The 55,369-nt window shown below is 71.8% G+C and carries 54 protein-coding genes, 2 tRNA genes and 2 other RNA genes (1 of these 58 running past the window's edge); 21 read left to right on the forward strand and 37 right to left on the reverse strand.

What is annotated here, in order from left to right:
- The 3 genes from ACFQQI_RS22470 to ACFQQI_RS22480 form a co-directional block, all read right to left on the reverse strand.
- A partial coding sequence (locus ACFQQI_RS22470) for a CoA transferase subunit A (protein ID WP_378568774.1) occupies positions 1-537 on the reverse strand: 537 nt, incomplete at its 3' end.
- 46 nt (positions 538-583) lie between these two features.
- Positions 584-1,519 (reverse strand): hypothetical protein, encoded by a 936-nt coding sequence (locus tag ACFQQI_RS22475; RefSeq protein WP_378568775.1) that lies wholly within the window; start codon positions 1,517-1,519, stop codon positions 584-586.
- Positions 1,520-1,555: 36 nt separating this feature from the next.
- A complete protein-coding gene (locus tag ACFQQI_RS22480; protein ID WP_378568776.1) occupies positions 1,556-1,948 on the reverse strand; it encodes a hypothetical protein in 393 nt (130 codons plus the stop codon).
- A 55-nt stretch (positions 1,949-2,003) separates the two neighbouring features.
- Here ACFQQI_RS22480 and ACFQQI_RS22485 point away from each other — a divergent pair, with 55 nt between their 5' ends.
- Positions 2,004-3,029 carry an ArsA-related P-loop ATPase gene (locus tag ACFQQI_RS22485; protein WP_378568778.1) on the forward strand — a complete coding sequence of 342 codons (1,026 nt, stop codon included), beginning with the start codon at positions 2,004-2,006 and terminating at the stop codon, positions 3,027-3,029.
- Positions 3,026-4,228, forward strand: coding sequence for an ArsA family ATPase (locus ACFQQI_RS22490; protein WP_378568780.1), 1,203 nt, complete (start codon positions 3,026-3,028; stop codon positions 4,226-4,228). The genes ACFQQI_RS22485 and ACFQQI_RS22490 overlap by 4 nt, the downstream gene beginning before the upstream one ends.
- Positions 4,229-4,237: 9 nt before the next feature.
- Here the strand turns inward: ACFQQI_RS22490 and ACFQQI_RS22495 are convergent, their stop codons facing one another.
- Positions 4,238-4,528, reverse strand: a complete 291-nt coding sequence (locus tag ACFQQI_RS22495; RefSeq protein WP_378568782.1) for a WhiB family transcriptional regulator — start codon at positions 4,526-4,528, stop codon at positions 4,238-4,240.
- A gap of 224 nt (positions 4,529-4,752) precedes the next feature.
- Here ACFQQI_RS22495 and ACFQQI_RS22500 point away from each other — a divergent pair, with 224 nt between their 5' ends.
- The gene (locus ACFQQI_RS22500; protein WP_378568784.1) at positions 4,753-7,176 is read left to right on the forward strand and encodes a penicillin-binding protein; all 2,424 of its coding nucleotides are present in this window, start codon (positions 4,753-4,755) and stop codon (positions 7,174-7,176) included.
- 11 nt (positions 7,177-7,187) lie between these two features.
- Here ACFQQI_RS22500 and ACFQQI_RS22505 read toward each other — a convergent pair whose 3' ends face one another.
- Complete coding sequence (locus tag ACFQQI_RS22505; protein WP_378568786.1) at positions 7,188-7,649, reverse strand: GatB/YqeY domain-containing protein; 462 nt, start codon at positions 7,647-7,649, stop codon at positions 7,188-7,190.
- Between the two features lie 27 nt (positions 7,650-7,676).
- Here ACFQQI_RS22505 and ACFQQI_RS22510 point away from each other — a divergent pair, with 27 nt between their 5' ends.
- Together ACFQQI_RS22510 and ACFQQI_RS22515 are read left to right on the forward strand one after the other, a co-directional pair.
- Positions 7,677-8,627 carry a metallophosphoesterase gene (locus ACFQQI_RS22510; RefSeq protein ID WP_378568788.1) on the forward strand — a complete coding sequence of 317 codons (951 nt, stop codon included), beginning with the start codon at positions 7,677-7,679 and terminating at the stop codon, positions 8,625-8,627.
- A gap of 64 nt (positions 8,628-8,691) precedes the next feature.
- Positions 8,692-8,765, forward strand: a tRNA-Pro gene (locus ACFQQI_RS22515).
- Between the two features lie 63 nt (positions 8,766-8,828).
- Here the strand turns inward: ACFQQI_RS22515 and ACFQQI_RS22520 are convergent.
- Positions 8,829-10,004: an IS481 family transposase gene (locus ACFQQI_RS22520; RefSeq protein WP_378568790.1), complete on the reverse strand. Its 1,176-nt coding sequence runs from the start codon at positions 10,002-10,004 to the stop codon at positions 8,829-8,831.
- Positions 10,005-10,315: 311 nt separating this feature from the next.
- On the opposite strand from ACFQQI_RS22520, the gene ACFQQI_RS22525 reads away from it, so the two are divergent.
- Entirely contained in the window at positions 10,316-10,939 is a 624-nt protein-coding gene (locus ACFQQI_RS22525; protein ID WP_378568792.1) for a hypothetical protein, read from the forward strand.
- 4 nt (positions 10,940-10,943) lie between these two features.
- On the opposite strand, the gene ACFQQI_RS22530 is transcribed toward ACFQQI_RS22525, so the two are convergent.
- From ACFQQI_RS22530 to ACFQQI_RS22555, 6 genes are read right to left on the reverse strand one after another with little or no spacing between them, the layout of a single operon-like run.
- A complete protein-coding gene (locus tag ACFQQI_RS22530; RefSeq protein WP_378568794.1) occupies positions 10,944-11,996 on the reverse strand; it encodes an aspartate-semialdehyde dehydrogenase in 1,053 nt (350 codons plus the stop codon).
- Positions 11,993-13,267, reverse strand: coding sequence for an aspartate kinase (locus ACFQQI_RS22535; protein ID WP_378568796.1), 1,275 nt, complete (start codon positions 13,265-13,267; stop codon positions 11,993-11,995). The genes ACFQQI_RS22530 and ACFQQI_RS22535 overlap by 4 nt, the downstream gene beginning before the upstream one ends.
- 40 nt (positions 13,268-13,307) lie before the next feature.
- On the reverse strand, positions 13,308-13,919 hold the full coding sequence (locus tag ACFQQI_RS22540; protein ID WP_378568798.1) for a DUF5063 domain-containing protein: 612 nt from the start codon (positions 13,917-13,919) through the stop codon (positions 13,308-13,310).
- Positions 13,912-14,511 carry a recombination mediator RecR gene (recR, locus tag ACFQQI_RS22545; protein ID WP_378568800.1) on the reverse strand — a complete coding sequence of 200 codons (600 nt, stop codon included), beginning with the start codon at positions 14,509-14,511 and terminating at the stop codon, positions 13,912-13,914. Before recR ends, ACFQQI_RS22540 begins: the two co-directional genes overlap by 8 nt.
- Before the next feature lie 8 nt (positions 14,512-14,519).
- Positions 14,520-14,906: a YbaB/EbfC family nucleoid-associated protein gene (locus tag ACFQQI_RS22550; protein WP_378568802.1), complete on the reverse strand. Its 387-nt coding sequence runs from the start codon at positions 14,904-14,906 to the stop codon at positions 14,520-14,522.
- Positions 14,907-14,919: 13 nt separating this feature from the next.
- On the reverse strand, positions 14,920-16,947 hold the full coding sequence (locus tag ACFQQI_RS22555) for a DNA polymerase III subunit gamma and tau (RefSeq protein WP_378568804.1): 2,028 nt from the start codon (positions 16,945-16,947) through the stop codon (positions 14,920-14,922).
- Between the two features lie 101 nt (positions 16,948-17,048).
- Here ACFQQI_RS22555 and ffs point away from each other — a divergent pair.
- Positions 17,049-17,139, forward strand: an RNA gene (gene ffs / locus ACFQQI_RS22560) — signal recognition particle sRNA small type.
- Between the two features lie 77 nt (positions 17,140-17,216).
- Positions 17,217-17,304, forward strand: a tRNA-Ser gene (locus tag ACFQQI_RS22565).
- A 56-nt stretch (positions 17,305-17,360) separates the two neighbouring features.
- Here the strand turns inward: ACFQQI_RS22565 and ACFQQI_RS22570 are convergent.
- The 8 genes from ACFQQI_RS22570 to ACFQQI_RS22605 form a co-directional block, all read right to left on the reverse strand.
- Positions 17,361-18,338 (reverse strand): hypothetical protein, encoded by a 978-nt coding sequence (locus ACFQQI_RS22570; protein ID WP_378568806.1) that lies wholly within the window; start codon positions 18,336-18,338, stop codon positions 17,361-17,363.
- The gene (locus ACFQQI_RS22575) at positions 18,335-20,026 is read right to left on the reverse strand and encodes a hypothetical protein (RefSeq protein ID WP_378568808.1); all 1,692 of its coding nucleotides are present in this window, start codon (positions 20,024-20,026) and stop codon (positions 18,335-18,337) included. The genes ACFQQI_RS22570 and ACFQQI_RS22575 overlap by 4 nt, the downstream gene beginning before the upstream one ends.
- A gap of 15 nt (positions 20,027-20,041) precedes the next feature.
- The gene (locus tag ACFQQI_RS22580; protein WP_378568810.1) at positions 20,042-21,283 is read right to left on the reverse strand and encodes a S8 family serine peptidase; all 1,242 of its coding nucleotides are present in this window, start codon (positions 21,281-21,283) and stop codon (positions 20,042-20,044) included.
- The gene (gene eccB, locus ACFQQI_RS22585) at positions 21,274-22,704 is read right to left on the reverse strand and encodes a type VII secretion protein EccB (protein WP_378568812.1); all 1,431 of its coding nucleotides are present in this window, start codon (positions 22,702-22,704) and stop codon (positions 21,274-21,276) included. Before eccB ends, ACFQQI_RS22580 begins: the two co-directional genes overlap by 10 nt.
- Before the next feature lie 6 nt (positions 22,705-22,710).
- Positions 22,711-24,063 (reverse strand): type VII secretion integral membrane protein EccD, encoded by a 1,353-nt coding sequence (gene eccD / locus ACFQQI_RS22590; RefSeq protein ID WP_378568814.1) that lies wholly within the window; start codon positions 24,061-24,063, stop codon positions 22,711-22,713.
- Positions 24,064-24,172: 109 nt separating this feature from the next.
- Positions 24,173-24,469, reverse strand: a complete 297-nt coding sequence (locus ACFQQI_RS22595; protein WP_378568816.1) for a WXG100 family type VII secretion target — start codon at positions 24,467-24,469, stop codon at positions 24,173-24,175.
- 28 nt (positions 24,470-24,497) lie between these two features.
- The gene (locus ACFQQI_RS22600; RefSeq protein WP_378568818.1) at positions 24,498-24,818 is read right to left on the reverse strand and encodes a WXG100 family type VII secretion target; all 321 of its coding nucleotides are present in this window, start codon (positions 24,816-24,818) and stop codon (positions 24,498-24,500) included.
- Positions 24,819-25,012: 194 nt separating this feature from the next.
- On the reverse strand, positions 25,013-26,377 hold the full coding sequence (locus ACFQQI_RS22605) for a hypothetical protein (protein ID WP_378568820.1): 1,365 nt from the start codon (positions 26,375-26,377) through the stop codon (positions 25,013-25,015).
- Positions 26,378-26,506: 129 nt separating this feature from the next.
- Here ACFQQI_RS22605 and eccCa point away from each other — a divergent pair, with 129 nt between their 5' ends.
- Positions 26,507-30,490 (forward strand): type VII secretion protein EccCa, encoded by a 3,984-nt coding sequence (eccCa, locus tag ACFQQI_RS22610; RefSeq protein ID WP_378568822.1) that lies wholly within the window; start codon positions 26,507-26,509, stop codon positions 30,488-30,490.
- Between the two features lie 69 nt (positions 30,491-30,559).
- Here eccCa and ACFQQI_RS22615 read toward each other — a convergent pair whose 3' ends face one another.
- The gene (locus ACFQQI_RS22615) at positions 30,560-31,009 is read right to left on the reverse strand and encodes a nuclear transport factor 2 family protein (protein ID WP_378568824.1); all 450 of its coding nucleotides are present in this window, start codon (positions 31,007-31,009) and stop codon (positions 30,560-30,562) included.
- Positions 31,010-31,189: 180 nt separating this feature from the next.
- Here ACFQQI_RS22615 and ACFQQI_RS22620 point away from each other — a divergent pair, with 180 nt between their 5' ends.
- The 3 genes from ACFQQI_RS22620 to ACFQQI_RS22630 are packed head-to-tail and all read left to right on the forward strand — an operon-like array spanning position 31,190 to position 32,227.
- Positions 31,190-31,360, forward strand: coding sequence for a hypothetical protein (locus ACFQQI_RS22620; protein ID WP_378568826.1), 171 nt, complete (start codon positions 31,190-31,192; stop codon positions 31,358-31,360).
- Between the two features lie 58 nt (positions 31,361-31,418).
- Positions 31,419-31,715: a type II toxin-antitoxin system VapB family antitoxin gene (locus ACFQQI_RS22625; protein WP_378568828.1), complete on the forward strand. Its 297-nt coding sequence runs from the start codon at positions 31,419-31,421 to the stop codon at positions 31,713-31,715.
- Complete coding sequence (locus ACFQQI_RS22630; RefSeq protein ID WP_378568830.1) at positions 31,715-32,227, forward strand: LytR C-terminal domain-containing protein; 513 nt, start codon at positions 31,715-31,717, stop codon at positions 32,225-32,227. The genes ACFQQI_RS22625 and ACFQQI_RS22630 overlap by 1 nt, the downstream gene beginning before the upstream one ends.
- 16 nt (positions 32,228-32,243) lie before the next feature.
- Here the strand turns inward: ACFQQI_RS22630 and ACFQQI_RS22635 are convergent, their stop codons facing one another.
- Positions 32,244-33,755, reverse strand: coding sequence for a potassium/proton antiporter (locus tag ACFQQI_RS22635; RefSeq protein WP_378568832.1), 1,512 nt, complete (start codon positions 33,753-33,755; stop codon positions 32,244-32,246).
- A gap of 77 nt (positions 33,756-33,832) precedes the next feature.
- Positions 33,833-34,774, reverse strand: a complete 942-nt coding sequence (locus ACFQQI_RS22640; protein WP_378568834.1) for a redoxin domain-containing protein — start codon at positions 34,772-34,774, stop codon at positions 33,833-33,835.
- Between the two features lie 34 nt (positions 34,775-34,808).
- Here ACFQQI_RS22640 and ACFQQI_RS22645 point away from each other — a divergent pair, with 34 nt between their 5' ends.
- From ACFQQI_RS22645 to ACFQQI_RS22675, 7 genes are all read left to right on the forward strand, one after another.
- Entirely contained in the window at positions 34,809-36,278 is a 1,470-nt protein-coding gene (locus ACFQQI_RS22645; RefSeq protein WP_378568836.1) for an FAD-binding protein, read from the forward strand.
- A 315-nt stretch (positions 36,279-36,593) separates the two neighbouring features.
- Positions 36,594-37,907 carry a pyridoxal phosphate-dependent aminotransferase gene (locus tag ACFQQI_RS22650; protein WP_378568838.1) on the forward strand — a complete coding sequence of 438 codons (1,314 nt, stop codon included), beginning with the start codon at positions 36,594-36,596 and terminating at the stop codon, positions 37,905-37,907.
- Positions 37,837-38,223 carry a WXG100 family type VII secretion target gene (locus tag ACFQQI_RS22655; protein ID WP_378568840.1) on the forward strand — a complete coding sequence of 129 codons (387 nt, stop codon included), beginning with the start codon at positions 37,837-37,839 and terminating at the stop codon, positions 38,221-38,223. The genes ACFQQI_RS22650 and ACFQQI_RS22655 overlap by 71 nt, the downstream gene beginning before the upstream one ends.
- Positions 38,220-39,599, forward strand: a complete 1,380-nt coding sequence (locus ACFQQI_RS22660) for a hypothetical protein (RefSeq protein WP_378568842.1) — start codon at positions 38,220-38,222, stop codon at positions 39,597-39,599. Before ACFQQI_RS22655 ends, ACFQQI_RS22660 begins: the two co-directional genes overlap by 4 nt.
- Positions 39,600-39,626: 27 nt before the next feature.
- The gene (locus ACFQQI_RS22665) at positions 39,627-40,022 is read left to right on the forward strand and encodes a hypothetical protein (RefSeq protein WP_378568844.1); all 396 of its coding nucleotides are present in this window, start codon (positions 39,627-39,629) and stop codon (positions 40,020-40,022) included.
- A gap of 10 nt (positions 40,023-40,032) precedes the next feature.
- Entirely contained in the window at positions 40,033-40,959 is a 927-nt protein-coding gene (locus ACFQQI_RS22670) for a hypothetical protein (protein WP_378568846.1), read from the forward strand.
- Positions 40,956-42,248 carry a hypothetical protein gene (locus ACFQQI_RS22675; RefSeq protein ID WP_378568848.1) on the forward strand — a complete coding sequence of 431 codons (1,293 nt, stop codon included), beginning with the start codon at positions 40,956-40,958 and terminating at the stop codon, positions 42,246-42,248. The genes ACFQQI_RS22670 and ACFQQI_RS22675 overlap by 4 nt, the downstream gene beginning before the upstream one ends.
- A gap of 26 nt (positions 42,249-42,274) precedes the next feature.
- Here ACFQQI_RS22675 and ACFQQI_RS22680 read toward each other — a convergent pair whose 3' ends face one another.
- Both ACFQQI_RS22680 and ACFQQI_RS22685 read right to left on the reverse strand, forming a co-directional pair.
- Positions 42,275-43,636 (reverse strand): VWA domain-containing protein, encoded by a 1,362-nt coding sequence (locus tag ACFQQI_RS22680; RefSeq protein ID WP_378568850.1) that lies wholly within the window; start codon positions 43,634-43,636, stop codon positions 42,275-42,277.
- 4 nt (positions 43,637-43,640) lie between these two features.
- Positions 43,641-44,513, reverse strand: a complete 873-nt coding sequence (locus ACFQQI_RS22685) for an AAA family ATPase (protein WP_378568852.1) — start codon at positions 44,511-44,513, stop codon at positions 43,641-43,643.
- Between the two features lie 105 nt (positions 44,514-44,618).
- Here ACFQQI_RS22685 and ACFQQI_RS22690 point away from each other — a divergent pair, with 105 nt between their 5' ends.
- A complete protein-coding gene (locus ACFQQI_RS22690; protein ID WP_378568854.1) occupies positions 44,619-44,975 on the forward strand; it encodes a hypothetical protein in 357 nt (118 codons plus the stop codon).
- Here the strand turns inward: ACFQQI_RS22690 and ACFQQI_RS22695 are convergent, their stop codons facing one another.
- From ACFQQI_RS22695 to ACFQQI_RS22725, 7 genes are all read right to left on the reverse strand, one after another.
- On the reverse strand, positions 44,976-45,740 hold the full coding sequence (locus tag ACFQQI_RS22695; protein ID WP_378568856.1) for a crotonase/enoyl-CoA hydratase family protein: 765 nt from the start codon (positions 45,738-45,740) through the stop codon (positions 44,976-44,978). It abuts the gene before it with no gap.
- The gene (locus tag ACFQQI_RS22700) at positions 45,740-46,267 is read right to left on the reverse strand and encodes a gamma carbonic anhydrase family protein (RefSeq protein ID WP_378568858.1); all 528 of its coding nucleotides are present in this window, start codon (positions 46,265-46,267) and stop codon (positions 45,740-45,742) included. The genes ACFQQI_RS22695 and ACFQQI_RS22700 overlap by 1 nt, the downstream gene beginning before the upstream one ends.
- A 262-nt stretch (positions 46,268-46,529) precedes the next feature.
- Positions 46,530-46,931: a PIN domain-containing protein gene (locus ACFQQI_RS22705; protein WP_378568860.1), complete on the reverse strand. Its 402-nt coding sequence runs from the start codon at positions 46,929-46,931 to the stop codon at positions 46,530-46,532.
- An 87-nt stretch (positions 46,932-47,018) separates the two neighbouring features.
- A complete protein-coding gene (locus ACFQQI_RS22710) occupies positions 47,019-47,435 on the reverse strand; it encodes an AbrB/MazE/SpoVT family DNA-binding domain-containing protein (RefSeq protein WP_378568862.1) in 417 nt (138 codons plus the stop codon).
- Positions 47,436-47,839: 404 nt separating this feature from the next.
- Positions 47,840-48,433, reverse strand: coding sequence for an NAD(+)--rifampin ADP-ribosyltransferase (locus tag ACFQQI_RS22715; protein WP_378568864.1), 594 nt, complete (start codon positions 48,431-48,433; stop codon positions 47,840-47,842).
- 325 nt (positions 48,434-48,758) lie between these two features.
- Positions 48,759-49,634 (reverse strand): hypothetical protein, encoded by an 876-nt coding sequence (locus tag ACFQQI_RS22720; RefSeq protein WP_378568866.1) that lies wholly within the window; start codon positions 49,632-49,634, stop codon positions 48,759-48,761.
- Between the two features lie 111 nt (positions 49,635-49,745).
- The gene (locus tag ACFQQI_RS22725; RefSeq protein WP_378568868.1) at positions 49,746-50,483 is read right to left on the reverse strand and encodes a DUF5677 domain-containing protein; all 738 of its coding nucleotides are present in this window, start codon (positions 50,481-50,483) and stop codon (positions 49,746-49,748) included.
- A gap of 525 nt (positions 50,484-51,008) precedes the next feature.
- Between ACFQQI_RS22725 and ACFQQI_RS22730 the strand changes: the two genes are divergently transcribed.
- Positions 51,009-51,974 (forward strand): tyrosine-type recombinase/integrase, encoded by a 966-nt coding sequence (locus ACFQQI_RS22730; protein ID WP_378569054.1) that lies wholly within the window; start codon positions 51,009-51,011, stop codon positions 51,972-51,974.
- 32 nt (positions 51,975-52,006) lie between these two features.
- Here the strand turns inward: ACFQQI_RS22730 and rnpB are convergent.
- The 5 genes from rnpB to ACFQQI_RS22755 all read right to left on the reverse strand — a co-directional run.
- An RNA gene (gene rnpB, locus ACFQQI_RS22735) (RNase P RNA component class A) lies at positions 52,007-52,405 on the reverse strand.
- Between the two features lie 267 nt (positions 52,406-52,672).
- Positions 52,673-53,179, reverse strand: coding sequence for a hypothetical protein (locus tag ACFQQI_RS22740; RefSeq protein ID WP_378568870.1), 507 nt, complete (start codon positions 53,177-53,179; stop codon positions 52,673-52,675).
- The gene (locus ACFQQI_RS22745) at positions 53,176-53,826 is read right to left on the reverse strand and encodes a hypothetical protein (RefSeq protein ID WP_378568872.1); all 651 of its coding nucleotides are present in this window, start codon (positions 53,824-53,826) and stop codon (positions 53,176-53,178) included. Before ACFQQI_RS22745 ends, ACFQQI_RS22740 begins: the two co-directional genes overlap by 4 nt.
- A 222-nt stretch (positions 53,827-54,048) precedes the next feature.
- Positions 54,049-54,930 carry a hypothetical protein gene (locus ACFQQI_RS22750; protein WP_378568874.1) on the reverse strand — a complete coding sequence of 294 codons (882 nt, stop codon included), beginning with the start codon at positions 54,928-54,930 and terminating at the stop codon, positions 54,049-54,051.
- Positions 54,931-55,014: 84 nt separating this feature from the next.
- Positions 55,015-55,369, reverse strand: the 3' end of a protein-coding gene (locus ACFQQI_RS22755; protein WP_378568876.1) for a hypothetical protein. It continues 494 nt past the right edge of the window; 355 of the gene's 849 nt are visible here — the last part of the coding sequence; the start codon falls outside the window, past its right edge; it ends in the stop codon at positions 55,015-55,017.

Consider the following 55,369-nt stretch of genomic DNA (forward strand, 5'->3'; position numbering starts at 1 on the left):
CGCCACGATCGCGTGCTCGAGCACGAACTCCCTCTCCACCACCCGGTCGCCCTCGGCGGTCGGGAAGACCTGCGTCTGCTTCGCCGGCGAGGACACCACGACGTTGCCCTCCTCATTGCCCAGGCCGTCGTAGCGCCACGGCAGCCCGCCCTCGGCCACCTGGGTGCCGACCCCGGTCGCGGTGAAGAACGCCGGGATCCCCGACCCACCCGCCCGCATCCGCTCCGCCAGCGTGCCCTGCGGGGTCAGCTCGACCTCCAGCTCCCCGGAGAGGTACTGCCGCGCGAACTCCTTGTTCTCCCCCACGTAGGAGGAGATCATCCGCCGGATCCGCCGCTCCGCGAGCAACAGCCCCAGCCCCCAGTCATCCACCCCGCAGTTGTTCGACACCGCCTCCAGATCCCTCGTGCCGGCCTCCAGCAACGCCCCGATCAACACCGACGGGATCCCACACAACCCGAAACCCCCGACCGACAACGTCGCACCGTCCGGGATGTCCGCCACCGCCTCCGCGGCCGACCTCACCACCTTGTCCATGGAGTCGATCCAAGACTGCGAGGCCGACCGGGTCAAACAGCCGACCTCATGCCACCGGGGCGCTCAGCACCCGGACGTCGAAGGAGTCCGGCCGGCGCCAGGTCTCCGAAGCCGGGGCGGTGCCGAGCAGCACCGAGACTGTGTCTCCCGGCCCTGCCGCCACATCGTGGTTCCAGAGGTAGGGCCGCGCGACCCCGTCGTACTTCGTCAGCGTCCGGTTGGTCACGCGCGCGCCGAGGCCGTACACGACCCGTGCCGGTCCCCAGCCGCCGTTCGCGAGCCGCGCCTGGACCCGGACCAGTCCGTCCTCCTCGTGGTAGTCCGGGAGCTCGATGGCGACGGCACGCCCCGATCCGGTCAGCGCGACGTGGTCCGGGCGCACCTCGAGGGTCGTAGTGGTCCAGCTGCCGTCCGGGAGGAGCTCGTGCACCAGGCGCCCGCCGTCGGTGGGGTCGCCGACGACGAGGTGGTCACCGACCACGACAGACGACGCCATCGCGTCGATCACCGGCATCCCCTCGTCGACCTCCCACGTGGCGTCGTCCTCGCCGCGTGCCCAGCTGACGTCGGCCGTCCCGGTCGGCGTCGGGAACCCCCAGATCCGGTCGGAGACGTACGTCGTGCCGTCGGGCGCCTCGGTCAGCACCGGCTGGCAGATGCAGTCGTGGAACGGCTCCGAGACGGTGCCGAGCTGCACCGGCTCCTCCCAGTCCGCGGCGCCGGCGTCCAGACGGCTGACGTAGGAGCCGGCGTCGCCGCGGCTGCCGCGGTACCACGCGACGACGACGTTGTCCGAGCGGTCCACGACCACGGCAGCCGGGTTGCGGCTCCAACCGCCCTGGTTCTGCACGTCCAGGCGTCGGGTCAGCCACCCGCCGTCGCGCCGTACGCTCGCCATGAGCACCACGGCGCCGCGCACCTTCCGCTGCCACGAGACGGCGATCCGTCCCTGGGCGTTCGCGGCGGCGAGGGGGTTGATCATCGGGTGGGCATCGCGCGCGATCGGGGACGTGTCGCCCTATCCGCGCCCGGGCCGCCACACGGAATGCACCAGTCGCAGGCCCGGTGACACCCAGACCGCCATCACGCGACCTCGAGGCGCGACCACGAGCTGCAGGTGCCCTGCGACCGGGGCGAGGGAGTCGTCGCGCCAGGAGGTGAGTGTCCGCTCCCGGCGCCAGGCTCCGGCCGGGGTGCGCACCGCCACCTGCACACGGTGCGACGCACCGTTGGTCCGCGTCCACGCCGCTACTGCCCAGCCGTCGGGCGTCGTCACGATCCGGTGCTGGCTGGCTGCGGTTCCCGCGAGACGTTCAGCGGGAGCCACCGCGGAGACGGCGGCGCCGACGGGCGTGAGCACGAGCCCGGCCACGAGCGGTGCGACCACCCCGAGGATCATCTTCCTGAGCATGCGCCGGACAGTAGCCGGGCCAGACGCTCACGTCCGGCGTTCTACGCTGGGGCCCGTGACGCCCTCGCCGAAGCCCGGCTCCGACGCCGACTGGTCCCGGGTGCGCCTGCACGTGGTGACGGGCAAGGGCGGCACCGGGAAGTCCACGGTCGCCGCCGCCCTGGCGCTCGGCCTGGCCTCACACGGCCGGCAGGTGCTGCTCTGCGAGGTGGAGGGCCGCCAGGGCATCGCGCGGATGTTCGACGTCGACCCGCTGCCGTACGCCGAGCGCCGCATCGCCACCGGCCTCAACCACGGCGACCGCCCGCCGGGGGTGGTCCACGCGCTCCACATCGACGCCGAGTCGGCGCTGCTCGAGTACCTCGCGATGTACTACAAGCTCGGCCGCGCCGGTCGGGCGCTGGACCGCTTCGGCTTCGTCGAGTTCGCGACGACGATCGCGCCCGGCGTGCGCGACGTGCTGCTGACCGGCAAGGTCTTCGAGGCCGTGCAGCGCAACAGCCGCAACAAGGCCGCGATCCGGTACGACGCGGTCGTGCTCGACGCCCCGCCGACCGGGCGGATCACCCAGTTCCTCAACGTCAACAACGAGCTCGCCGGGCTGGCCAAGGTCGGCCCGGTGAAGAGCCAGGCCGACACCGTGATGACGCTCTTCCGCTCCCCGCGCACCGCGGTCCACCTGGTCACGGTGCTGGAGGAGATGCCGGTGCAGGAGACCGCAGACGGGATCTCCGAGCTCACGAAGGCCCGGCTGCCCGTCGGCTCGGTGGTCGTCAACCAGGTGCGCCCGCGCGACCTCTCTGCCGCCGACCTCGAGGAGGTCCGGTCGGGATCGATCGACCCCGCGCGCATCACCGCCGACCTCAAGGAGGCCGGCGTGGAGCCCGAGGACGGCCTGGTCGACGGGTTGCTCTCGGAGGGCCGCGACCACGCCGAACGCCGTGCGCTCGAGGACGGCCAGCGCGACCTCGTCGCCGGGCTGGGCCGGCCGACGTACGAGCTGCCCCGGCTGCCGGGCGGCATCGACCTCGGCGGGCTCTACGAGCTCGCCGAGACCCTCAAGGACCAGGGGCTCGCATGACGGCCCCACGCAGCAGGTCACGCGGTCGCGTCGGCCCCCTGGCCAGCAGCCCCGGCCCCGCGCCGGAGCTCGACGTCGACGCGCTGCTCGACGACCCGGGGATCGGGATCATCGTGTGCTGCGGGTCCGGGGGCGTCGGCAAGACCACGGCGTCGGCAGCGCTGGCCCTGCGGGCCGCGGAGCGGGGCCGGAAGGTCGTGGTGCTCACGATCGACCCGGCGCGACGGCTCGCCCAGTCGATGGGCATCGAGCAGCTCGACAACACCCCGCGGCCGGTCTCGGGGCTGCGCACCAACGCGAAGGGCAGCCGCAAGGGCGGCAGCCTCGACGCGATGATGCTCGACATGAAGCGCACCTTCGACGAGGTGGTCGAGAGCCAAGCCACCCCCGAGAAGGCCCGCCAGATCCTCGACAACCCCTTCTACCAGGCCCTCTCGAGCTCGTTCGCCGGCACGCAGGAGTACATGGCGATGGAGAAGCTCGGCCAGATCCACGCCGACGCGCAGCGCGACGGAAGCTACGACCTGATCGTCGTCGACACCCCGCCGTCGCGCTCGGCCCTCGACTTCCTTGACGCGCCCGAGCGGCTGTCGAGCTTCCTCGACGGCCGGTTCATCAAGATGCTGCTGACCCCGGCCCGCGGGCCGGCGCGGATGATGAGCGCGGGGGTCGGCCTGATCACCGGCGCGCTCACCAAGGTGCTGGGCGCGCAGGTGCTGCGCGACATGCAGACGTTCGTCGCGGCGTTCGACACGCTCTTCGGCGGCTTCCGGCAGCGCGCCCAGAAGACGTTCGAGCTGCTCCAGGCCGACGGCACGGCGTTCCTCGTCGTGGCGGCGCCCGAGCCGGACGCGCTGCGCGAGGCGGCGTACTTCGTCGAGCGGCTCGCCGAGGACGACATGCCCCTCGCCGGCCTGGTCGTGAACCGGGCCAGCCCGGTGCCCGCCGGCGCGCTGTCGGCCGACGAGGCGATGGCGGCCGCCGGACGGCTGCGCCAGCGCGACCCGGAGTCGCTGACGGCCGGGCTGCTGCGGCTGCACGCCGACCGCTCCCGCATCGCCGAGCGCGAGGCGCTGCTCCGCGCGCGGTTCGCCGCGGCGCACCCCCGGGTGCCCACCGCGGTGGTCCCGGCGCTCGCCGGTGACGTGCACGACCTCGCCGGCCTGCGCCGGGTCGGTCAGCTGGTCAGCGGCAGCTGACGCGTCGAGTCAGACGACGGACGGCGTCAGCGAGCCGTCCTTCTCGCGCGCGGCCTCGAGCACGGCGCGCCAGGAGGCGTTCGGGCGACGACGCAGCAGCGCACGGCGCTCCCGCTCGGTCATCCCGCCCCAGACCCCCCACTCGATCTGGTTGTCGAGCGCCTCTGCCAGGCACTCGGTGCGCACCGGACAGGAGGCGCACAGCTGCTTCGCCTTGTTCTGCTCAGCCCCCCGCACGAACAACTGGTCCGGGTGCGACTCGCGGCACGCGGCCGCGCTGGCCCAATCCTCAACCCACATGTTGGATGTCCCCACATCGCTTCCGAGATAGGCGGCGTCCCCATGACGCCTACCCGGGATTGCTCCCCCTCGGGCCCCAAAGTTAGGGAAGGTCTAGGCCGGGAACCAGACCGAAAGTGCCCAATTCGCGTAGTCCATTCGGACTAGCCCGTCCGGGTCACCCGGCCGGCCGGGTGGCCTCGGGGAATCGGAGGACGTTCGTCCCGTCCCGTACTCTGGGGGCCATGGTTGTCCCACGCGAGGAGCGCCTCCCCGCCGGTCGCGTCGCGTCCCATCTGCTGGTCATGCTGGGGGTCGCAGCTGTCGTCGGCGTCCTCGTCGCCGGCCTGGCGATCCCCTTCGCCGGGGTCCTGGGCATCGGGGCGCGCAACGTCGCCACGGCGATGGACAACCTGCCGGCCGAGCTCGAGACCGACCCGCTGCCCCAGCGTACCCGGCTGCTGGACGCCGACGGCAACACCATCGCGACCTTCTACGACGAGAACCGCGTCAACGTCTCGCTCGACCAGATCTCCCGGACCATGGTCGAGGCGATCGTCGCCATCGAGGACTCCCGCTTCTACGAGCACGGAGCGCTGGACCTCAAGGGCACGCTGCGCGCACTGATCACCAACCAGGCCAACGACGGCGTCGTCCAGGGTGGTTCGTCGATCACCCAGCAGATGGTCAAGATGACGCTGCTGACCCAGGCCCGCACCAAGGCCGAGCGCGCGGCCGCGACCGACGACACCTACGCCCGCAAGCTGCGCGAGCTGCGCTACGCCATCGCGTTCGAGGAGCACCACACCAAGGACTGGATCCTCGAGCGCTACCTGAACATCGCGTACTTCGGCGACGGCACGTACGGCGTGCAGTCGGCGGCCCGCCACTACTTCGGCGTCAACGCCAAGAAGCTCAACCTGCGGCAGTCGGCGATGCTGGCCGGCCTGGTGAAGAACCCCACCGGCTACGACCCGACCAACTCCCCCGACCGCGCTCTCGAGCGCCGCAACATCGTGCTCGACCGGATGGCCCAGCTGAACGTGATCGAGCGCGAGCAGGCCGAGAAGGCCAAGGAGAAGAAGCTCGGGCTGCACGTCGTGGCGTCCAAGAACGGCTGCTGGTACTCCCGGGCCCCGTTCTTCTGCGACTACGCCTGGAACTACCTGCTCGACGACCCGGCGCTCGGCGAGACCGTCGCCGCGCGCCGCCAGCTGCTGAAGTCCGGCGGCCTCACGATCCGCACCACGCTCGACCTCGACTACCAGACCGCGGCCGAGAACGCCGTCCGCAACCACGTCTCGCAGGGCGACCAGGCCGTCGGCGCGCTCGCGATGGTCGAGCCGGGCACCGGCGCAGTGAAGGCGATCGCCCAGTCGCGCCCCATGGGCCGCGACGAGAAGAAGGGCGAGACCTTCCTCAACTACGCCGTGCCCACGAAGTACGGCGACTCCGCGGGCTTCCAGGCCGGCTCGACGTTCAAGCCGTTCATCCTCGCCGCGGCCGTCGAGCAGGGCATCCCGCTCACCACGACGTTCAACGCCCCGATGTCGATGACGATCGACACCGCCGAGTTCGAGAACTGCGAGGGGGCGGGCAACTTCGTCGGCCCCTGGAACGTCTCCAGCTCGACGACCTCCGGCACCATGGACCTTTACCGGGGCACCCAGGAGTCGGTGAACACCTTCTACGCCATGCTCGAGCGCGAGACCGGCGTGTGCGAGCCGTTCAAGCTCGCGAAGAAGATGGGCGTCCAGCTCACCTACGCCAAGGGCGACGGGACCCACCTGCCCGAGCGGGTGCCCACGTTCACGCTCGGCATCGCCGACGCCAGCCCGCTCGAGATGGCGGAGGCCTACGCGACGTTCGGAGCCCGTGGGCTGCACTGCGACTCGGTCCCGGTCACCTCGATCGCAGACTCGTCGGGCAACGTGCTGAAGAAGTACGGCAGCTCCTGCCAGCAGGTGCTCGAGCAGTCGTCGGCCGACGCGGTCAACGACGTGCTGCGCGGCGTCCAGGAGCCCGGCGGCTTCGGCTACGACAACGGCGGCACCGGCATGACGGTGCCCTCCGCCGGCAAGACCGGCACCACACAGGACGGCAAGTCGGTCTGGTACGTCGGCTACACGCCCCAGGTCGGCACGGCCGCGATGATCGCCGGAGCCAGCAAGGACGGCCAGAAGCCCATCCCGCTCGCGGGCCAGACCATCGGCGGCAGCTACATCTACGAGGTCTCCGGCTCCGGCTTCGCCGGCCCGATGTGGGCCGAGGCGATGCACGCGATCCAGGGCGGCCTCGACTACGTCGACTTCACCGCGCCGACGGCCTCCGCGGTCGAGGGCATCCCCGCGACCATTCCGAGCGTCGGCGGCATGAGCATGGACGAGGCCGAGCGCACGCTCGAGCAGGCCGGGTTCAACGCCCTCGACGGCGGCACGACGTACTCCGACTACTCCGCTGGCACCGCGGCCTACACCAGCCCGGGGGCCGGCTCCTCGATCGCGAAGGGCTCGGTCGTCACGATCTACGAGTCCAACGGCCAGTCGCCGCCCGAGCCCCCGAAGCCCGACAAGGGCCGCGGCGGTGGCGGCGGCGGTGGGGGCGACGACGGCCCGGGCAACGGGAACGGGAACGGCAACGGCAACGGACGGGGCCGCGGACCGCGCTGATCGGTGCCGCGTCAGGCGCCCAGCTGGCGGCGTACCTCCGCCGCCACGGCGCCGCCGTCGGCGCGGCCCTTGACCTGCGGCTGGACCATGCCCATGACCTTGCCCATCGCCCGCATGCCCTCGTCCGCGGCGCCGGTCTGGGCGATGGCGGACGTGACGATGTCGGCGATCTCCTGCTCCGAGAGCTGCGCGGGCAGGTAGTCGGCGATGACCGCGGCCTCGGCGGTCTCCTTCTCGGCCATCTCGGTGCGGCCGCCCTCGCTGAACGCGGTCGCCGCCTCGCGGCGCTTCTTGGCCTCGGTCGACAGCACGCCGATGATGTCGTCGTCGCTGAGCTCGCGAGCGGCCTTCCCGGCGACCTCGGCGTTGGTGATCGCCGAGAGGACCATCCGGAGCGTCGAGGACCGCACCTCGTCGCGGGCCTTGATGGAGGCGGTGAGGTCGGCGCGGAGACGGTCCTTGAGGTCGCTCATGACCGCCATTGTGGCAGCCTTGCCCGGGTGAGCTCCCTGGCCGTCGCCCGTCGCCTCGCCCTCGGAGCCACCGTCGCCGGGGCCGGCCTCACGGCGTACGCCCTCGCTGAGGCGCGGCAGTACACGTTGCGCCGCGTGACGGTGCCGGTCCTGCCGCCGGGCAGCCCGTCGCTGCGCGTGCTGCACCTCAGCGACGTGCACCTGACCCCGGGCCAGCACCGCAAGCAGGCATGGCTGCGCGGCCTGGCGGACCTCCGGCCCGACCTGGTCGTCGACACCGGCGACAACCTCGCCCACCGCGACGCGGTGCCAGCCGTGCTGGACAGCCTGGGCGACCTGCTCGGCGTGCCCGGCGTCTTCGTCTTCGGATCCAACGACTACTTCGAGCCCACCCTGCGCAACCCGTTCCGCTACCTGCTGCCCGACACCGGCAAGCGGCACACCAACGTGCCGCAGCTGCCCTGGCGCGAGCTGCGCGCCTCGCTCTCCGGCGCCGGCTGGACCGACCTGACCAACAGCCGCGCGTCCCTCGAGGTGCGCGGGGTGCGGATCGCGTTCGCGGGCGTCGACGACCCGCATCTCGGCTACGACCGGCTCGACCTCGTCGCCGGCCCCGCCGACCCGGGCGCCGACGTCCGCCTCGGCGTTGCGCACGCGCCGTACCTCCGCGTGCTCGACCGGTTCGCCGCAGACGGGTACGACGCTGTGCTCGCCGGGCACACGCACGGCGGCCAGGTCTGCCTGCCGGGCGTCGGTGCGCTGACCACGAACTGCGACCTCGACCCGGCCCGCGCGAAGGGCCTGCACCGCCATCCGGCGGAGTCCCGGCCCGGCGATCCCGGGTCGTCGTGGCTGCACGTCTCGGCCGGCCTGGGGACCAGTCCGTACGCCCGGATCCGGGTCGCCTGCCGCCCGGAGGCGACCCTGCTCACCTTCGTCGAGACCCCCGTCCGAACCGGGGTCCCGACCGAGGTCTGAACCGATTTCAGGGCACCCGACGTGCTCGGGTATGGTTGCCCCCGGTCCGCTCCGGTGGGCCGATCGGGCTGTGGCGCAGCTTGGTAGCGCGCCTCGTTCGGGACGAGGAGGCCGCAGGTTCAAATCCTGTCAGCCCGACAGTGTGATGTCTCAGGACATCGCGGACACCCGGACCTACGGAAACGTGGGTTCGGGTGTTCTTCATTTCGGGGTTCGTGGTTGGTAGTCCTTGCCCGGGTCGATGGTGAGCTCGCGGAGCAGTTCGCCGGTGACGGCGTTGATGACGCGTACGTCGAGGTCGTGGATGAGCAGGATGACGTGGGTTCGGGCGTGGGTTCGCCCGATGCCGATGTGGCGCAGTTGGCCGTGCACGCGCAGGGTCACGCTGCCGGACTTGTCGACGATGTCGTGCCGGATGCGGTCGTGGGTCTCGGCGTCTCGTGTGGGTTCGGGGACGGCTTTGGGCATCGAGTCGTAGTGCGTCGCGGGGGTGGCCCGGTGGGGTAGGGACCGGTGCGGGCGGTGCTGGTTGTACTGGGTGACGAACCGGTCGAGCAGGGCCTGCAGTTCGGCGACGGTGGCGGGCTGGTGGGGCTGGGCGCGCAGCCACTTCTTCATCGTCTGCTGGAACCGCTCGACCTTCCCGCAGGTGGTGGGGTGGTTGGGTCGGCTGTTCTTCTGGACCACGTTCCAGGCGCGTAGTTGCTGCTCGAACCCGTTGCGGCCGCCTCGGCGGCCGGTGCCGGCCAGGCGGACGGTGTAGACCATCCCGTTGTCGGTGAGCGTGGACGCGGGGATGCCGTGCTGACCTGCGGCTTTGCGGAACGTGGCGGTGACGATCGGGGTGGTGATCGCGCGGTGGGCGGAGACGTGCAGGGCGTAGCGGGTGCAGTCGTCGAGCCAGGTGATCACCTCGACGTCTTGGCCGTTGGCCAGTCGGTAGTGGGTGAAGTCGGACTGCCAGCACTGGTTGGGCATGGCGGCCTGGAAGCGGACGTAGGAGGACTTCGGTCGCTTCCTCGGCTGCGGGTCGACCGCGCCGTGGCGGGTCAGGATCCGGTGGATCGTGGCCCGCGACAGGGTGGTCGCGTGATGGTGGATCAGGTGCCAGCCCAGGGTGTCGGCGCCGGCGTCGTGCCCGGCCTCGAGGAGTTCTTTGCGGAGGCGCAGCACGAGCTCGACGGTCTCGGGCGGCGTGGCGCCCGGGGAGGTCTTCGGCGCCCTGGAGCGCGGTTGGAAGGCGGCCTCGCCCTCGTCTCGGTCGCGGGCGAGGAGCTCGTAGATCCAGGAGCGGGACACGCCGTAGCTGGCGGCGACCTCGGCGACGGGTCGCTTCTCGACAGTGACGGCGGTGATGACCAGGCGGGCTGTGGACACGTCCGCACCCTCGGGCCCGGTTGTGACACCAGGGCCGATTCAGTCCGGGATGTCGTGAGACATGTGTCCGGGATGTCGTGAGACATGTGTCCGGGATGTCCTGAGCCAGGACACTGTCAGCCCGACAGCCGCGAGGCCCGGATCCGCACGGATCCGGGCCTCGCGCCGTTCCCGGGATGGTGTCGGTACCGGTCGGAGTCGTCGAGACACCCCACGTGGCCGTTCATGGGCCCCGCTGAGGGCAATTCCGGGCGTCGCGACGCGAAACCCGCGCCGGATTGAGCCTCCCCGTGCCGTGGCACACTGCCCGCATGGGAGATCGGGACGACCGGCCGTCACTCGAGCTGCCGTCCCTCGGCGGCTGGCGGCGCAGACGGCGCGAGAAGGAGGCAGTCGCACCCGCCGAGCCGGTGGCCGACGCACCGCCGCCCGCCCATGAGCCCGCGCCCGTCCGTACCGAGCAGCCGACCGCCGTGCTGCCCGAGCCCGAGCCCGAGACCGAGACCGTTGCCGAGGCGCCGTCGGGCGCCCGCAGGATCGAGGTCCGGGCCCGGCGCGCCGGCGGACCGATCATCGTTGTGGTCGTCGGACTGCTCGTCGGGCTCGCGGTCGTGGGCCTGACGTGGGCGTCGTTGCGCACCTGCGAGGAGGTGCAGGGCACCACCAGCTGCGGACGCGCCGGCTACCCGATGCTCGCCCTCGTGCTGGTCCTGGCAGTGCTGGTCGGCGTCGCGCTGCTCCGGCTCGCCCGGGTGCCCGACCCGGTGAGCACCACCGTCCTCGGCGTGGGCCTGGCGTGTGTGATCGCGCTGCTCTTCCTCGTCGACAGCCTCGACGAGCCCGCGATGGTCGTCGTGATCCCGGTGATCAGCGCGGTGACCTTCGCGCTCTCGCACTGGGTCACCACGACGTTCGTGGAGCCGGGCGACCGCTGACCCGTCAGCGTGCGGCGGCGATCAGCTCCGCGATCTGCACGGTGTTGAGCGCGGCGCCCTTGCGCAGGTTGTCGCCCGAGACGAAGAGTGCGAGCCCGCGGTCGTCGTCGACGCCGGGGTCCTGACGGAGGCGCCCGACGTACGACGGGTCCTTGCCCGCGGCCTGCAGCGGCGTCGGGATGTCGGAGAGCTCCACACCCACCGCCGTCGCGAGCAGCTCGCTGGCGCGCTCGACCGGCATCGGCCGCGTGAACTCGGCGTTGATCGACAGCGAGTGGCCCGTGAAGACCGGCACCCGCACGCAGATCCCGGAGACCTTCAGGTCGGGGATGCCGAGGATCTTGCGCGACTCGTTGCGCAGCTTCTGCTCCTCGTCGGTCTCGTGGAGACCGTCGTCGACGATCGAGCCGGCCATCGGGAGCACGTTGTAGGCGATCGTCCGGGCGTACTTCTCCGGCTCGGGGAACGCGACGGCCTCGCCGTCGTACGCCAGCTCGCGCGCCTTGTCGCCCGCGGCCGTCACCTGGGTGGCGAGCTCCTCGACACCGGCGACGCCGGAGCCGGAGACCGCCTGGTACGAGGACACGATCAGCCGGACCAGCCCGGCCTCGTCGTGCAGCGGCTTCAGCACGGGCATGAAGGCCATCGTGGTGCAGTTGGGGTTGGCGATGATGCCGCGCCCGGCCGCGATGACCTCGCGCGCATCGTCGGGGTTGACCTCGGAGACGACGAGCGGGATGTCGGGGTCCTTGCGGAACGCGCTGGAGTTGTCGACGACGATCACGCCGGCGTCCACGAACTTCTGCGCGAGCGCCCGCGACGTGGTCGCACCGGCCGAGAACAGCGCGACGTCGAGACCGGCCGGGTCGGCCGTGGAGGCATCCTCCACCACGATCTCGCGACCGGCGAACGGCAGCACCGTGCCGGCCGAGCGGGCCGAGGCGAAGAAACGGACCTCGCCGACCGGGAACGCGCGCTCCTCGAGGATCTGGCGCATGGCGACGCCCACCTGGCCGGTGGCGCCGACGACTCCGATGTTGATCGGGGTGGTGCTCATCGGCCGGTCCCGCCGTACACGACCGCCTCGACCTCGGTGGAGTCGAGGTCGAACGCCGTGTGCGTGGCGCGCACGGCGTCGTCGACCTGGGCCTCGTCGACGATCACGGAGATGCGGATCTCCGAGGTGGAGATCATCTCGATGTTCACGCCGGCCGAGGCGAGCGACGCGAAGAACTTCGCGGTGATGCCCGGGTGCGAGCGCATGCCGGCGCCGATCAGCGAGACCTTGCCGATCTGGTCGTCGTACAGGAGCTTGTCGTAGCCGACCTCGTCCTGGATCCGGGCCAGCGCACCCATGGCGGTCTGGCCGTCGGTGCGGGGCAGCGTGAAGGAGATGTCGGTCAGGCCCGTCGCGGCAGCCGAGACGTTCTGCACCACCATGTCGATGTTGACCTCCGTCGCCGACAGCGCCTCGAAGATGCGCGCGGCCTCGCCGACCTTGTCGGGTACGCCGACGACGGTGATCTTGGCCTCGCTGCGGTCGTGCGCGACGCCGGCGATGATCGCCTGCTCCATCTCGTGGTCTCCTGCCTTGCTGTCCGGGATGACCCAGGTGCCTTCCTTCTGGGAGAAGGACGACCGCACGTGGATCGGGATGTTGTAGCGGCGGGCGTACTCGACGCACCGGAGGTGGAGGATCTTGGCGCCGGAGGCCGCCATCTCCAGCATCTCCTCGGTGCCGACGTGGTTGAGCTTGCGTGCCGCCGGCACGATCCGCGGGTCTGCGGTGAACACCCCGTCGACGTCGGTGTAGATCTCGCAGACGTCGGCTCCGAGGGCTGCGGCGAGCGCGACCGCGGTCGTGTCCGTGCCACCACGGCCGAGCGTGGTGATCTCCTTGGTGTCCTGGGAGACGCCCTGGAAGCCGGCGACGATCACGATGTGGCCCTCGGCGATCGCCGACTCGATCCGGCCCGGGGTGACGTCGATGATCTTGGCCTTGCCGTGCACCGAGTCCGTGATCACACCGGCCTGGGAGCCCGTGAACGAGCGGGCGCTGTAGCCCAGGTCGGAGATCGCCATCGCGACCAGCGCCATCGAGATCCGCTCACCCGCGGTGAGCAGCATGTCGAGCTCACGGGCCGGGGGCGCCGGGCTGACCGCCTGCGCCTTGTCGATGAGCTCGTCGGTCGTGTCGCCCATCGCCGAGACGGCGACGACGACGTCGTGGCCGGCCTTCCTGGCGTCGACGATGCGGCGAGCGACCCGCTTGATCGCGCTGGGGTCGGCAACGGACGATCCGCCGTACTTCTGCACGACAATGCCCACGGTGCGGTCCTTGGTACGAGGGGAAGTTGCAGGACCGAGTCTATCGAGCGCCGGGGTCCCCCGATTCGAGCATCTCATCGGCGACGGCCAGCCGCTCCTCCTCCTCGACGGGCAGGTCGGCGTCGAGCCGGTCGTGGGACACGATCGAGAGCAGCGCGTTGAGCGCGGCGCCCGCGAGGTTGCCCCAGGACGAGACGTAGGAGAACTGCCACCACCACAACGCCTCGGACACGTTGCCGAGCCGGTAGTGGCGCAGGCCGTTCTCGAGGTCGGTGGCGATGCTGCTCAGGTCGTCGGAGAGCTGGCTCTCCACGACCTCCGGCACGTAGGGGTCGAAGACGAACGCGTAGGTGTCTACGCCGCCGAGCATGTCGGCGAGCGCGAGGCGCATCTCGTCGAGGTCGGCCTCGGGCCCGACGTCGGGCTGGTACTCAGCGATCGGCGTGAAGTCCTGCTGCGCACCGAGCCGGGCGCCGGCGAGCAGCACCTGGCTGATCTCGAGGAGCAGCAGCGAGATCGCGCGGCCACCGTCGGCCTCGCCGGCGATCGCGCGCAGCGCCAGCAGGAAGCTCTCGACCTGGTCGGCGATCTGGCCCGCGAACTCCCGGGTCTCGGGGTCCAGCGTGGCGAGGTCGGTCTGGCTCTCAGTCATCCGCGGAACGCCTCCCTGCAAATGCACGGCCAAGGGTCACTTCGTCGGCGTACTCGAGGTCGCCGCCTACCGGCAGTCCACTCGCCAATCGCGTCACGCGCAACCCGAGCGGCTTGAGCATGCGAGTGAGGTACGTCGCGGTCGCCTCGCCCTCGAGGTTCGGATCGGTCGCGAGGATGATCTCGGTGAGGTTGCCGTCGGAGAGCCGGACCATCAGCTCGCGGATGCGCAGCTGGTCGGGCCCGATGCCGTCGATGGGCGAGATCGCCCCGCCGAGCACGTGGTAGCGGCCGCGGAACTCGCGGGTCCGCTCGATCGCGACGACGTCCTTGTACTCCTCGACCACGCACAGCACCGACGGGTCCCGGCGCGGGTCGCGGCAGATGCGGCACTGCTCGTCCTCGGACACGTTGAAGCAGGTGCTGCAGAACTTCACCTTCGCCTTGACCTCGATGAGCACGTCGGCGAGCCGGCGTACGTCGGTCGGGTCGGCCTGCAGAAGGTGGAACGCGATGCGCTGGGCGCTCTTCGGACCCACGCCCGGCAGTCGACCGAGCTCGTCGATCAGGTCCTGGACGATGCCTTCGTACAACGCGACCTCTAGAAGCCGAGCTGGCCGGGGGTGCTGTCGCCCCCGGAGAGTCCACCGGGCAGGCCGCCCGCGAGCGGGCCGAGCGCCTCGCCGGCGAGCGCGTCGGCGTTGGCCTTCGCGTCGCGGTAGGCGGCCACGACCATGTCGCCGAGGTCGGCCAGGTCGTCGGGGTCGCTGCCGTCGAAGCCGCCTGCCTTGATCTCGACGCCCACCAGCTCGCCGACGCCGTTGACCTTGACGGTCACCGCGCCGCCGGCGACGGTGCCGTCGACGATCGTCTCCTGCAGCCGCTCCTGGGCGCTCTGGAGCTGCTCCTGCATCTGCTGCGCCTGCTGGAGCAGCGCGTTCATGTCGAATCCGCCGCCACCCAGGGCGTCGAAGGGGTTCTGGCTCATGCTTGCGTGCCTCTCATTGGTGGCGGATCTCCTCGATCGTCTGGGCACCGAGCTCGCGCTGGAGGAGCTCGGTGGCGCTCAGGCCCTGGTTGTCGGCGTCGAGGTCGTCGGGGTGGGCGTCGGCGTCGGCCGAGGCCCAGTCGGGCCCGGACTGCTCGCGCTGGTGGTCGGCCCCGCGGGTCTGCTGGATCGCCTCGCGGGCCGCGGCGCTCGCGCCGGGTGCGGGCTCCTGCGGGGCCGGCTGGTCCCACGGCGGTGCATCGCCATCGTCCTCGGGAGCCGCGGCGGCCGGCTCGGGTGTCGGCGCCGCGGGAGCGGCCGGCTCGGCGACGGCGGGCCGGGTGACCGTGGGCGTGCCCTCGGCCCGGGCGCCCGGGTCGACGATCGTCTCGATCTTCCACTCCGCGCCGACCACGTCGATCGCGGCCTGGCGCAGCACGTCGTCGCAGCCCGCGCTCACGAACGAGTCGCGCGCGCCGGCGTTGGCGAAGCCGAGCGTGAGCGTCGCACCGTCGACCGCGACGACCTGGCAGTTCTGGGTCAGGTGCATCCAGGCCAGGCGGCGCCGCATCTTGGTGGCGTCGACGATGTCGGGCCAGAGGCGGCGTACGTCGACCAGCGTCAGGCCGCCCGAGGCCGCGGGTGCCGGCGTGGGCTCCGGCTCGGGTGTCGGCGCGGGCTCCGGCTCCGGCGCCGGCTCGGGCTCCGGCGCGGCTGCCGGGGTCTCGACCGGGGCGGGCTCGGGGCGCTCCTCGGCCGGCTCCGGACGGGCGGCCGCCGGGTCGGGCGCCGCGGGGCGGTCGGCGGGCGGAGCGGGCCGGTCCTGGGCCGGCGGGGCGGGCGGCGCGACGGTCGGCGTCGGCGCGCCTCCGCTGATCGCCATCCGCTTCTCGATGCGGTCGAGCCGGGCCAGCACGCCGTCGGTCGCGTCGTCGGCGCCGGGCAGCAGCACCCGGGCGCAGAGCAGCTCGAGCAGCAGCCGCGGCGCGGTGGCCCCACGCATCTCGGTGAGGCCCGAGGCGACGATGTCGGCGGCGCGGGTGAGCTCGGCGGGCCCGAACCGGGCCGCCTGGGCGACCAGCCGCTCGCCCTGGTCCTCGGAGACGTCGATCAGGCCCGTGGCCGGCGCGTCGGGGACGGCCGCGACGATGACCAGGTCGCGCAGCCGGCGCAGCAGGTCCTCGGTGAACCGGCGGGGGTCCTGCCCGGTCTCGATCACGCGGTCGACCACCCCGAAGACCGCCGCGCCGTCGCCGGCCGCGAACGCGTCGACGACGTCGTCGAGCAGCGTGTCAGGGGTGTAGCCCAGCAGACCCGTCGCGAGCTCGTAGGTGACGCCCGCGGAGCCGGCGCCGCCGAGCAGCTGGTCGAGCACCGAGAGGGTGTCGCGGGCCGACCCGCCGCCGGCGCGCACGACCAGCGGCAGCGCCGCGGGGTCGATGCCGACCTGCTCCTTGTCGCAGAGCTCGGAGAGGTACGACGAGAGCAGCCGCGGCGGGATCAGCCGGAACGGGTAGTGGTGGGTGCGCGACCGGATCGTCGGCAGCACCTTGTCGGGCTCGGTGGTCGCGAAGATGAAGCGCAGGTGCGGCGGCGGCTCCTCGACCAGCTTCAGCAGGGCGTTGAAGCCCTGCGTCGTGACCATGTGGGCCTCGTCGATGATGTAGACCTTGTAGCGGCTCTTCACCGGCGCGAAGAACGCCTTCTCACGCAGGTCGCGGGCGTCGTCGACACCGCCGTGGGACGCAGCGTCGATCTCGATGACGTCGATCGAGCCGGGCCCGCCGCGGGCGAGGTCGCGGCAGCTCTCGCACTCGCCGCACGGGTCGGCCACCGGCGCCTGCTCGCAGTTGAGCGAGCGGGCGAGGATGCGGGCGCTGGTGGTCTTGCCGCAGCCCCGCGGCCCGGAGAAGAGATACGCGTGGTTGACCCGGTTGTTCGCCAGCGCGGCCCGCAGCGGCTCGGTCACGTGATCCTGGCCGATGACCTCGGCGAAGGTCTCGGGCCGGTAGCGGCGGTAGAGGGCGAGGGGTGACTCCACGCATGAACCCTAACCAGCGTCACCGACAGCCGGTAGCGGGGCCAGCGGCCGGTACGGCCCCGTCTTGGTCCGCCTCCCCCGGCTCACCTAGACTCTGGGCCAACCCCCCGTGTGGCGGCACCTCGCCCAACTCCCCCAGGGCCGGAAGGCAGCAAGGGTAAGTGAGCTCTGCCGGGTGCGCGGGGGGCCTTTTCATGCCCCCGGCCCCGACGCCTGCCGCGCCCCGCCCGATTTCTTCCGGCCGGTCGCCGACCGGTACCCTCCTCGACGGAGGTATCGCCTAGTGGCCTATGGCGCTCGCTTGGAAAGCGGGTTGGGTTAACGCCCTCGGGGGTTCGAATCCCCCTACCTCCGCCAGTCGACAGACGGCGTCGCGACCTCGGTCCGGCGCCGTCTTCGCATGTGACGCGGTGTCAGCTCCCGTCGGGCAACTCGAACGACGTCGGGTCGACGGTGCCCTCGGGCACGTGCACGGTCTCGCCCGAGGTGCCGTCGACGACCGTGCAGCGCCCTGACGGGACCGCGCAGGTCACCAGTGTCGCGGAGGTCCCCTTGGTGAACCCGAACGCGTTCGCGCGGCCGTCGACGGAGACGCCCGCCGCAGTGGTGTCGTCGACCCACCACAGCAGGTCGACCGTCGGCGGTACGCCGGACGGCATCACCGTCGCGCCGCTCTCCGCGACCAGGCGGTCGCGGGCGGTGTAGGCCGGCTGCACGTCGACGATGCGCCACTGACCGTCGGGGCTCAGCCGGTCGTCGTACGGCGGGACGTCGACCGTGAACCCGGCCTCCTCGGTGACCGTGGTGTCGCCCGTCTCGAGGTCGATGGCGACGACGTCGCCGGCGCCGTCGTAGTACGCCGCGCCGTCGGCGAACCCCAGTAGGCGGGGTTCGGCGTCCTCGTAGAGGTCGGCCAGGTCGTCGTCGGAGTCGGGATCTCCGAGCTCGTCGGTGGCGCGGGCCACCTCCTCGCCGGCGCTGGTGTCCACCACCACGACCTCGGCCTGGGGGGTCCCGAAGCCGTCCTTCTCGCCCGACTCCATGTCCATGAGCATCAGGTAGCGGCCATCGTCCGACACCCTCATCTCGGAGGCGTCCGGGGCCACCTCCCGCGACGTCCCGTCGCCCGGGGAGAAGAGGAGCGGGCCGCCCGCCGTGAAGAAGATCCCGGCCCCGGTGACCACGAACCGCTCGATCCCGGCACCGACCGTCACCGTCGAGCCGTCGCCGAGGTGCACCGTGTCGCCGATCGCGTAGACCGGGCCGGACGTGTCGACCGCGGCCTCACCCGACGGCCAGTCGGTGCCGCCGCCCGACCCGTCGGAGTCGCTGCACCCCACCAGCGCGCCGCTGAGCGCGAGCGCGAGCAGAGCCGGTGCGATCGGCCTCATCCGAGCCGCCCGGAGAGCCTGTTCATCGACCCACGCACGTGGTCGTCGGTGGCGACGTAGCGGTGGCTCGCGGCCTCGAGCGCCTCGGCCAGCCGCTCGACACCCGCCGACGACGTACGCGTGCTCACCGCCACCGCACCGACCCGGGCGGTGACGGCGGCGCCGAAGCCACCCGCCGACGGCACGTCGCCGAGCAGGTGGGCGGGCAGTGTCACGCCCTCCAGGATCCCCGCCTGCCTCTTCAGCGCCGACGCGGGATCACCGAGCGTCGCCGCCGCCCTGGTGAGGCTCTTCGGCTCGGCCTCGAGCTCCCCCGCGGCTCCCTCGGGCATGAGCCCGAGCGCGCTGAGCGGCGTGCTGGTCATGAACGGGCTCGACCACAGCTCGTCGTCGTCGTCGCCACCGAACAGCCCCTCGAGCCAGCTGCCGTCGGCGTGCTGGTACTTCGACGCGCCGGACTCGTACGTCGCGACCAGCCGCCCGTCGACCTCGACGATCCCCTCGGCCATGTTGGGGAACGAGTACGCCGACGCCGAGCCCTCGTCGTAGTCGCCGTGCCCGGGCTGCACGATGATCGTGCTCGGGTCGGTGCGGTTGGGCGAGGTGCTGTAGACGAGCTCGCCGTCGCGCACGACGACGCCCTGCGTCTTCGGTGGGGTCGTGTACGACGCCGGCGAGCCCGGCCGCCACGACCCGCCCGGCCCGCGCTCGTAGACGTACAGCCTGTCGTCGTCGTAGTCGCCGACGTAGAGCCTGCCGTCCTTGAACGCGGTGTACGACGCGTCGCCGTCGACCGGGGCCGGCAGGCCGATCGGCGACACAGCTTCGCCCGTCGGCGCCCGGGTGATCGCGTCCATCGAGTAGGTGTAGATGTTCCCGCCCGAGCTGACATGCACGAGGTCGCCGTCGACCGTCACGCCGCCGGCGTGCCCGATGTCGCCGTCGGGATCGGTCGCACTCGGGCTCAGCCGGACCTCGTTGACCTCCTGCCCGGTGCGCGGGTCGATCACCGAGAGCACCGCGGGGTCGCCGTCCTTGTAGTAGGTCTGGAGCAGCATCCCGGTCGCCGGGTCGTAGCCGAGGCCCTGGGGCGTCAGCCCGCGGTCGTCGCCGGTCGCCTTGGTGTTGGGGATCAGCGGGCCGTTGGTGCTCCCGTAGTCGTCGAGCCAGTCGTCGGTGCGGTCGAGCCCCCGCTCCACCCAGGCCCGGGTCTCGGCGTCGAGGGAGTCGAGGTCGAGATCGGCCGCGTCGCCGGTGAGGATGGCGCTCGCTGCGGAGAGCTGGCCGTCGTAGGCCTTGCCGATGCCGGCGAGCTGGGTGTGCACCATCGCCGCCAGCAGGTCCTCGAGCAGGGCGGGCATGTCGGGCGCCCGGTTGCGCCAGAAGGCGATCGACTCGTCGGCGGCCGAGCAGGCCGCGTCGTACGCCGTGGCGACGTGCTCGACCACGTTGGCGGTCTGCAGCTGGAGCGCGCGTCCGCCGACCGCGCCCTGCAACACGGCGGTCGCCCGCACCAGGAACGCGGTCGCCCCGTCGCCGGTCCACACCGGGATGCCGGTCGCGTCGTCGACGTCGTCGCAGGCCCCGTCGACCGACTTCGCGACCTGGCGCAGCAGCGTCGCGCGCGCGCGGACGGCCGCGGCGTCGCCCGACGTGATGCGCCGGTAGAGCGGCTCCGGGTCGGTCATCCGTGCACCTTGCCCTCAGGCCCGCCGGCGCGCCAGCACCGGACGCAGCAGCAGCGCGATGACGAGCAGCCCGCCGCCGATCAGGCCCCACCACACCGCGTCCTCGCGGAGGTCCGCCATCGGATCCGGCTCCGGCTCCGGCGCGGGTGCCCGGGCCCGCGGCACCTCGCGCACGACGGTCCGCTCGACCGTGCCGTCGGCGGCCGGGGCGAGCGGGCGGGTGAGCGCCTCGAAGGGCTGCACCACGCCCGCGCCCGTCAGCGGCGTCGGGTCGTCGGGCGTCCCGTTGGCGCTGTTGACGAGGCGGGCGACGACCTGTCCCGGCTCGGCCTTCGGGAAGCGCTGCCACAGCAGCGCCAGCACGCCGGCCACCTCGCCCGCCGCGGCCGCGGTCGACGTCGGCTGCACCAGGCAGGTGCTGCCGTTGAGCCCGTAGGACACCGCGTCGTACGACGGTGCGGCGACGGTCGTCCGGGAGTTCTTGAGCACGTTGGCGAAGGCGCCGTCCGGGTCGCCGGACGAGTTGACCGCGACGACGCCGGGGTAGCCGGCCGGGAACAGCACGGGACCGGCGTCCTCGGTGCGCACCTCGGGGTCCTGCACCTCGGTCGCGAAGTCGGTTGCGAGCTCGGTGCCGTCCTCGGGGCGGTCGCCGGTGGCCGCCACGACCACGACGCCCGCCTGCTGCGCGATCCTCACGGCGTGCTTGAGCCCGCCGTTCTTGTGCACCGCGAACGGCACCACGGCGACCTTGATGTTGAGCTCGCCGGCGCGGTCGGCCACCCAGCGCAGGCCGTCGGACAGGTTCGGCGCCGACGGTCGCGCGGAGTCCTCGTCGGAGGCGGGGTCGACGTAGACGCGGACGTCGACGATCTCGGCGTCCGGGGCGAAGCCGACCGGCTGCCCGTCGGGCCGGTCGGCGCCCGCGACCAGGCCGGCGACCTCCGTGCCGAGCGGGTCCTCGATCTCGCCCGGGGACCCGCCGCGGACCTCGGTCGCGTGCACCGGCACCGCGCCGCCCCGCACGCCCGGGCCGAGCACCGCGACCCGCACCGGCGTGCCCTCCGGCGGCGGCACGACCTGCTGGGCCGACGCGATCCCGAGGGCCTGGTACGGCGCGCTCGGGCGGCCCGTGTGGCCGGGCGCGACCGACTCGTCGACGCCGAGGCAGACGTTGTCGACGGCGTACGCCGGCGGCGCCACGGTCAGCGAGGCGCCGACCACGGTGACCAGCGCCGCGGCGACCTTCAGCCGCATGCGGACTCGTCCTGCTCGGACGGCGGCGAGAGCGCGGAGTCGCGCGACAGGTTGACCCCGCACGCGAAGAGCTCCACCCAGGTGTCCGGGACGACGACCACCGGGTGGCCGGAGTAGCCGAGCGAGTCGGCTGCGCCGTCGCCCACCAGCGGGTTGGCGCGGCCCTTGGCGTCGATGAAGTACGGCGCGCCCTGCGTCGGGTCGGTCCACCCGCCGGAGAGCACGTAGGCCCCGCGGCCGGCGGCGACCACCGGGTCCTTCTCCCCGGCGGGCACCCCGGCCGCGCTCGAGGACTCGCCCGGGTGGCGCAGCTGCACGGTCGGCGTCTCGCCGGGCGCGGTCTCGAGCTGCACACAGGGCTCGTCGATCGGCTCGTCCGGCACGAAGTCGGGCCAGCCGGTCTCGCCGAGCGGGTCCTCGCCGCGGGGCACGCGGGGTGCCGCGTCGACGGTCTCCGGCGCGATGACCCGCTCGTCGGGCGCGACCAGGTTGCTGTACGCCGTGGCCGCGAACTCGGTGAGCTCCACCGGCCCGCTCTCGGTCAGCAGGAGCACCTGGTCGCCGGCGGCCAGCAGGTCGCCGACCTTGTGGTCGCCGATCACGCCGGCGGCGTCGTCGGCGGCGTACTCCGGCGTCGAGCCGTAGCCGTTCACCTCGAAGCTCTCCCAGTCCAGCGGCGCCCCGACCGGGAACAGGTTGAGCCAGTCGCGGCTGACGGGGATCGCGCTTCCGGTCGTCTGGAGGTTGAGCGCGGAGAGCAGGTTGTCGGTCTGGTTGCCCTGCGGCTCGACGGGGAGCAGCACCGCACCCTGCGGGTCGGTGACGGTGGCGTCGACGTCGTCGCGCGGCAACGCCACGAAGTAGTCGCCGCCGTTGGTGACCGTCACGCCCTGCGCCGGCGCGGGCAGCACGTCGGGCTCCCCGGTGACCTGCACCCGGATGCCCGTGTCGGCCGCGGTGCAGGCGGTCCAGCCGCCGTCGATCAGCAGCCCGGGAGTCGGCACGCTCGCGGGCGCGCCGAAGATGCCGATGTCGTCGCCGATCCGCTGCTCGTCGATGGTCTCCTGCTCGACGAGCATCGGCTCGGCGTCGCCGCCGAGGATCAGCTTCGCGCTGGTGGAGTTGATGACCGGGCGCAGCTCGGGGTCGTCGCTGTCGTCGATGATGACGTACGCCGCGCCGGTGTCCTTCGAGATGATCAGCCCTTCCTGCTTCCAGTCGCTGGGCGCCGTCGGCGAGAAGACGCCGGCGATCGCGGCGCCGGCCGCGAGCAGCACGGCCAGGGCGAGGCCGCCGATGATCGAGCGGCCGGGCCGCGCCGGCTCGACCTCACGGCCGCCGGGTGCGCCGGACACGAAGGCGGTGACCAGCCGGCGGCGGCTGAACGAGTACGCCTCGACCAGGTCCTTCTTGGTGGCCATGAGGTGCTAGCTCCGGATCGCCGAGAAGATGCCGACCGCGACGACGAGCAGCGGCAGCAGTGCGATCAGCGCGACGCTCTCGGCGACGTCGCCGAGTCGGCCGCGGCGCACGGACGGCGTGGCCGGCAGCAGGGTGACCGCGAGCAGGAGCGCGCCGCCCGCCGCGAGCAGCACCGCGACCGTGGGCCGCCAATCCGGCTGCAGCCAGAGCGCGGCGACCGAGGTCGACAGCAGGCCGAGGATCCCGGAGACCAGGCCGACGAGCACCTCGGGCCCGGTGCGGTACTGCCGGGTGCGCAGCATGACGGCCGCGCAGCAGGTGACCGCCAGGATCGCGCCGGCGACCCCGAGGGACACGGCGAGCGGGGCGATCAGCACCAGCAGGAGACCGACGGTGGCGGTGACCGCCACGAGGATCTCGTGCGCGACGCGCGCATCGGCGCCGACCCGGGTCGCGTCGACCGGCCGGGGCTCGGCGGTGATGTCGGCGACGCTGTAGAGCTGGTCGACCGAGGTGCCGGTGGCGCCGAGCGCCAGCCAGGGGAACACGCTGCCCGCGATCACCACGAGCACGAGGGCGACGGTCAACACCACGGCCGGGTCGACGTCGGCGACGTCGAGCAGCAGGCCGTCGATGAGGAACACCGCTCCCGCGACGACCGGCGGCAGCACGAGCGTCCGGCCCGCGCCGAGCCCGAGCAGGCAGATCGTCCCGGCGCCCATCGCAGCGGCGGCGCCGGCCACGACGGGTGGCCCGAAGAAGGGGTCGTCGGTCACGAGCATCAGGCCCGCGACCGCGGCGTACAGGGTGCCGGTCCAGGCGACCGCGACGGCCGCCTCGGGCTCGCGCTGCGCGCGGGAGAGCACGATCGCGCCCGTCACCAGCGCGGCGGCGACCACCGCGGCCGCGACGCCGGCGAGCAGCGAGCCGCGCTGGATCAGCAGGGCGACGGCGCCCAGCGCCATCAGCAGGCCGGCCGCGCACAGGGCGGTACGCCGTCCCGCGGCGGGCTCCCACGGCTTGAGGTCGTGCTCGACGACATCCGTCATCGCCTCGACCACGTCGTCGTAGACCCGGGGCGCCTCGTCGTCGACGCCGGCCGCGACCGTCAGCAGGCCGCCGTCCTCGATGCCCTGGCTCACCAGGCCGGCGTCGGGAGCGAGCTCGCGTCCCTCGGCCGTGACGAGGCGGTAGCCGCCGTAGACGGTGCCCGCGTCGAGGAGGCCGACGCTGCGGGCCAGCTCGGGCACCAGCTCGGCGACGGGGACGGCGCCGGGCAGCACGAGGTCGACCCGGCGGGTGCCGGACGCCACCGTGACACGCACCAGCCCGGGGCTGCTCACCGGCGCATGGTTCATCGTCCCCCTCCTCCCGTGTCCTGCTGTTCTGCTCAGCCGTGTTGTCGGTCAGGAAAGGGGCCGGCGCAGCGCGCCGACCCCTCCCAGACGTGTGCTTCGCGCGTCCGACTCAGATGTCGAACGAGGCGGCACCGCGCGCGTCGGCGCCCCTGTACTCGGCGTTCGACGTGTGCACGGTGTTGCTGGTCTCCTGGAGCAGGTTCTTCATCTCCTGCATCGCGGTGTCCCACTTCGTCTTGGCGACGACGTAGGCCTGCTGGGCGTTACCGGTCCAGTCGCTGCGCAGCGGCGCGAGCTCCGACTCCAGCTTGTTGAGCCGGTCGTCGATCTTCTTCACGGCATCGGCAAGGTCCTGGGCCGCGGTCTCGAGGCCGGCGTGGTTGACGCGGAGTCCGTCGACGGACATCTCACTCACTCCTTCGTTCCGGTTCCGGTCAGCCGAGGCGGCCGGTGAGCTTGTTGAAGTTGGCGGACTGGGTGTCGTCCGTGGCCATGTTGTCCTTCTCGGTCGAGGTCAGCGAGGCCTCGAACTCGTTGAGGGCATTGGTGATCACGGCCTGCTTCTGCGTCCACGCCTGGTGGAGCGCGAAGAACGCGTTGCCGCCGGCACCGGCCCACTTGCCCTGCACGCCCGCGATCTGGCCCTCGAGGCCCTTGCTCAGCGTCAGGAAGTCCTGTCGTGCCTCGGCCACCATGCCGGCCGCCTTGGTGAGTGTGCCCTCACCCTGTCCCATCTCCGGTGCGCCGCTGGTCATGACGCCACTCCTTCCCCCGATGGCGGCGTCCAAGCCGCTCGAGACTGATCCGATATCCGGTCGTCAGCCCGGTCCGATACCCGAGCCGGACAGGCCCCGATTACCCGGGGTCCCCCCTGCTAAACCTGAATCCACAGCTCTCCGCCTGCTGCGCGCCACGATTCGGGCGCGCTGGCTGCGGATCCAGGTCAACCTCAGTTCCCCAGTTCCCACAGGCTGGCGAGCTCCCAGAGCTCGCGGAACCACCCCGACGACACGACGACGGACGCGACGACCAGCGCGCCGCACCAGCTCTCGGCGAGCTCGGCCCGCCGCGCCCACCACGCCGACCGCCAGCCGCGTCCGGTGGCGACCGCCACGACGACAAGCACGACGCCGAGCAGGGTCGCGGAGACGGCGAGCGCCATGAGCGGGCCGTCGCCCAGGACCGGCAGCACGGCGACGAGCAGGGCGACCCAGCAGCCGAGGCCCGCGGTGCGCAGCAGCGCCCGGGCGCCGCGGTGGCGGTAGCTGCGGGCGGCGAGCAGCAGGGCGGCGCCGGCGAGCCCGACCAGGCAGCGCGCGCCGATCCGGTCGACCCGCAGCGTCGCGGTGGCCAGCAGGAGTGGCGCGGAGACGAGCGCGACCACGGCGACCGCGGCGGTGGCCGCCGTCAGCAGTCGGGCGCCCTCGGTCGCGACGACGGTGACCGCGGACTGCGAGACGACGGACCGGCCGCGCTTGCCGCCCGAGCGCTCGCGCGCCGACCAGGCGGTGACCGCGAGCCGCTCGAGGTCGAGGAGGTACTGGTCGGGGACGTCGATCACGAGGCCGGGCACGATGCGCGCGGCCAGCACCGCGAGCACCAGCAGCAGCGACCAGGTCAGCGGCGGCGGCGCGCCGGCCAGCGCGGCCAGTCCGGTGACGCCGAAGACCACGATGCCGGCGACGATCCACACCTTTAGGGGCTCGTCGGACTGGCGTCCGAGGGCGCGCGCGGTCGCCGCCGCGAGCGCGGCCACCAGGGCGACCAGCCCGAGCACCATCGGCAGCCGGGCGGGGTGGGCGTCCCAGACCACGGCGACCGCGGCCGCGGCCGCGAAGGCCGGCGCCGCGACCGCCCGCTCGGCGGCGTACCTGCCGATGGGCAGCACGGCGATCAGCGCGCCGGCGAGCAGCGCCAGCACGGCCGCCAGCCGCAGGGGCTCGTCGTCCGCGATCGCGGCGACCCAGCCGCACGCGACAGCGGCCGCGGCAGCGACGGCGGTGACCGCGGCCGCCGCGCCGGACCGGCGTGTCCGGGCTGCCGCTTCCCGAGGCGTGGCCGAGCGCTCCGCCGGGACGACCTCGGTGGTGGCGACCAGCACGTCGCCCGCGCGCACGCCCGCACGGGGCAGCGGCGCGTCGGGCGGCAGCACGACGCCGACCCGGCTGCAGAGCACCGGGACGGTGGAGAGGCCCGCGCGCCGGGCGTACTCCGCCGCGACGTCGACCGCGGAAGCACCCGCGGGCACGACCAGGTCGAGAACCCCGACCGGTCCGTGCACGCTCAGCGCCAGGTCGGCGGTCGCGTTGGACACCTCTCATCCCCCTTGCTCGTCGCTCGGACTGCTCTTCCCCCGAGAACCGATGCGTCAACCACCCTCAAGCGGGGTAGTTGGTCCAACGGAATTGCCGGACCGGCCCGGCCCAGCACGGAGGGGGACGCGTTGACGACGACGCTGCGCGGCACGCGCCTGGACGAACCGGAGATGCCGTCCGGCCAGCTCGTGCTCCAGCCACCGCCGCAGATCGAGCCCAACGAGGGCGCGAGCGGCGTGCTGATGAACGCCATCCCGATGCTCGGCAGCCTCGGCTCGATCGTGCTCGTGGCGACCATGGGCCGGGCGAGCGGCGGCCGCGCGTTCATTGCGGCCGGCATGTTCCTCTTCGCCACCCTGGGCTTCATCGTCGTCCAGCTCGACCGGCAGCGGAAGCAGCGCACCCAGCAGGTGACCGGCTCCCGCACGGAGTACCTGCGCTACCTCGCCAACGTCCGCAAGCTCGCCCGCGACGCCGCCGACCAGCAGCGCCGCGCGCTGACCTGGCACCACCCGGCGCCGGCCTCGCTGCCCGCGCTCGCCGAGGAGCGGTCGCGGCTGTGGGAGCACACGACGTCCGACCCCGGCTTCCTCCAGGTCCGGTACGGCGTGTGCGCGCAGCCGCTCGCGCTGGAGCTCGTGCCGCCCGAGAGCACGCCGATCGACCAGGTCGACCCGGCCGCAGCGTCGGCGCTGCACCGCCTGCTGGTCGTGCACCGGCTCCAGCCGGACCTGCCGGCCTCGATCGACCTGCGCGCGTTCGACCGCGTCGAGGTCTGCGGCCCGGAGGAGCCGGCGCGGTCGCTCGCCCGGTCGCTGATCTGCTCGGCGACGGCGTTCCACGCCCCCGAGCACGTCGCGGTCGCGGTGCTCGCCTCCGAGCAGAACCTCGCCCACTGGGACTGGGTCAAGTGGCTCCCGCACGCCCACAGCGCCCGGCAGTCCGACGCTGTCGGCCCGATGCGGATGGTCTCGACGTCGCTCGACGAGCTCGCGGGGCTGCTGCCCGCGGACCTGGCGGACCGCCCGCGGTTCGGCGCCGACGAGCGCACCGCGACCCCGCACCTGCTGCTGGTCATCGACGGCGGCGAGCTGCCGCCGGGCAACCACGTCGTACCTCCGGACGGGCTGCACGGCGTCACCCTCGTCGACCTGCCCGCCCGCTGGGACGAGCTCGAGGACCCGACCCGGCTGCGGATCCAGTTCGACGACGCGGCCGCCCCCGACGCGCAGGGCCGCCACGCGATCCTCGCCCTGCGGCTGCGCGAGGAGCCGATCCGGGCGCGGGCCGACGCCTGCCCGCTGGCGACCGCGGAGGCGTTCGCGCGGCGGCTGACCCCGCTGCACACCGTCGCGGCCGGGATCGTCGAGTCGAGCGGCGAGATCGCAGCCCCGAGCGACTTCATGGAGCTGCTGGCGCTCGGCGACGTGCACTCCTTCGACCCGATGCGTGCGTGGCGGCCCCGGCCGTCCCGCGACCGGCTGCGGGTGCCGATCGGCCTCGGCGAGGGCGGCTCGCTCGTCCACCTCGACATCAAGGAGTCCGCCCAGCAGGGCATGGGCCCGCACGGCCTGGTGATCGGTGCGACCGGCTCCGGCAAGTCCGAGTTCCTCCGCACTCTGGTGCTCGGGCTCGCGATGACCCACTCGCCCGAGCAGCTCAACATGGTCCTCGTCGACTTCAAGGGCGGCGCGACCTTCGCGGGCATGTCCGACCTGCCGCACGTCTCGGCGGTCATCACCAACCTCGCCCAGGAGCTCACGCTCGTCGATCGCATGCAGGACGCGCTCTCGGGCGAGATGGTGCGCCGCCAGGAGATGCTGCGCGACGCCGGCAACTTCGCGTCGGTCCGCGACTACGAGAAGGCGCGGGCCGCCGGTGAGGACCTGCCGCCGCTGCCGTCGCTCTTCGTCGTCGTCGACGAGTTCTCCGAGATGCTGTCGGCGAAGCCGGAGTTCATCGACCTCTTCGTCGCCATCGGCCGCCTCGGCCGCTCGCTCGGCCTGCACCTCCTGCTCGCCTCGCAGCGCCTGGAGGAGGGTCGCCTGCGCGGCCTCGAGTCGCACCTCTCCTACCGGGTCGGCCTGCGCACGTTCAGTGCTACCGAGTCGCGCGCCGTGCTGGGCGTTCCCGACGCCTACGAGCTGCCGCCCGACCCCGGCCTCGGCTACCTCAAGCCCGACCCGACGACCATGCTGCGGTTCAAGGCGGCGTACGTCTCGGGCCCGCCCAGCACCGCCGTGGCCCACGTGCAGCGCGACGAGGGCGGCCACGTGCGAGGCATCCTGCCGTTCACGATCTCGGAGGTGCAGAGCCTCGAGATCGCCGAGCCCGCGCCGGAGCCGCAGCCGGCGCAGCCGGCTCCCGAGGACGGCGAGTCGCTGCTCTCGATCGCCGTGCGGCACATGGTCGGGCACGGCCCGGAGGCCCACCAGGTCTGGCTGCCGCCCCTCGACGCGCCCGACACGCTCGACCAGCTCATGGGCGACCTCGCCCCGACCAGCCGGCACGGCCTGATCTCCGAGCAGTGGCGGAGGCTCGGCGGGCTCGTCGTACCCCTCGGCACCGTCGACCGTCCCCGCGAGCAGCGCCGCGACACGCTCACCGTCGACCTGTCCGGCGCCGGCGGCCACGCCGCGGTCGTCGGCGGCCCGCGAAGCGGCAAGAGCACGCTGCTGCGCACGATGGTGACCAGCCTGTCGCTGACGACCACGCCGCTGGAGTCGCAGTTCTTCGTGCTCGACTTCGGCGGCGGCACGTTCGCGCCGTTCGCGAGCCTCCCGCACGTCGCCGGTGTCGGCACGCGCGCCGAGCCCGACGTCGTACGCCGGATCATCGCCGAGGTCCGCGGCATCGTCGACCGGCGCGAGGCCCACTTCCGCGCCCACGCCATCGACTCGATCGAGACCTACCGCTCACGGCGCGCGGCCGGGCGCACCGACGACGGGTACGGCGACGTGTTCCTCGTCGTCGACGGCTGGAGCACCCTGCGCGCCGACTTCGACGACCTCGAGTCCGAGATCCAGCAGCTCGCGACCCGGGGCCTCACCTACGGCCTGCACGTGCTGGTCGGCGCGGCCCGGTGGGCCGACTTCCGCGCCGCGATGCGCGACCTCTTCGGCACCCGGCTCGAGCTGCGGCTCGGCGACCCGATGGACTCCGAGATCGACCGCAAGATCGCGGCGCTCGTGCCGACCGGCCGGCCCGGCCGCGGACTCGTGCAGAGCAAGCTGCACTTCCTCGGCGCGCTCCCCCGCATCGACGGCATGTCCGACGCCGACACGCTCGGCGACGGCGTCGAGGACCTGCTCAAGCAGGTCGGCTCGGCGTGGACCGGTCCGACCGGGCCGAAGCTGCGGCTGCTGCCCGAGCTGATCACCCTCGACGACGTCCGCTCGCAGGCCGAGGACACCGGCCGCGGCGTGCTGCTCGGCGTCGCGGAGAAGGACCTCGGGCCCGTCGCGCTCGACGTCGACGTCGAGCCGCACCTGCTGGTCTTCGGCGACGGCCAGTCCGGCAAGAGCAGCATCCTGCGGGCGTACGCCGACGAGGTGATGCGGACCCGCACGCCCAAGGACGCCCAGCTGGTCGTCGTCGACTACCGGCGCTCGCTGCTGGGCGAGGTGCCGGATGAGTACCTGCTCAACTACCTCACGTCCGGCACCCAGGCCCAGCCCGCCCTGCGCGACCTCGCGGCGTACCTCGAGGGCCGGCTCCCCGGCCCCGACGTCACCCCCGAGCAGCTGCGCAACCGCTCGTGGTGGACCGGCGCCGAGGTCTTCGTGCTCGTCGACGACTACGACCTGGTCGCGACCCAGCAGGGGTCTCCGCTGCACGCCCTGGTCCCGCTGCTCCCCCAGGCGCGCGACGTCGGCCTGCACGTCGTGGTGGCCCGCCGCTCGGGCGGCGCGTCCCGCGCTCTGTACGAGCCCGTCATCCAGTCGCTGCGCGACCTCGCCATGCCCGGCCTGCTGCTGTCCGGGAGCCCCGACGAGGGCGCGCTCCTCGGCAACCAGAAGCCGCTGCCCGCCCCGGCCGGCCGCGGCCGGCTGGTCACGCGGGACCGCGGTGTCGAGGTCGTGCAGGCGGCCTGGCGGGAGCCGTCGCTGTAGGGGTGTGGGCGCGAACGACGTTGCCGGCTATCTCACCGGGCCTCGACACGCCGGTCGCGACTTCGTCCCTCAGGCGTGCGTGTGCTCCCCGGGCCCCTTCACCTTCGCGCCGGGCAGGTCCGCGAGGTCGTAGGTGATCTCGAAGGTACGCCGGTAGCCGGTGTGGGCGACCCGCCAGCCGTCGGGCGTGCGCGCGTAGCGGTCGGAGTAGAACGCCGCGCCCTCGAGCATGAACTTGAACGCGGGGACGACGACCTTGTCCTGCAGGTACCAGGTGGCGGTGGCGGTGTCGCCGTCGACCTCGATCTCGGGGTGGTGCACCTGGTGCATGGTCAGCATGCCCTCGCCCAGGTTGGTGCGCATGTAGGACACGAGCGCGTCCCGGTCGTCGAAGACCAGGCCGTTGTAGTCCCCGGTCGCGTCGGGGAGGAAGCAGGCGGCGAAGCCGTCCCAGTCCTTGGTGTCCAGGGTGCGCAGGTAGCGGTACTTCAGCTGGCTGATCGCGGTGATGTCGTCCACAAAACTAGAACGTATTCCAGTTTTGGCCCGCGCGGCACCCCCAACGTTTGACCCGGCCGTAACCCGGCGTCAATCTGCCGGCGACACGAGCGCGCCACGCTGGTCCGGACGCGCCGTTCCATCCACCGACGAGCCGTCGCCACGCACCGCCCGATCACACACTCGATCAGGAGACAGCTCATGGACGACCGGCACCACCGCACCGACCTCGACCTCGTGCCCACCCTGCGCACGCCGCTCCGCGTCCGGCACGCAGCGGCGCTGACCTCGCTCCTCGAGGAGCGGCCCGCGCTGCGCGGCGTGCACGCCTTCGCCGACTACTTCGACGACGCCATCCGCTGGTCCGCCTGAGTCGGCGAGATCCGGCACGACCCGGGGGACCGTTCCGTCGCGTAGTTATAGTCGCGGCGTGATCTTCAAGCGCGTCGGCGTCGGCAGGCCGTACCCGGACCACGGGCTCTCGTCCCGGGCCTGGGCGGACGTGCCGCCGCGGCAGGTGCGCCTCGACCAGCTCGTCACGACGAAGGACACCCTGCAGCTGGCCGCGCTGCTCGACGAGGACTCGACGTTCTACGGCGACCTCTTCGCGCACGTCGTCGAGTGGCAGGGCGAGTACTACCTCGAGGACGGCCTGCACCGCGCGCTGCGGGCCGCGCTGCAGCAGCGCCACGTCCTGCACGCACGCGTGCACACCGTGGAGAGCTGATGATCCAGGCCGCCAGGACGACGACCACCCTGGCGGTCCTCGGTGCGCTGGTGGTCCTCGCTGCGGTGTGGGGCTGGAACGCCGCGACCGAGCCCCTGCCCGCGAAGGTCGACAGCGCGGTCTGCGTGCCGACGGCGGTCGATGCCGGGTCGGAGCTCTACCCGCAGCAGGTCACCGTCAGCGTCTTCAACGCCGGCCAGCGCAGCGGGCTGGCCGGCCGCACGATGCAGCTCTTCGTCGACGCCGGCTTCAGCGAGGGCACCTCCGGCAACGCGACCTCGGCGAAGGTGCGCAGGGCCGCGATCTGGACCACCGAGCCCGAGAGCCCGGCGGTCCAGCTGGTCGCGAGCCACCTGGGCGGCGACGTCGAGATCGAGCGACGGGACGGCATCGGCGCCGGCATCACCGTCATCGTCGGCGACGACTACTCCTCCACCGGGCTCGCCAGGGGCGCGCCGGCGTCGGTGACCGTCGCGTCCGACACCCGGGTCTGCAGCCCACCCGTCGGCTGAGCGGGCCCCAGCCGGCTCAGCGCGTACGGCGTCCGCGGTCGCCCAGCCACTGGGCCAGCCGGCCGTGGGCACTGACCTGGCGCAGCCGTTCCTCGGTCTGCTCGCGCAGGCGGCGCGGCGTCACGACCAGCAGGTCGTCGCCGTGGCGCAGCACGGTCCGGCGCTCGGGGACGAGCGTCTCGCCCTCGCGGATCACCATCGACACCGAGGCGCCCGCCGGGAGACGGAGCTCGCCCACCTCGACGCCGTGCATCTTCGAGACCGGGCTGATCGTCACCTGGAGCAGGTCGGCGGCCACCCGTTCGAGCGGGGCCGCCTCCACCTCGAGCCCGCGCGGCTCCGACCGGCGCGCGACCTTGAGCACGCGGGCGGCCAGCGGCAGCGTCGGCCCGGTGAGGAGCGTGTAGATGACGACCATGACGAAGACGATGTCGAAGAGCTTCGTCGCCTCGTCCACGCCCTCGGCGAGCGGGATCGTCATGAGCACGATCGGCACGGCGCCGCGCAGCCCGGCCCACGACAGGAACGAGAGCTCCCGCCACGGCATCGGCTGCACCAACGAGCTGACGACGACCGAGATCGGGCGGGCCAGGAGCGTGAGGACGAGTCCGGCGGCGACGGCGAGGCCGACGATCTCGAGGGTGATGCGGCCCGGGGAGAGCAGCAGGCCGAGCATGACGAACAGCCCGATCTGGGCGAGCCAGGCGACGCCCTCGGCGAACGACCGGGTCGCCTGGCGGTGGGGCAGCTCCATGTTCCCGAGGACCAGCGCGGCGAGGTAGACCGCGGCGAACCCGGAGGCGTGGACGAACGTCGCGGCGCCGTACCCGAGGAAGGCGAAGGTGAGCACGGCCAGTGGGTAGAGGCCGGACGACGGCAGGGCGGCGCGGCGCATCACCCACGCGCCACCGAAGCCCGCGACCAGGCCGATGACGGTGCCGGCCGCGAGCTCGTAGGCGATGATCAGGAGCGTCACGACCAGCCCGTGGTCGTCGATCGCGCCGGTCGACACGAGCGTCACGAGCACGACCGTCGGGGCGTCGTTGAGCCCGGACTCGGCCTCCAGGGTTCCGGTGAGCCGTCTCGGCAGCGGCACCACGCGCAGCACCGAGAACACCGCTGCCGCGTCGGTCGGCGAGGTGACCGCGCCCAGGATGACCGCGAGCTCCCAAGGGATCCCGAGGACGTAGTGGGCGCCGACCGCGACGACGCAGACGGAGATGGCGATGCCGATCGTCGCGAGGGAGAGGCCGAGGCGGATCGTGTCCCGCATGTCGTGCCAGCTGGTCGTCAGACCACCCTCGGCCAGGATGATCGCCAGGGCCGCGAACCCGAGTGCGTGGGCGAGCTCGGCGTCCTCGAACGGGATGCCGAGGCCCGACTCCCCGAGCGCCACGCCCATGAGCAGGTAGATCATTAGGCTGGGCAAGCCGGCCTTCGACGAGACCCGCACGGCGAGGATCGCCAGCAGGGTGACCGCAGATCCGACGAGCACGAACGTGTCGAACTCATGCACGTCGAACGACACGTGTCACCTCGGCGATCGTCGGGGCGGCGGGTCCGCAGTCTATCGGTGGTCCGCCCGGCCGAACGCGCCGTCCCGCCTCACGTGGTCGGGGTGTACCCGGGACGCCCGGACGCGTCCCATTCCTCCCAGAACGACGTGAACTCCTCGCCCAGGAACGGGTCTCCGCCGGTCATCGCGATGCCGCCGCGGCGCACGGTCCAGTCCCACGGGGCGAGCTCCTGCGCGCGGGCGAGCTGCACCCGGGCCGCCTCGGTGTCGCCGGCGCGCTGGTGGTGCGCGGCGATCCGGCGGTGCGCGAGCGCGCGCTGCTCGTCGTCGGTGCGCGCCGGCCGCTCGGTGCTCGCGCTCTCCGGAAGCACGCCGTCGCGCACCCACGCACGCAGCAGGTCGTGGTGCTGCTCGGCCCTGATCCTGGTGAACTCGACGAACTGGTCGTCGCCGGGCGCGATGGTCGGCGGCTTGACGATGCGGTCGTGCTCGTCGACCCACACCACCGACGGCACGTTGGTGATGCCGTACCTCTCGGCGGTGACGTGGGCCGTGTCGACCGCGACGGGGTATGTCGGGGACGCCGCGTCGATCCAGGGCCGGCTGTCCTCGGGGTCGGCGTCGAGCGCGACCGAGAAGAGCCGGAGACCGGCGTCGGCGAGCTCGTCCTGCAGCCGCTGCCAGCCGGCCAGCTCGTGCCGGCAGCCGCACCACGACGCCCAGGTGACCAGGACCCGCTTGTGCCCGGAGAGGTCGTCGAAGCTGACCGGGTTGCCGTCGACGTCGTCGAGCGTGAGCTCCGGGGCGCGCCCGTCGGCGGTGTCACGGTGGTGGGTCTCGGCGGAGGGCGCGAGCGCGACGACGTCGCCGTCCCGGACCAGGAGGTGCCCGGACCGGGTCGCCCACTCGTCGAGGTCGTCCATCCCGGCCTGCGGGATGCACACGTCGCCCCAGCACAGGCCGACGTCCTTGACCGTGACCTCGTGCTCGCGGCCATCGAGGTCGATGAGGATCACCACGCCGGTCAGCATCGCACGGAACTGGAACTTGTTCTAGATTTGTCGCATGAGCGCCCCCGGCACCGCCGTACCCGACGTCCTCGACGCCTCCGTCCTCGACGGGGCCGCGTCGTACGACGTGGTCGTCGTCGGCTTCGGCATCGCCGGCGGCTGCGCTGCGCTCGAGGCGGCCCGGGCGGGCGCCCGGGTGCTGCTGCTGGAGCGCGCCGCCGTCCACGGCGGCACGTCGTCGATGTCGGGCGGCCACTTCTACCTCGGCGGCGGCACTGCGGTGCAGCAGGCGACCGGCTGGGAGGACTCCCCCGACGAGATGTACGAGTACCTCGTCGCGGTCTCCAAGGACCCCGAGCACGAGAAGATCCGCGCCTACTGCGACGGGTCGGTCGAGCACTTCGACTGGCTTGAGGCGCTCGGCTTCGAGTTCGAGCGCTCGTACTACCCCGAGAAGGCCGTGATCCAGCCCGGTACGCAGGGGCTGATGTTCACCGGCAACGAGAAGGTGTGGCCGTTCAAGGAGCAGGCCGTACCCGCGCCCCGCGGCCACAAGGTGCCGGTGCCGGGCGACACCGAGGGCACCAGGATGGTGATGGACCTGCTGCGCGCCCGGGTCGAGGAGGCGGGCGTCGAGGTCCGCTACGAGACCGGCGCGACGAACCTCGTGGTGGAGGACGGCGCCGTCGTCGGCGTCGCCTGGCGGTCGTTCGACCGGACCGGGGCGGTCGCGGCGTCGGCCGTGGTGGTCGCGGCCGGCGGCTTCGTGATGAACCCCGACATGGTCGCGGCGTACACGCCCTCGCTCGCCGAGAAGCCGTTCACCCTGGGCTCGACGTACGACGACGGCCTGGGCATCCGGCTCGGCGCCTCGGCCGGCGCGGAGCTCAAGCACATGGAGGAGCCGTTCATCACGGCGCCGTTCTACCCGCCGTCGTCGCTGATGACGGGCTTCATCGTCAACCAGCGGGGCGAGCGGTTCGTCGCCGAGGACTGCTACCACTCGCGGACGTCGCAGTTCGTGATGGAGCAGGAGGACCACGCGGCGTACCTGATCGTCGACAGCGAGCACGTGGAGTACCCCAAGTTCCCGCTGGTGCCGCTCATCGACGGCTTCGAGACGATCCCGGAGCTGGAGTCGGCGCTGGGCCTGCCCGCCGGCTCGGTCGACGCGACGCTGGAGCGCTACAACAAGATGGCGGCCGCCGGCGAGGACCTCGACTTCCACAAGGCGCCCGAGTGGCTGGCGCCGCAGGGCACCGGCCCGTGGGCGGTCTTCGACCTGCGGCTCGGGCACGCGATGTACGCCGGCTTCACCCTCGGCGGGATCCGGGTGTCGGTGGACGGCGAGGCGCTGCGTCCCGACGGGTCGGTCGTCGCCGGCCTGTACGCCGCCGGCGCCTGCGCGTCGAACATCGCCCAGGACGGCAAGGGCTACTGCTCCGGCACCCAGCTCGGCGAGGGGTCGTTCTTCGGCCGGCGGGCGGGACGGCACGCTGCCCGAGCTCGCGAGGGCAGCGAGTAGCGGCGAAGGTCGAGGAGCGTCGGGTCGAGCCGCCGCTGCCCGAGCTCGCGAGGGCAGCGAGTAGCGGCGAAGGTTGAGGAGCGTCGGCTCAGACCGGAGCGGAGCGACGGGCTGAGCGACGCGTCTCGAAACCCGGTGAGACGCGAGTCGGGCTCGAGCCCGACAGTCGGCGCAGGGGTGGTTTCGAGACGGGACTTCGTCCCTCCTCAACCACCGTGTCGTCGAGATTCGGCGCCCATACCGACAGTCGGGTGGTTTCGAGACGGGACTTCGTCCCTCCTCAACCACCGTGCCTGCGCCGCGTAGCCTCGCCCCATGACCGACCGCTTCCAGGTGGCCAGCCGGGCGAACGTGCCCCCGTTCCACGTGATGGACCTGCTGGCGGCGTCGGCGGCTCGGCAGCGCACCCACGGCGACATGATCAACCTGCTGGCCGGCCAGCCGATGACCGGGGCGCCGGCGCCGGTGCGGGAGGAGGCCAAACGGCTGCTCGACTCCGGCGACCCGCTCGGCTACACCCCGGCGACGGGCATCCTCGAGCTGCGTGAGGCGATCGCCGGCCACCACAAGCGCGCGCACGGCATCGACGTCGACCCCGACGAGGTGGTGGTGACGACGGGCAGCAGCGGCGGCTTCCTGCTGGCGTTCCTCGCGGCGTTCGAGGTCGGCGACCGGGTGGCGATGGCGCGGCCCGGCTACCCCTGCTACCGCAACGTGCTGACGGCGCTCGGCTGCGAGGTGGTCGAGATCCCGACCGGGCCGGAGACGCGCTTCCAGCCGACGGTCGAGCAGGTGGCGGCCGTGGGCGACATCAAGGGTCTCGTCGTCGCCAGCCCCGCCAACCCCACCGGCACGATGCTGCTCCCGAGCGAGCTGGCCGCGCTCGCGGCGTACTGCGAGGACGAGCAGATCCAGCTGATCTCCGACGAGATCTACCACGGGATCGAGTACTCCCAGCCACACCTGGCCCGCAGCGCCTGGGAGACCAGCCGCGAGGCCGTCGTCTTCTCGAGCTTCAGCAAGTACTTCTCGATGACCGGCTGGCGGATCGGCTGGATGCTGGTGCCGGACCGGCTGCGGCGTGCGGTCGACGTGCTCACCGGCAACTTCACGATCTGCCCGCCGGTGATCGCGCAGCGCGCCTGCCTCGCGGCGTTCGACGAGGCGTCGTACGCCGAGCTCGACGGCCACGTCGCCCGCTACGCGGAGAACCGGCGCATCCTCCTCGACGGCCTGCCCCGGCTGGGGATCACCGAGCTGGCGCCGGCCGACGGCGCGTTCTACGTGTACGCCGACGTCCGGCACCTCACCGACGACACCATGGCCTTCACCCACGACCTGCTGGCCCGCAGCGGCGTCGCGATGGCGCCGGGGATCGACTTCGACACCGTCGACGGGCCGCGGTTCGTGCGGATGAGCTTCGCCGGCCCGGGGGCCGAGATCGAGGAGGCGCTCGAGCGGCTCTCCACAGCGCCGACCGCTGACGTTTCTCCACAGCGGCGCCCCGGCGACGCTCCCCCTCGACGGCCCGACCGCCGGGCCGCAGGAGGGGGACGACATGTACGGCGACGCCACCGCGATCCATGCCCTGGCCCAGCACCTGCGGGCGCGTGCCGGCGAGATCCGTGACAGCGCGGGCCAGCTCGACGGCGCGATCGAGACGGTCGCGTGGGAGGGTCTCGCCGCCGACGCGATGCGGGCCCACACCGGCGCCCAGGTCGGCGCCCTGCGGCACGCCGCGCAGCTCCACGACGACGCCGCCGACGCGCTGGACCAGCATGCCGACCGGGTGGCCGAGCTGCAGCAGATGATCGCCTCGATCGAGGAGAAGGTGATCCACCTCGTCGACGCCGTCAACCCCGTCGACGAGCTGCTGTCGCTCTTCCGACCACCGCCACCCGGCCACCTCGACTGGCTCGCGGTCGACCTACCGGGGCTGTCGTGAGCGCCGACGGGCCGGCCCGCATCACCGAGGTCCGGGGCGGGTCCGGCAGCATCGAGGCGACGTACGACGCGGTGCGCGACCTGGCCGACGTCTTCGACTCCGCCGCCGACGTGCAGCGCGGCTGGGCGACGTCCGGCGCGGCCGTCCTCGGGGACCCCGACCTGGTGGCCTCTGCGCCGCTGTCGCCGCTGACGTTCGCCGAGGCGGAGGCCGCCGTGGCGGCAGCGACGACCGGCCCGCTCGGGTTGCTGCCCGGCTCCTACGGGTGGGAGGCCACCGCCGTGCTCGTCCGGGCCGCCCTCGAAGGGCTGGCGGCCAGCGACGTCGCCGCCGGGGTCGCGATCGACGCCCTCGACTGGCGAGTAGGACTGCTCGCCGGCCTCGCCCTCCGGCTGGCCGGGCCCGTGGCCCTCGCCTCGGCGTCGACGCTGCCGCCGGAGGCCCGCGACCGTCTCGGCGCCGACCTGCAGCGCTGGCTGCTCCGCCACCCCGGCACCGTGCAGCACCTCGTCAACGGCAGCGGCGGCCTGCTCACCGGGCTCGGACCGCTCACCGTCGTCGACCATCGCGGGACGACCGCGCTGCTGGCGTCGGCGTACGACGACGGCGAGCCGGTCACGACCCGGCGCCCCGACCTCCGGGTGCGGTCCGCCGGCCGCCAGCCCGCCTCGGTCGCGGACCTCGTCGACCACCTGGCCGAGGTCGCGGGCCTGTCGCCCGGTGCCGACTCGGCCGCCAACGGCACGATCGAGGTGCAGTCCCTCGACGCAGGCACCGACCGGGTGCGGCACGTCGTCTACCTGCCCGGCACCGACGACCTGACGACCCGGCCGTGGACGCAGGACGACGACGTGCGCGACCTCGGCACCGACCTGCGCTCGGCCGCCGGGGCGGACACGGCGTACCAGCGCGGGATCCTGGAGGCGCTCACCCAGGCCGGCGTGCGCCCCGACGAGCCGGTGCTCCTGGTCGGCCACTCGCTGGGCGGCATGGAGGCAGCGGCGCTGGGCGGCCGCGACACCGGCATCGCGGTCACCGACGTGGTGACCGCAGGCTCGCCGACCGCGCAGGTGAGTGAGCTCCCCTCGGACGTTCGGGTGCTGTCGCTCGAGCACCGCGGCGACGTCGTACCCCTGCTCGACGGCGCCGACAACGCCGACACCGTCGAGCAGGTGACCGTGACGTTCGAGACGGGTCACGACGCAACGGTTGTGGATGCGCACGGCTTCGACGCCTACCGCGCGGGGGCTGTCGCCGTCGATGCCTCGACGGACCCGGCGGTCGCCGACCGGGTCGCGGGACTGCGCGACCGTGGGTTCCTCGGCACCTCCGCCGACGTGACGAGCCAGGTCTTCCAGGTCGTCCGCGACCGCTGACCGGGTTTGGTGCCGGACGGTGCGGGAATGCGAGCGACTGACGGGACGGCGGGAGGCGGCATGTACGGGGACATCGAGGTGATGCGCAGACGCGCGCTGGAGCTCCGCGAGCAGGGCGTCGACCTCCGCGCGCTGGCGGACCGGTTGGTGGTGAGCACCGAGGCCGTCGGCTGGACCGGCCGCGCCGCCGCTGCCCTGGACGAGCGCATCCGGGCCCGAGCCGGGCACCTCCGCGAGGTGGCCGGCCGCCACGACGACGCCGCCGAGGCGCTCGACGGCCACCTCGTCGCCGTCGACGACCTCAAGGAGGCGATCGCCGACGCCGAACGCCGAGCCCGCCGCGCGCTGCCTTCCGACGGCGACACCGCCACACCGCCGCCGGGGCACCGGGACTGGCTGACGCACGAGCCGCCGGGGCACTGATCGCCGGACCATGCCGACCATCGACCTGGGCGTCACGCCCGAGCCGGCCGACCCCACCGGGCCCCTGGCCGCACTGCCCCGCCGGATCACACTCACGCTGCCCGAGCTCCGCCTGGCGGCCGTGCTGGCCGACGGCGCGCCGCTGCCGTTCGACCTCGGCGCGTCGGCGATCGGCGCCCTGGACTCCCGGCTGGGCGGCAGCTGGGGTGCCGACGAGGCGGCGTACGCCGACGCGCTGGCGGCGCTGCCCGAGCCCGACGCGGCGCTCTCGCGGCGCGGCCTGCTGAGCGGCGACGCGCTCGATGACGGCCTGCGCGGCGCGATCGGGCTGCTGGCCACGCCCGCGGTGGCGCTCGACCTCGATGTGTCCGCCGGCCGGGGGCGGGCCAAGGCGTGGCACCGCCAGACCGGGGGCGCGGTGGCGTCGCTCGCGACGGCCGACGGCATCGTCTTCGAGCTCGCGTGGCTCCCGGTCGACCGGTGGGGCGACGAGCTGGCCCGCGCGGCGGTGCTGCCGGAGGAGGTCACGGTCGGACGGTCGGCCGTGCCCGACGGGCTCGACCTGCCCTACGAGCTCCTCGACGCCGCGGCCGAGGCGGCGCGCAGCGGGCGCAGCGACCTGCTGTCCGTGCTCGCGGCCGAGCACCTGCCCGACTGCCGCGACGCCGACGGCTCGCCGGTCTCGGAGCTCGGGCTGATCGCCGCGCTGCACGGGCTCACCTCCGAGTGCCGCGGCCGGCTGCGCGCCCTGGTCGCCGACGTCTCCGGCCAGGCCACCGACGTCGTCGGCGTCGTGTCGTGGCTGCTGCTGGCCGACGGCTGGCGGTCGCTGCGACCGCGCCACATCGGTACCGTCGGCCACGTGACCGTCACTCGGGTGGCACCCTCCGACCTCGCCTCCGACCTCGCGCCCGTCCTGGCCGAGGTGGTCCGGTGAGCCAGCAGCCCGCCGGTGACGCCGACCGCTACGAGGACCTGATGCGGCTTGCGGACGTCTTCGACGCCGCCGGCAGGGAGATGCGGGCGCGGGCCGGCCTGGGCGAGCAGGTGCTGCGCGACCCCGCCGTCGCGGAGTCCGCCGAGCTGTCGCCCGCGACCTGGGCGCGACTCGACGACGAGACCCGGGCCGCGACCACCGGCCGGCACGGGCTGCTGGCGCGGTCGGTGGAGCTCGACGCCGACGCGCTCGTCGTACGCGCCACCGTGCTCACGTATCGCTGGATCGACGACCTCCAAGCGACCGCACTGCGCACGCTCGGCAGCGTCGCGGCCCGCGCGGTCGGCTACCTCGCGCCCGAGGTCCGGCTCGGCGGCGGGGTCGTCGCCGCCGGCCTGATCGAGACCGACGCGCTCGACCGCGACGGGGTGGCGGCGTTCCTCGACGAGCTCGCCGCCCAGCACCCGGAGCTGCTCGAGCACGCCGTCACCGTCGGCGGCCTCATCGACGGGCTGCGGATGCGGTCGCTGCTCGCGACGCCCGTGCTCGCCGGCGACCGCGCCCCCTCCGCGGCGCGCGGCGGGATGGCCGCCCTCGGCGAGGGGTCGTTCCTCGTCGACCTCGGCGCGGCCCTGCGTGATGTCGCCGGCGACCTGGTCGGGAGGCCCGACGACGACGTACCCGCCGACCCGACGTCCGGCGGCCGGCCGTCCGGCCTCGAGGACCTGATGATCCGGCTCTTCGCCGTCACCCGGTCGGTGGCGGTGCACCGGGTGGCGCCGGGGGCGTACGTCGCGTTCCTCCCCGGGCCGCACGGCCGCTCCGGCAAGCCGCTGCGGCTCGTCGGCGGCGACCACCTCCCGTACGCCACCCGCGTCACCCGCGCCCTCGAGACCGCGATCCGGCGGTACGGCGACGACCACGCCCGGGTGATGCTGGTCGGTCACGCCCAGGGCGGCCCTACCGCGCTCGACATCGCCGCGATGGCGGAGTCGCCGCTGTTCGTCGTCGACCGGGTCGTCACCGCGGGTGCGCCGTCGGCGCTCGTCCCGCGCGTGCCGCGCACCACCCGGATGCTCAGCCTCGAGGACCGCGCCGACCCCGTGGCGCTGCTCGGCTCCCTCGTCAACGCCGCCTCCGACAACCGCCTCACGGTCGTCTTCGACGGCACCGGCGCGGACAGCGTGGCCGGCCGGTACGTCGCCGGCGCCCGCCTCGCCGACTCCTCCGACCACCCCGACCTGGTCCGCGAGATCGAGAACCTGCGCGGGCTCGGCTACCTGTCGTAAGGCGCTCATCGGGATAGCCCCTGCGGTCAGAGGATGTCGTGCACGAACTCCCCGAGCTGGGTGAGGTTGCGGCACTCGACCATCGGCACGACGTCGGCGTAGCGGGACGCGGCCGAGTCGCCGGTGTCCCAGTGCCGGCGGTGCTCGGGGTTGAGCCACCAGGCGTGTCGCGCCGAGCCGGCGAGCCGCTTCAGCACGTCGAGATGCAGGTCGCTGTAGTTGGAGCGCGCGTCGCCGAGGACCAGCAGCGACGACTTGGGGCCGAGCGCGTCGGCGTACGACTCCTCGAACTTCACCAGCGCGCGGCCGTAGTTGGTGCGGCCCCACAACGCGGCGTGCGCCGTGCTCGCGGCGAGGTCGGCGAGCACGTCGCCGGGATCGGCGCCGGGGCGGAAGTGGTGGGTGACCTCGTGGACGTGGTCGATGAACGTGAAGGCCCGCACCTTCTCGAACTGGTCGCGCAGGGCGTAGACGAGCAGCAGCGTGAACTGGGCGAAGTTCGCGACCGACCCGCTGACGTCGCAGAGCACGACGAGCTCGGTGCGGTGTGGCCGCTTCGGCCGGTGGTGGGTGACGAGCGGGACGCCGCCGGTCGAGATCGAGGCGCGGACCGTACGCCGGAAGTCGAGCGGCCCGCGCCGTACGGCGTGGCGCTCGCGCGCCAACCTCGTTGCAAGCCGTCTGGACAGGGGATAGAGGGACAACCGCATCTGCTCGAGGTCGGCCTTCCGCGCCGAGGTGAAGTCGAGCCGGTCGATCGACGGCCGCAGCGCGACGTTGGCGACGTGCTCCGGGCCCTTCTCCTCGGCGATCCGCCGGCGCGCGTCGGCCTCGACCATCGTCGTGAACCCGCCGACGCGCCGCCCCGCCTCGCGCCGCGCGTCGTCGTCCGCGCGCCCATCGGCCAGCAGCGCCTGGAGGATCCGGTCGACGAGCTCGGCCGGCGCGACCCGCTGGAGCGCGGTGTACGCCGACCACGACGAGAGCCCCGGTCCGCGTCCCGGCATCGCGCCGAAGCGGGCCACCATCTCCGCGGCCAGCTCGAGCATCGCCTGCTCGTCTCCTTCGGCGAGCGCCGCGACCAGCTCCTCCCGGAAGCCGGCCAGGGCCTGGGCGTTGTCCATCTCGGGCTCGCGGTCGGCGCCGGCGGCGCCGTCGCCGACCATCCGCGGGAAGTAGACGTCGAAGAGCGCATCGAACGTCGGCCGCAGGCTCTGCTTCTTGAGCAGGGTCGCGGCGTACGCCGACCGGACGTCCTCGCGCCGGTCCCAGCCCAGCACCCCGAGGGCAGCGACGGCGTCGAGGTCCTCTGCGAGCGACACCGGCATCCCGGCGGCGCGGAGCGCCTCCAGGAAGGAGATGTGGCGATCGACCAGACCGGACGTCATCGGCTCAGCCCGCGAACTTGAGGCCCTTGAGCGCCTTCTCGTGGTCGGACGCGTGCTTGAGGACGACGCCCAGGGTGTCGTTGACAGCCTGCGCGTCGAAGTCGCGGATCTCGAGCGCCACCAGGGTCCTGGCCCAGTCGACCGACTCGGCGATCGACGGCGACTTCTTCAGGTCCAGCTCGCGCAGCCGGTGCACGACGTCGACGAGCGTCCGGGCCACCCGCTGCTCCAGGTCGGGCACCTGCGAGGTGACGATCTCGCGCTCGCGCTCGGCGTCGGGGTAGTCGATGTGCAGGTAGAGGCAGCGCCGCTTCACCGCCTCCGACAGCTCCCGCGTGGCGTTGGAGGTCAGCACCACGAACGGACGGCGTACGGCGGCCACCGTGCCGAGCTCGGGGATCGTCACCTGGAAGTCCGAGAGCACCTCGAGCAGCAGCCCCTCGACCTCGACGTCGGTCTTGTCGACCTCGTCGACGAGCAGCACGGTCGGCTCATCGCGCCGGATCGCTGTCAACAGCGGGCGCGTGAGCAGGAACTCGTCGGTGAAGATGTCATCGTGGGTCTCCTCCCACGACTGCTCCCCCGACGCCTGGATGCGGAGCAGCTGCTTCTTGTAGTTCCACTCGTAGAGCGCCCGCGCCTCGTCGAGTCCCTCGTAGCACTGCAGCCGCACCAGCTCCGCGCCCGTCACCCGGGCGACGGCCTTGGCCAGCTCGGTCTTGCCGACGCCGGCCGGTCCCTCGACGAGCAGCGGCTTCTCGAGCGCGCCCGCGAGGTACGCCGTCGTGGCCGTAGCCGGGTCGGCGAGGTAGCCCGACGAGGCGAGGCGCGAGGCGGCGTCGTCGGGCGAGGAGAACCAGGTGCTCGGCTGCGGCATGTCCCCATCCTTGCCTAACCAGTCGGGAGGACGGTCGTTGACCAGATGGGAGGACCGCGCCCGGCCTGGGGGGACGGGCGCGGTCGCACCGCACGAGGAGGTCCGATGCCCCACTGGCTCCCGACGCCACCACGATGGCTGTGGCTGGCACTCCTCGCGCTCCGCACCGGCGCGCTGTCCCTGGTCGTGCTGCTGGCCCTGTCCACGTTGACGGGTGCCGGACTCGACCGGGGCAGCGGGTCGGACGCCGCCACCGCTCACCGGCCCGCGGCCGTGCAACAGATGATCGACCGGCACCGGTGCTCGACGAGCGGCTTCGAGGGCGAGGACCCTGCGTCCGCGATTGTCCGGTCGCTCGACGGCAAGCTCCGGCTGGTCAGCTGGGAGCAGGGCTGGCGGGTCTACACCCGCCACGGCGCCGCGTCGCTCGTCGCGGTGTGTCTCGACGCACCCCGGACCTGATCAGGAGCGGCCATGCCGCCCCTGGCCGGACGCGAACCGCCCGGCGCCCTCGATCGCGTCGGCCGCCAGTGACACGAGCCCGTGCCGCAGCTCGTTGGCGAGCGCGTCCTCCTCGGTGAGGCCGTCCTGCTCGAGCAGGGAGAGCCGGTCCTCACGCAGGCAGGTCTGCGGGAGCCCGGCCAGGCTGAGGGCGAGCGCCTCCGCCTCGGCACGGGCGTGGCCGGCGGGCACGACCCGGTTGACCAGGCCCATCCGCTCCGCCTCCCAGGCATCGACCGGCCGGCCGGTGAGCACGAGGTCCATCGCGCGGCTGCTGCCGATCAGGCGCGGCAGCCGCACCGTGCCGCCGTCGATGAGCGGCACGCCCCAGCGCCGGCAGAAGACGCCCAGCACGGCGTCGCCGCCCGCAACCCGGAGGTCGCACCACAGCGCGAGCTCGAGCCCGCCGGCCACGGCGTACCCGTCGATCGCGGCGATCACCGGCTTCGACAGCCGCATCCGGGTCGGGCCCATGGGTCCGTCACCGTCATCGACGGGCTGCACCTGGTTGCCGCGCTCGGTCCCGATCGCCTTGAGGTCGGCGCCGGCGCAGAACGTGCCGCCCGCGCCGTGCAGGACCGCGACGCGCTGCGCGTCGTCGGTGTCGAAGGCGCGGAACGCGTCGGCCAGCGCCGAAGCCGTCGGGCCGTCCACCGCGTTGCGCGCCTCGGGACGGTCGATGACGACCGTCGTCACCGGACCGTCGGTCTCGACGCGCACGCTCATCAGCCGACCTCCTTCGCGGCGGACGCGTGGCGTCGCGCGAGCTCCTGGTAGTACGGCGGGTTCTGCTCGATCCAGAACTCCGACGACGTCCCCTCGATCGGCTTCGTCGGCTTCGCGGGGATGCCGGTCGCCACCATCCCGCCGGGCAGCTCGGTACCCGGCGTCACGACGGAGCCGGCAGCCACCAGCGTGCGCGGTCCGACGACCGCGTGGTCGAGCAGCGTCGAGCCGTTGCCGACCAGCGCCTGCTCCCCGATCTCCTTGCAGTGCACGACGCAGCCGTGGCCGACGGTCGCGTCGCGGCCGATGACGAGGGTCTCGCCGGGCGCGGCGTGCAGGACCGAGTTGTCCTGCACGTTGGCGCCCTCACGGACGACGATCGTGCAGATGTCGGCACGCAGCACCGCGCCGTACCAGACGCTGGCGCCGGCCTCGACGGTCACGTCGCCGATCAGGGTCGCGGTCGGTGCGACGAAGGCCTCGGGGTGGACGGTCGGGCGCTTGCCCTCGAACTCGAACATCGGCATGGGACCCATTCCACACCGTCGGCCACGTGGGAGGCCGGGCGGTCCCAGGAACGACGAACGCCCCGGACCGTGATGGTCCGGGGCGTTCGGCTGGCGGGGTGAAGACGAAAGTGCATCTGCGCAGGTCATCGACGGGTTCCCGGCTGGCCTTGACCGCCATTCCCCAGGTGACACCCCTCCCATTCCCCAGGTAGCAGCGTTTCCGCAGGTCAGAAGAGGGGTGCGCGCTGCTCCAGCACGTGCCCGCGTTGCTGGGTGCCGGTCAGCGGAAGGGGATGACCTTGGCTGGCAGATCGAGGGGTTCCCACTCCTGGTCGCCGCCGACGATTGGGAGTCCGAGACGGGATGCGGTTGCGATGCACAGGCCGTCTCCCAGCGAGAGATGCCCGCCCTTGCTTCGGGACGAAGCGATGAGTTGCGCCGCGAGGACGGCGTCTTCGGGGGCGTTCTCCACGACTGCGAAGCCGCCGTTGACGAGGTCGTCGTAGAGATCGGCGAGCGGTCGTTCGTATCCCTCTTGAGCGGTTCGGTAGAGCACCTCGGTCATGTTCGCGGAGGCGATGACGCACTTGCCAGCGAGTTTGGAGACCGTTTCATGCCCTCGCTCTTGGAACAGCCAGGCCAGCAGTGCGGATGCGTCGAGGAGGGCAACCGGAGCGGTCATGAAGGTGGTGTCGTCTTTCGATTTTGGGCGCGGGAGCCGAGGCGTCGTTGGTGCCGTTGGGTTTGGCTGAGTACGCGACGGATCGTATTAGAGCCCGAGTTCGGCGAGGAGGGCTGCGCCACGCTCGACTGCTCGCTCGTTCAGTGACTGGTTGCCGGGCACGGCTTCGCCAGCAGTCGCCACCCCTTCGGTTGTGCGTCGTGACTGGAAGCGCGCATCGGTGTTCACTTCTTCGGCGAGACGATCCTGCTTGAACCGCTCAACCACGCCGGGCGCGACTGCCGTTTTGAACCCCGACTGGATGTTCGCTCGCGCCTGTGCGAGCACTGCCTCGCGGTTGCGCAGGACGATGGTGCCCTCGCCACCAGGAACGGCGATCAGGTCGTCACCAGGCTGAATGTGGACTTGCGACAACAGCGCTGCGGGCAGGGTGGGGCGACGCTTCGAGTCCAACGTGACCTCGTAGCCGCTCGTAGCCGAAACGAACCCCATCAGATCTGTCATGCCCACAGCATACGTTAAGTGGGCAAGTCATGCACTCATCCCACCCGGTCGCCCCAGTGGGACTGGCTGGCAGGTTCCACGCCGGGGCGCTGATGCGACACCGCGCCCACTCGAACAAACGCTCGACTAACCGGCACTTCCTGGCTATGGTCGACACCAGACACCGTGGCGCGGCTACCTGGGGAATGAGCGGTTGGTCGGGTGGGAAATAGGGACCCTGACACTTTCGCCTTTGAGTTTCAGGACTTTCGTCTTAACCCCACTTAGGGGTGAAGACGAAAGTGCATCTGCGCAGGTCATCGACGGGTTCCCAGCGGGCCTTGAACGCCATTCCCCAGGTGACACCCCTCCCATTCCCCAGGTAGCAGCGTTGTTGCAGGTCAGACAGGGCGCGCAAAGGCTGCTCAACGCACTCGCCGAACGACTGTCGCGCTCGGGACCACGTGCTGACCGTGGTCGTCCTCGTGTGGCTGGTGCACCGCACCTGGGGCATCCACCTCATAGACGTAGACGGGGCCATCGCCCCCTCGCATCTCATTGGCGTCGGCAGCCCACTGCGCAGCCTCGGTCGCCGAGTCGGTCACATAGACATGGGGTTCATCCCGTCGGTACGGCGACGTCTCGGCCGTCCCGGGCCGAAGGACGTCACCGGGGCCAAGCATGGCTGGCGAACCGTGATAGAGCCGGATCTGGACATCAACGGCCTCATCGACCTCACGCCGCGTTGCCGCCGTCGTGCGCGCGGCTTCCCGCCCAAGTCGAAGAAAGTCTGCGAGGGTCGTGTCTCCCGCGCTCTCAGCCTGCTCAATCATCTCCCCCACCTCGCGCGCCCCAGTGGGGGTAGCAAAATGCGCGACCACCGCGTCGACCCCAATGGCCTGCGCCTCAGCCTGCGCTCGACGGGAGATGGCGGTATTCACAGCGTCGATGCTTGCGCAAAAGGCAGGACGAGTCGAGGCTGCGCACCGCTGCCCTCCGGCTGCTACTGACTGGCACATGCAATCTCACTAACGGGTACGGCCCCAGAGAACGCTTCGAACAGGTGCTCGACTCGACCGGCGTTCTGGGCTATCGTTGACGTCAGGCACCAGCCACGCGACTACCTGGGGAATGAGGGGGTAGTCAGGTGGGGAATGGGGCCCTGTCACTTTCGTCGGTGAGGTTTTCGACTTTCGTCGGAACCCCCGTCAGGGGTGAAGACGAAAGTCCGTTCTCGCAGGTCATCGGCTGGTTTCTGGGATCGCTCCAGCGCCATTCCCCAGGTGACCCCCCTCCCATTCCCCAGGTGGCAGCGTTTCCGCAGGTCAGGAGGGGTCAGACACGCTAGCGGGCTACGCCGTGCAGGAACTGGATTGCGGACTCGACCCGGGTGCGGATGGCGAGGAGTTGGCGCACGGTGAACTTGCCTGCGGCTCCGTGGGTGCCGTCGTTGAAGGTCTTGAACAACTCGATGACGTTGTCGAGATCGCCTTCAACGAAGTCCTCGATCTCCTGCTGGTTCAGCCCCTTCTTCGCGAGCAGGTACCGGACCTTGGCTCGACGAGACGGCGTTCCCTGGGGCATGAGGTCGCAGTTCGGGTTGTCGGCCAGCACGGCCTTGTCGGGTGCCGACGACTGGATCATGAGGGTGAGGATCTCGCGTGCGCTTGTGCAGAAGTGGCGGGCGGCGTCGGGGTTGGCTGGATTGAGGGAGAACAAGGCTCCCTTCCATCGCATGACGAGGTCCTCGGAGAACGCGCTCAGTTCGGCGACGAGGCTTGGCTCCCTCATGGCGGGATCGTCAGCGACGTCCGGGCTCTGGTCGAGGAGCGCGTTCAGGACCTCGACGCTGTTCGCGGTCTCGGCCTCGCTCATCTCGGCGAAGTCGACGACGGACTGGGTGGCGTCCTCACGGTCGGCTACTTCGTCCACCCGGTCGAAGGCCGTGGCGAGTGACCGGACGGACGTGCCGTAGGTGACGTAGGTCGTGGTCGTTGTTTGTGACTGGAGTTTGTTGAGTTCGCGCTGCAACTTCTGGCGGTTCGAGCGGACTCGGGCGTTGTGGGCGCGCGCTTCGCGGTTGTAGTCGTTAACCGCCTTCTTGACGGAGCGGTTGTACTTGTCAACCTCGCGGTTGTATTTGGCGACGGCCTGGCGCTGCTGGCTCTGTGCTCGGCGCAGCGCAGCGCGGGCCTGCGCCGGGGTCATCCTCTTGACCATGAGCCGCTCCTCGTGTCGGGTGAGCCGGACAGCAACTGTGCTGCGCCAGACGGTAGACCCGATCAACGACAGAGGGTGGCTGTTGGTGACGGCTGATCCTCCGTACGTCGCCTATGTGCGACTCTTCGGCGGCTTTCCGTCGGCGGTCGCCCACAGCGGGACGCTCGCCGCGTCAGAGATGCGGTTCATCCGAGACTTGTACGGCTTGTTGTGAATGAGGTCCACGTACGGCGCGACGGCGAAGGCCAGCGCCATGGCAAGCGTGTACAGGATGGCTCGGGCTGGCGCTGGTGCCGGTTCGGACATGAGTGCCAGTCCGTCGCCGTCGATGTGGGTGTATCGGCCCGTCGTCTTCATCGACGGGTGGATGTAGCCCGAGAGGTACCGGTACTGCAGATAGAGGGCTCCGGCGGGGTCAAGGCGATCAAACATCCCCCGTATCTGTTGGAGGTCTTGGATCGCCTTCAGGCTGGCGTAGGACTCGTACTCCCCGCGCAGGTCTGCGGGCAGCATGATCCCGGCCCTCTCCGCGACGTCCTTGAACTTCAGAGCCTCGAACTTCTTCTGCTGCATGTACTTCTCGGCGTTCTCGGGCTCAGCGACCAGCCACTGGAGGAGGGTGCCGTGTTCGAGTGCGACACGGACGAGGACGGCTGCGCTTCCAGATTGGTCGGCGTCGATCAATTGGAGAGCCGACCGCGCGGTATCGCACGTGTACCAGGTAAGGCCATGCATCAACTCAAGGTGGCGGTGCTTGCGGGGTCGCACGTGCAGCGTCTCTAACTCATCGACGATGGCGATGAGGTCTTCGATTGCCTGCCTGGACGTCTCGGACGTCACCTCGGTCATCGGTCGCCGTCGCTTTCGAGTCATGTGGTTAGGTATCGGCGCGCCGTGGGGCTGACCGGCCAGTGCGTAAGCCCGCAGACAGACGCTGCGACGGCCCAGTTGAGCAGGCGACACATAGCCGCGTCCATGGAGATCCTGACGCCCTTGCGTCGCTGCGATCAGCAGGTCCGATGCTGTCGACCAGCCAGGGGCTGGGTCGGGTGACTGGTCGCTCAGGCTCTGTCATCGAGCCGACTGTGCGCCGTACACGCGTCCACAGCGTCATGAAGTCCTGCATCTAATAGGTGCCGGACCGGCGCCGTCGCGATTGGTGGCCCGGGCTCGGTGCCGTTCAAGACGGGCGGCAGGATCTTGCGTCGTGCCCGGCCACCCAGGTGTTCGGGCCGTCAAGACGAGAGGGTGTCGGTGGCAAGTATCGCGAGGCGGTCGAGCGGTCGATGGCGGGCGCGTTATCGAGACGAGGGTGGACGCGAGCATGCTCGGCACTTCGTCGAGGAGGCTGATGCTCAGCGGTGGCTTGAGGAGATGACCGCATCGCCTAGCGGTGGGCGACACGACCACCCGGGCGCAGGGCGAGTCACGTTTCGTGCTTACGCCGAGGAGTGGCGGTTGATGCGGCTCCACCGCCCGAGTAGCACCGCCCACGTGGAGACCATGTTGCGTCGTCACGTCTACCCGACGCTCGGCGGGCGGCGGCTCGACGAGATCGTGCACTCCGACATCCAGTCTTGGGTGCAGATGATGAGCGTCACCAACGGGCTGGCTGCGTCGACCGTGCGCGTGGTCCACGGGATCGTCTCGTCGATCTTTCTTGCGGCGATTCGAGACCGTCGGTTGGTGACGAATCCGTGTGAAGGTACCCGCCTACCCCTGCGAGAGCGTCGTCTGGTGGTCCCGCTGCGGACCGAGCAGGTCGCTCGGCTCCGGGATGAGGTTCCCGGTGAACTGCGTGCGCTCGTGACCTTCGCCGCCGGTACTGGGATGCGGCAGGGCGAGGTCTTCGGGCTGACCCGTGACCGGTTACGCCTCGACACGAGTGACCCGGTAGTAATTGTGGACCGTCAACTTCGCACCTTACCGGGTCCGACGACCGCGTTCGGCCCGCTCAAGACTGTGGCGAGCCGACGGATCGTCCCGCTCCCACAGGTCGTGGTCGAGGCGCTGGAACGGCATCTGTGCGCCCGTGAGGTTGCCGAGGAGGGGCTGGTGTTCACGCTGGGCGGTGAGCCGATTGTCCGGTCTGCGTTCGGGCATGTGTGGCGGCCTGCCGCGAGGGCTGCGGGGCTGAACGAGTTGACGGGGACTGGCATGCACGCGCTCCGGCACTACTACGCGTCGTTGTTAATCCGGTACGGGGAGTCGGCGAGGACGGTGCAGGCGCGCCTCGGGCATGCGTCACCGAGTGAGACGTTGGAGACCTACGCGCACCTGTGGCACGACTCGGACGACCGGACGAGGCTTGCTGTGGACGCCGAGTTGGGGGCGCGTTGAAGGCACAGCGATGTCGCACGGGCCGGGGTGTGCGGATGGGCTGGCGCGTAAGCCGGGTTCTGTACTCCCGAAGGAGCGGCGACCATCCATCTCCGACGGCGGTTGCCCGTCGTCTCTAGCGGTCTACCCGCGTACTCGGGCGGGCCGCCCTCGAACGCACACGCGTCCGGTGCCCGAGGGCTCCGAACTTCTTGACCTTGCTCCGGGTGGGGTTTACCTAGCCGGGCTGGTCACCCAGTCCGCTGGTGGTCTCTTACACCGCCGTTTCACCCTTACCCCTCTTCGCCGGAGCGAGGAGAGGCGGTTTCTTTTCTGTGGCACTGTCCCGCGAGTTACCCCGGGTGGCCGTTAGCCACCACCCTGCCCTGTGGAGCCCGGACTTTCCTCGACGCTTTCCCGTAGGAGCGCGACGCGGTCGCCCGGCCAGCCCATCCGCGTCAGCAAGCATAGGGCTTCACGCGCGCACGGCCATCCGGACGGGGTGACCCCTTGCGTTCGGACCGTGAGCGGCCGGATGCTGTCGACCAGCATCACCGTCGGGTGCACTGTGTGCAGGTGCACCCGACGGCTGGTGGTCCGAGCCGTTGTTGACAGGCGGCTCGGCCCATTGGCGACACGTCCGGAGCGTCGTTGCAGGCGAGCCGGACGCGCAGCGTGGTCCGAGCCGTTGTGTCAGGCGGCTTGGACCACGCTTTCGTTCAAGATGGCTCTGCTGGTGCACGGAGGCCCGCAAGTAGCGCGAGTTGGTCATCGCTAGGCCGGGTGTCCGGGTTGGCTTCGAGGTCGGTGGCCTCGCTGGCGGTGATTCCGGCTGCGATGTAGCGGGCTGCCCGTTCGGTGGGTATGACGGCGGCTGCGACCCACGATGCGGCGAGTTCAACTTTGGCTGGTCTCCACATGGGCCCGGGATGTGCAGCGTCAACTGCATCCATAATCGCGACGAGGTCGAGCAGGTCTCGGCCGCTGTTGGCGAGCCGAACTGCATCGTCTCCGGGTGGTCCGTGAAGGAACCAGATGACGGCGGCGTCCGGGTTGTCGCCGCCCTCGTAGTGGCGTAGTGGATTGTTCCAGTTCAGCACTGGGAGGTGACCTACTGCGACCGGTGGGAGCAGCCGGTGAAGGCGTTCCGCCGTCTCTTGGTCGTAGCCGATGCGGGTGAGAACCTCGATGGGCCACGCTACTTCGATTTCCTCAATCCAACTCACGAGGCGTTCACCGGCGGCTGCCAGCCGTGGCTCCGGACTGTCACGGGGTGGTCCAGGTCCGCCCACGATGCGGCGGAGAAGGGTCCATCCCAGTTGTCGGCGATGCCTGTACCGGATTGGTCGACCTTGAGCCATGGCTCGCGACCGTCGTGGACGCGTACCCACGCTTCGTCGGCGGTGTCGACCACAAGTGCACCGATGCCAGTGGGCTCGCGGGTGTCGGATGGCGGCGCGGGGGCTGCGGACGGCTCGGGCGGGGTCCACCCGCGCTCCTGGACAACAAGCGGGCGAGGCAGGTCGTCCCAGACGAACCAGTCCTCGCAGGTGGGGTCGGACCACTGCTGAGGTGAGGCCGCTGCTGGGTCGTGCCACGGCAACGACGGATGCGCCGCCCTCACCCAGACAGTGCCCGTCAGAGGATTCATGACGACTGCTCCGAGTCCATTCGGCTCCGGCACTGGGTCGCCGTAGAACAGTGCGAGGAGGCGAAGGGCGTAGGGCACGTAGTTGCGGCAGGAGCAATCTTCACCGTCGAACGGGACAGCGTCGATGGCTCCTTCTTCCGTGAGCCAGTGCCAGGCGCGCGCCACCATCTCTGCGTCGGGGATCGCTGGGGCTGTTCGTTCGTTCGGCTGGGGGCTGGTCATCGGGGTCGGTCCTCTCACTCAGGGTGTCGTCTGGTGAGCCGCTCGACCCCTTGCTTTCGGCTCGGTCCCGGGACGTTAGACGTCGGGTCCGACATCGGGGCGCGCCTGGTCTACACCGACCCTCGCTGCCGGTCGACATTCGGCGCGGACGGAGTCCAAGGGCCAAACAAGAAAGAATAAGAACGACTAAGAAGGGCCCTCGGTCCGCGTGCTCAGGCAGGGCTAGACGCCAGTGCACAGGAAGGCAGGCTCGCCGAGCACGGGCCACGCCTCCGCCTCGTCGCGCCCGGTCGTGCCGCCGGGGGTCGTGTCGAGGAGTTGGATGCCGAACCGGTACGGCTTCGCGAGCGAGGCAGTGACCGGAACGCTCATCCCCGGGGTAAGTGCCGGGGAGGTGTAGATGGGCTTGTCGTCGGCAGTGAACGAAACGCTGCCTGATGAACCGTCGGCGGAGATGTCGCCGAGGCCGAGAATGGCCTTGAACGAGGTGCAGTGGCGTCCGGGCGTGAACCGGGACTCCCAAGTGCCCGTGTGGGAGTACGAGGCGGCCCCCCATCCCGAGTAGGCGACACCGTTGATCGTGGCGGTCCCGAAGATCATCGCGAGGGACTCTGACGCGTAGTAGGGGTCGTACTCCTTGAGCGGTATCCACCGCCAGACGGTCACCGACGTGGGCTTGGAGACGACAGGCTTCTTGGTCTTCTTGTAGGTGACGACGAGCCGATACCGCTCGCTGTTCTCGTCGGTGGCGACCCGTTTGAAGGCGATCTGGCTCTTGCCGCCGACCCTGAGACTCTTCACGGGCTCCCAGCGCGGGGTCCCGTAGTAGAGCGGGACATACCACTTCTGGAGCACGGCCCGCGTCGCTGTCTTCGGAGACTTGACCGTCGCGGTCAGCGTGAACCGGTCCCCCTCGTCCACCTGAGACTTCGACGGCCTCAGCACCGGCCTCGCGACGGCGTGCGCCCTGAACGACGCAGCGGAGCGCACAGCGGTGTCCGCGTGACCAGTCGACACTTCGGCGGTGGCCGCTCCCCCAACACTCAACACCGCGACCATCACGAAGATCCCGGCGACGGCACCGGTACGGACTCGCTGGAACAACTCAACCTCGCTCGGATCGGTTCAACTGGGATCTGCCAAACCCGTTATCGGCGAGAGTGAGTCGTGACGTGAGGGCGGCGCGGTTCAGGTCGTGGGTCGGGAGTCAAGGTAGCGGGCGCGAAGGGTCGCCAGTGTCGTCCGTCCGGCCGCATCCTCGATGGCCCAGAAGTCCCAGCCGTTCACCGCGCCAGTTCCCTTCACGGCTGCCGCAGCAGCCGACGGCGTCGGGTACGCGGTGCCGTCGAACGTGATGGTCCCGTCAGCATTGGCGGAGCCGTTCGCAGGCCAGACCGAATTCGCAGAGACCAGTGACGTTCCGGCGGCCAGGAAGCCCGCGTCGATGATGTGCTTGACGCTGATCCCAACGAACCGGCTCGTTCGCGACGCCTTCGTCGTGGTGCTCACCGTCCCCGAGTCATCGGCGGTAACCGGGTCGTAG

The organism is Nocardioides sp. GCM10030259, from assembly GCF_042666375.1.
GTDB lineage: Bacteria > Actinomycetota > Actinomycetes > Propionibacteriales > Nocardioidaceae > Nocardioides.

Excerpts from the sequence above, each read along its gene's own strand:
- ACFQQI_RS22745 (WP_378568872.1), bottom strand. The coding sequence starts at position 53,826 with ATGACCAGCCCCCAGCCGAACGAACGAACAGCCCCAGCGATCCCCGAC.
- ACFQQI_RS22490 (WP_378568780.1), top strand. The coding sequence starts at position 3,026 with ATGACGGCCCCACGCAGCAGGTCACGCGGTCGCGTCGGCCCCCTGGCC.
- ACFQQI_RS22640 (WP_378568834.1), bottom strand. The coding sequence starts at position 34,774 with ATGCTGACCGGCGTGGTGATCCTCATCGACCTCGATGGCCGCGAGCAC.
- ACFQQI_RS22710 (WP_378568862.1), bottom strand. The coding sequence starts at position 47,435 with ATGACAGATCTGATGGGGTTCGTTTCGGCTACGAGCGGCTACGAGGTC.
- ACFQQI_RS22530 (WP_378568794.1), bottom strand. The coding sequence starts at position 11,996 with ATGAGCACCACCCCGATCAACATCGGAGTCGTCGGCGCCACCGGCCAG.
- ACFQQI_RS22725 (WP_378568868.1), bottom strand. The coding sequence starts at position 50,483 with ATGACCGAGGTGACGTCCGAGACGTCCAGGCAGGCAATCGAAGACCTC.
- ACFQQI_RS22655 (WP_378568840.1), top strand. The coding sequence starts at position 37,837 with ATGTACGGCGACGCCACCGCGATCCATGCCCTGGCCCAGCACCTGCGG.
- ACFQQI_RS22600 (WP_378568818.1), bottom strand. The coding sequence starts at position 24,818 with ATGACCAGCGGCGCACCGGAGATGGGACAGGGTGAGGGCACACTCACC.
- ACFQQI_RS22500 (WP_378568784.1), top strand. The coding sequence starts at position 4,753 with ATGGTTGTCCCACGCGAGGAGCGCCTCCCCGCCGGTCGCGTCGCGTCC.
- ACFQQI_RS22620 (WP_378568826.1), top strand. The coding sequence starts at position 31,190 with ATGGACGACCGGCACCACCGCACCGACCTCGACCTCGTGCCCACCCTG.
- ACFQQI_RS22730 (WP_378569054.1), top strand. The coding sequence starts at position 51,009 with ATGACCGCATCGCCTAGCGGTGGGCGACACGACCACCCGGGCGCAGGG.
- ACFQQI_RS22525 (WP_378568792.1), top strand. The coding sequence starts at position 10,316 with ATGGGAGATCGGGACGACCGGCCGTCACTCGAGCTGCCGTCCCTCGGC.
- ACFQQI_RS22570 (WP_378568806.1), bottom strand. The coding sequence starts at position 18,338 with ATGAGGCCGATCGCACCGGCTCTGCTCGCGCTCGCGCTCAGCGGCGCG.
- ACFQQI_RS22705 (WP_378568860.1), bottom strand. The coding sequence starts at position 46,931 with ATGACCGCTCCGGTTGCCCTCCTCGACGCATCCGCACTGCTGGCCTGG.
- ACFQQI_RS22480 (WP_378568776.1), bottom strand. The coding sequence starts at position 1,948 with ATGCTCAGGAAGATGATCCTCGGGGTGGTCGCACCGCTCGTGGCCGGG.
- ACFQQI_RS22550 (WP_378568802.1), bottom strand. The coding sequence starts at position 14,906 with ATGAGCCAGAACCCCTTCGACGCCCTGGGTGGCGGCGGATTCGACATG.
- ACFQQI_RS22700 (WP_378568858.1), bottom strand. The coding sequence starts at position 46,267 with ATGCCGATGTTCGAGTTCGAGGGCAAGCGCCCGACCGTCCACCCCGAG.
- ACFQQI_RS22720 (WP_378568866.1), bottom strand. The coding sequence starts at position 49,634 with ATGGTCAAGAGGATGACCCCGGCGCAGGCCCGCGCTGCGCTGCGCCGA.
- ACFQQI_RS22495 (WP_378568782.1), bottom strand. The coding sequence starts at position 4,528 with ATGTGGGTTGAGGATTGGGCCAGCGCGGCCGCGTGCCGCGAGTCGCAC.
- ACFQQI_RS22670 (WP_378568846.1), top strand. The coding sequence starts at position 40,033 with ATGCCGACCATCGACCTGGGCGTCACGCCCGAGCCGGCCGACCCCACC.
- eccB (WP_378568812.1), bottom strand. The coding sequence starts at position 22,704 with ATGGCCACCAAGAAGGACCTGGTCGAGGCGTACTCGTTCAGCCGCCGC.
- ACFQQI_RS22680 (WP_378568850.1), bottom strand. The coding sequence starts at position 43,636 with ATGACGTCCGGTCTGGTCGATCGCCACATCTCCTTCCTGGAGGCGCTC.
- ACFQQI_RS22645 (WP_378568836.1), top strand. The coding sequence starts at position 34,809 with ATGAGCGCCCCCGGCACCGCCGTACCCGACGTCCTCGACGCCTCCGTC.
- ACFQQI_RS22695 (WP_378568856.1), bottom strand. The coding sequence starts at position 45,740 with ATGAGCGTGCGCGTCGAGACCGACGGTCCGGTGACGACGGTCGTCATC.
- ACFQQI_RS22575 (WP_378568808.1), bottom strand. The coding sequence starts at position 20,026 with ATGACCGACCCGGAGCCGCTCTACCGGCGCATCACGTCGGGCGACGCC.
- ACFQQI_RS22630 (WP_378568830.1), top strand. The coding sequence starts at position 31,715 with ATGATCCAGGCCGCCAGGACGACGACCACCCTGGCGGTCCTCGGTGCG.
- ACFQQI_RS22505 (WP_378568786.1), bottom strand. The coding sequence starts at position 7,649 with ATGAGCGACCTCAAGGACCGTCTCCGCGCCGACCTCACCGCCTCCATC.
- ACFQQI_RS22685 (WP_378568852.1), bottom strand. The coding sequence starts at position 44,513 with ATGCCGCAGCCGAGCACCTGGTTCTCCTCGCCCGACGACGCCGCCTCG.
- ACFQQI_RS22540 (WP_378568798.1), bottom strand. The coding sequence starts at position 13,919 with ATGACTGAGAGCCAGACCGACCTCGCCACGCTGGACCCCGAGACCCGG.
- ACFQQI_RS22665 (WP_378568844.1), top strand. The coding sequence starts at position 39,627 with ATGCGAGCGACTGACGGGACGGCGGGAGGCGGCATGTACGGGGACATC.
- ACFQQI_RS22595 (WP_378568816.1), bottom strand. The coding sequence starts at position 24,469 with ATGTCCGTCGACGGACTCCGCGTCAACCACGCCGGCCTCGAGACCGCG.
- ACFQQI_RS22580 (WP_378568810.1), bottom strand. The coding sequence starts at position 21,283 with ATGCGGCTGAAGGTCGCCGCGGCGCTGGTCACCGTGGTCGGCGCCTCG.
- eccD (WP_378568814.1), bottom strand. The coding sequence starts at position 24,063 with ATGAACCATGCGCCGGTGAGCAGCCCCGGGCTGGTGCGTGTCACGGTG.
- ACFQQI_RS22715 (WP_378568864.1), bottom strand. The coding sequence starts at position 48,433 with ATGTGCCAGTCAGTAGCAGCCGGAGGGCAGCGGTGCGCAGCCTCGACT.
- ACFQQI_RS22690 (WP_378568854.1), top strand. The coding sequence starts at position 44,619 with ATGCCCCACTGGCTCCCGACGCCACCACGATGGCTGTGGCTGGCACTC.
- ACFQQI_RS22650 (WP_378568838.1), top strand. The coding sequence starts at position 36,594 with ATGACCGACCGCTTCCAGGTGGCCAGCCGGGCGAACGTGCCCCCGTTC.
- ACFQQI_RS22475 (WP_378568775.1), bottom strand. The coding sequence starts at position 1,519 with ATGATCAACCCCCTCGCCGCCGCGAACGCCCAGGGACGGATCGCCGTC.